Source organism: Corynebacterium sp. HMSC074C01, assembly GCF_001814605.1.
Taxonomy (GTDB): Bacteria; Actinomycetota; Actinomycetes; order Mycobacteriales; family Mycobacteriaceae; genus Corynebacterium.
The window spans coordinates 45,428-101,476 of record NZ_KV817278.1 but is presented as its reverse complement, the minus strand read 5'-3'; the positions used below and the strand labels follow the sequence as shown (position 1 = coordinate 101,476).

Genomic DNA, 56,049 nt, shown 5'->3' with positions numbered 1-56,049 from the left:
AAGAAGACATCCGTCACCTCATCCCAGGACTGGATGTAGATTTCGATGAGCACGTATTTCTCAGCGCGGTCCACCGCCCGGGCCATGGCCAGGATGGCCTCCTCATAGGAGGCATGCAGGCCTTTGTTGTGACCAATGAGAGCTGGGTGTCCGGTGAGGTTGCGATTGAGCTGGATGAGGGATTCCACCTCTGGGGAGAGACGGCCGGAGGGGTGGTTGGGGGTGGAGGCGGTGACGTCGTTAAGCAGTGCGTTGGCTTCTTGCTGAATGCGGTGGCGCCGGCGGTTGATATAGGGCGAACCCATGAGCAAGAACAACGGCAGACCCACGATGGGCAGCACAAGAATGGCCAACAGCCAGGCAGTGGAGCTGGAGGGGCGGCGGCCTTCGGGGACCACGCCGATGGCGATAATTTTGATGCCGTAATCAATGAGCAGCAGTACGAACTGCCAGACGGAGAGATCGATGTTGAGGTTCATGGCAGGCTAGCGCACTGACGCGAAATCGGGGACATCGAAATCCGCGATCAGCGGCACGTGGTCGGAGGTCTTGTCGCCGGCGCGCTCAACCATGTCCACCTGCGCTCCTTCGACGAGGCGTGCGAGGGGTTCGCTGGCCAGCTGGAAATCGATCCGCATGCCCTCGTTCTTCTGGAAGCGCAGGGACTTGTAATCAAAGTAGGTCCAGCGATCTTCCTCGGTGAAGCGGCGGGTGACTTCCACCAGCCCGGCCTCTTCCAGCATCTGGAAGGCCGCGCGTTCCGGTTCGGTGACGTGCGTCTTGCCACGGAAGGGGGACATATCCCAGACGTCCTCATCCCACGGCGCAATGTTGAAGTCACCCGTGAGCAAGAGTTTCGACTGCGTCCGGTTCTCCGCATAGCGCGCCAAGGAGTAGAGGAAGTCCAGCTTGTAATCGAAGTGCCGGTCCGTGATTTCGCGCCCGTTGGGAACGTAGAGGGACCAAATTTCAATCCCGCGGACGCGGGCCGAGACCGCTCGGGCCTCGCGCGCTTGCTCCTTGGCGGGGTCCTTGTGGAAACCAGGCTGACCGGGGAAGAAGGTCTGGACCTCTTCCGGTTCTTCCTTGGACAGGATGGCCACGCCATTCCATTGGTTGAGACCGTGGCAGGTCACGTGGTAGCCGACCTCCTCGAAAGGCTCGCGTGGGAACTTCGCATCCGCCACCTTGGTTTCTTGCAGGCAGAGCACGTCGATGTCGTGCTTGGCCAGAAGATCTACCGCGCGCTGAGCGCGGGTGCGAACGGAGTTGATGTTCCAGGTAGCGATGCGCATGTGGTTTAGGGTACTTGAGTCAGGCGGCGGGCGTAACGGTGGCGGTGTTGCTCTAGGAAGCCGAGCTTCTCATAGAGCCGAATTCCCGCCGTATTATGCGCTACGACCTGCAGGTAGGCCTTCTCCGCGCCGTGGGCCTTGCCCCAGGCCAGCATGTGCGCGCCCAAGGCGGTGCCCAAACCTTTGCGGCGCCAACCTTCGGCCACTTCCACGGCGGAGTAGCCCAGCCACACGGTGCCGTCACCGGATTCAGTGAGCGTGCCGCGCGTAATAGCGATGGTCTCACCAGCAGGGGAGAGGAGACGCCCAAAGCCCATCGTTCCCTCGATGTGGCTGCGCAGGTACTCCAGGGCTAGAGGTGGCAAAGCTTGGCCGCGGAAGTGGTAGAGATCGAGCCATTCGGAATCGGGCTGCGCATCGATGCGGAAGGTGACCTCTTCCGGTTCTGGCAGATCCTCCAAATCGCGCACCATCACCAGGATCTCCGGCTCGAGCTCCCAGGCTTCAGGCTCGGCAGCCACGAGCTTCTCAGCAGGCTTGCCGATGCGCTCCGGGATGGCCAAGCACACCGGAAGATCGTGGCGCTCATAAAACGCTTCGATCTCCTCCATTGGCACCGGCAGGAATCCCGCGGAAGGGCCGAGCGGCACCGCCGAATCTGAGCGGCCCGTCACGCCATCACCCGCGCGCATGAGCCACTGGCCATCCGAGGTCCACTTGTGTTCCTTGCCCGGGAAGGCCGCCGCGGTGGCCACTTCGACGGCGCGGATATCGGAGTTGCGGACCGTGCGTGGGGAGAGGCGCTTAATAATCTTGAGCTGCTCTGGCGGGATCTCCACTGCGTCGAGCGAAGAGGGGTAGCCGCCGACTTCCTGCGGGCGGATGACCAGCGGTTCCAGGCTGAGCACGTGGCCAATCACGTCGCTGTGCACGCCGCCGAAATCGCGCCGGGCCACCACGCGTTCGCCCACTTGGACGGAATCGGAGCGGAAGATGCGGGACATTAGTCCTCGTGTCCGAAGGGGTCTTCGTCCTCGCCCGGCAGCCAGGTGAGGCCGGCCTCGGTCCAGCCGTTGCGCTTAATGGCTTTCTTGGCCTGGCGCTTGTAGCGGCCGGTGAGCACGTCGGTGTAGACGAAGCCGTCGAGGTGGCCGGTCTCGTGCTGCAGCATACGCGCGAAGAAACCATAACCTTCGATGGAGATGTCCTCGCCCTTTTCATTCTTGCCGGTCACACGCGCCCAGTCGGCGCGGCCGGTGGGGAAGCCCTCGCCGGGGACAGAGAGGCAGCCTTCGTCCTCGGAGCCGTCATCAGCCGGCATGGTCTCCGGGATCTCGGAGGTTTCCAGCACCGGGTTGATCACGCAGCCGCGGCGCATGCCGCCTTCGGGAAGCTCGGTGCCATCTGGCCCGTCGGTGTCGGGGCAGTGGTAGACAAAGAGGCGCTTGTTCACGCCGATCTGGTTGGCGGCTAGACCGACCCCGTGCGCGGCGTCCATGGTTTCGTGCATGTCCGCGATGAGCTCCTGCAGCTCGGGGGAATCGATGGGCTCGGTGACCGGCTCGGTGGGATTGTGGAGGACCGGGTCGCCGTGGATAACGATGGGACGAATAGTCATGGCATACAGTCTAAGCATGCATTCCCTGTCAGACCTAGACGCCGCGATTTTGGAGTTCGAGTCCCACGCCCCGCGCGATATCGGAGCCAAGGAGGAGGCCATCCGTGCGCAGCTGGACATTACTCCGGTGCGCTATCACCAACGCCTCAACGTGCTCCTTGATAACCCCGCCGCGCATGCTTCCTACCCGCTGTTGGTGACACGTTTGCGCCGGCTTCGCGACGCCCGCGAGGACGTCCGGCGCGCCGCACGCGACAATACGCCGGACTAAGGCCCATAGATACTAGAGTGACCAATGTGACTAATGTGAATCCGGAAAACTCTGCCTCGTCCGCTGACCGCGCGCGCCACGCCGCCGATTCTGATTCGGCTGCCGCCGCCCCGGCCTCCGCTAGCAAGCTCCCGCTGCGTGGTGTCGCCATGGTGCTCATCGCCGTGGCCGTCATGCTCGGCATGTGGGCTCTCTACGCCATGACCTCGGATGGTTCCGAGGACACCGCGCAGGACGCGCCGGCCAACGACGCCGCCGTCTCCGGTCCCGCCACCGGTGGAGCTGAAGGCGATGTTGCCACCGGAGGTGCGGAGGGCGAAGCCGATAAGAACAAGGATGCCGCCGAGAACGAGCGCCCGGCTGATGCCGACGCTGACTCGGAGAACGCCGACCAGGCCGGCGCCGAGCGCAAGGAGAGCCGCGAAGGGAACGCTGAGGCGGGCGCCGCCGCAGGCAACGCTGACCGCCCGCAGGCGGAGATCCCCGTCAACGTCTTCAACAACTCCGGCCGTGCTAACTACGCGGCTGACGAGGCAGAGCGCCTCAAGACGGAGAAATTCAAGGTCGCCGAGGTAGGAAACATCAGCGACGACGTCCTCGTCGCACCGCAGACTACCATCTTCTTCCCGCAGGGTGATGCGGCCGCCGAGAACCTGGCCAAGGAAGTCGCCGCCCAGTACTACGGCGGCAACGTTCCGGCGGAAGCCATTGCGCCTTACCCGGCCGAGCTGACCGGGGAATACACCAAGGGCGATGCCGTCGTCGTCGTCCTCGCCGTTCCCCAAGCCTAGGGAATAAAATCCTATTAAATTCACCCGCCCGACGGATAGGATGAATGGGTGAATATTCCGGAAGAGAACTTCGCCCGCTCGCCCGAGCCCACCCTGGGCGTGGAATGGGAAGTCGCCCTCGTTGACCCAGTGACCTGGGACCTCGTGCCGCGTGGTGCGGAGCTCATTGACCGCGTACACGCCGCTCACCCCGACACCCACTTGGAAAAGGAATTCCTCCAGAACACCGTGGAGCTGGTGACCGGGGTGTGCCGGACGGTGCCGGAGGCGATGGGGGACCTTGAGGCGTCGCTAAGCGCAGTGCGTGAAGCGGCCAATTCCATGGACGTGCGTCTGTGGGCCTCGGGCGGGCACCCTTTCACGGACTTCCGGAAGAACCCCGTCTCCGCGAAGGAGAGCTACTCCGAAATCATCAACCGCACCCAGTACTGGGGCCAGCAAATGCTACTGTGGGGCACACACGTGCACGTCGGCATCAGCCATGAGGACCGCGTGTGGCCCATCATCAATGCGCTGATGACGAAGTACCCCCACCTGCTGGCCATTTCTGCCTGCTCGCCGGGGTGGGAGGGGCTCGATACTGGTTACGCCTCCAACCGCACGATGCTCTACCAACAGCTGCCCACCGCCGGCATGCCCTACCAGTTTGAAAACTGGGAGCAGTGGAAGTCCTATATGCGGGACCAGGCTATTTCGGGAGTCATCAACCACACTGGCTCGATGCACTTCGATGTCCGCCCGGCCTCGAAGTGGGGAACGGTGGAGGTGCGCATTTCCGACGCCGCCTCCAACCTTCGCGAGCTCTCCGCCATCGTGGCGCTCACGCACTGCCTGGTGGTGCACTATGACCGCATGATCGATGCGGGCGAGCAGCTGCCAACCCTCCAGCCGTGGCACGTGGCAGAGAATAAGTGGCGCGGTGCGCGCTATGGCATGGACGCGCTGGTCATTACCTCGCGCGAAACCGATGAGCGTTGGATCAAGGATGAGCTGGCGGATCTGTTGGTGGAGCTGGCCCCGCTCTCGGAAGAGCTGGGCTGTGCCCGGGAGCTGCAGCTGGTGCAGGAGATCATCGATTCCGGGGCAGGCTATGAGCGCCAGCGCCGCTTGTATGAGGAGACCGGCAGCTGGCAGAAGGTGGTCAAGGCCACCGCGGATGAGATGGAGCAGCTTTTGCGGCTTTAGAGTGAGTACCGAACGATCAAATATGGCCCGGAAACTGATGGTTTTCAGGGCCTTAATTGATCGAAACGTACTTTGGGGAAGCTGTCTCGCCTCGACGAGGCCGTTTCGATCAAATAGTGCGCTAAAACAGGCGGGTTTTGCCCCCTTATTTGATCGAAACGCCCCCTAGCTCTTCTCCACCGCGCGCTTACGCGGCGCGACGAAGCCCCACACTGCGTAGACGGCGATGAAGGCGATGCAAGACAGCGTCCACAGCGAGGTCGCCCACGGCTGGAAGGATTCGATCGCGTCGAGGTTGGCCGTGGACATGGTGAACCAGACCGGCACCGACATGAAGGGCAGCGACACCACGAACAGGGCCGCCACGGAGGCAAGACCGGCGAGCTGCTCGCCGAACTTACCGGACAGCCGTGCAGTTAGCGCCTGGTTGACGGATACGAAGACCATGACCACAAACGGGATGGTCCACACGAAGTGGTGGTACCACGAGAAGGGGGAGACCAAGCACGTACTGAGCCCAGTCAGTGCGAAGGCCGCGGTACGGTTGCCACGCAGGTATGCGGTGCGCAGCGCCAAGCAGGTAAGCGCGAAGACCGCGATGACCGCCAGCAGCCACCAGATGCCGCCATCGATGCCGAGCTCGCGGAACATAAGCGAGCGCAGCGACTTCGCCCCGGGGTTGGCGTGCTCACCCACGCGGGAAGAATTGAACATGGCATCGGTCCAGAAATCCATCGCATCGGGCACGAAGAGGAAGCCGAGTACCACGGTCACCAAGAAGGTGATGACCGCTCCCAGGGCGGCCCACCAGCGCTTCTCAAAGAGCAAAGCCAAACCCATATAAGCCGGGGTCAGCTTGATGCCCGCAGCTAAGCCAATTCCCACGCCCGGCAGGCGGCGCTTGAGCGGCAGGAAATCCAAAGCCACGAGCAGCATCAAGAAGACATTGACCTGCCCGTAGTAGAGCGAACCGTGCATCGCTTCATTCGCTGGAGTGAGCGCGGTAAGCAGCACCGCGACGAGTACCGCGGCTGGGGTCATCTTCACGTCCCGCTCGCGGAAGATCATGACGACGATCGCCAGCACTGCCAGGAACATGAGCGAGGGCCAGATAATGGTCAGCGCACCCTTGCTGAAGAAGGGCAAAACCTTGAACAGCAGACCCGCGAAGGGCGGGTAGGTGAAGGGGAATTGGAAGATATAGGGGGCGTCGTAAAGCAGGCCGCCCGCGTTGAGGTCTTCGCCCGCCATGCGGTAGATGGCGAGGTCGAAGGGGAGGATATAGGTGAAGGAGTGGGGTCCATCGAAGTGGCTGAACTTGTACACCATCACAGCGATACCCATTGCGAGGACAGCGCATATTGTTGGTACGCCTTGCAGCTTCTTCACGTCGACTCTCCTCGGATGAGCACCTATTATTGCCTTTTGCAGCCTATATTAACGCTCCCTCTTTTCCTGGGAGAAGGGGCCCGTGTCCCTACTTTCGGCGCATGGAACGCGCGGCAGGGGCCTCATTGCGCAGCATTGAGTCCGGCGGGCCGTACAGGCCCTCACGGCGGGCGATACGCGTGGTTCTTTGTGCGGTCACCGGGCTGGTGATCATGGCAAAGAGGACTAGAAGGATGAGGATTCCCAGGTCACCCTTTTCTGCCACGCTGAAATACTCCGAGCCCGTTACCTTGATGATGGCGCCCAGAATGGTGAAGATGAGGCCCGTGGTTTGGGGTTTGGCGATGGCATGCACGCGCGCCATCGTGTCCCCAAAACGTGCCACTCCAATCGCGGCCGCCAAGATGAGTATCGAGCCGACAAGGATGAGGATGATGGAGAGGACATCGGCAATCAGTGCATAACTCATGAATCCCTCTTCCTGAAGCGAGTAACGGAAACCGTAGAGATGAAGCCGAGGAGAGCCACGACCAGCATCGCGTTGGAGACTGTGGTGTCCAAGGTCCAACAGATATAGGTGGCCAGGGCGCATTGGAACATGGCCACCAGCCCGTCCATGGCGATGAGCCGGTCGAGCGAGTTGGGGCCGATGACGATGCGCCACGTGGTGATGAGGAAGGCCACCACGAGGAAGCCCGCGGCCACGGTGAGCAGGATGTTATACACGTCAGTATCCATCAGGGGTGGCTCCTTTCGAAGATGGCAATCATATCGGCCTCCAGCTTGCGCACCGCCGCGATCTCACGCTCCAGGTGGGCTTCAGAATCGGCGTCGAGCAGGTGGATGGTGAGCATGCGGTTGGCAATGTCGATATCGGACACGGTGCCGCCCGGCTGCAGGTTGTACAGGCTGACCGCCAGCGCCAGAACGAACTCATTCTCCAAGCGCATCGGGAGCCTGACAATCGCCGTCTTGGGCACCTCCTGCGGGCGCACCGCCAGCCAGCCCACCTTGACGGAAGCTTCCATCAGCTCCACAAACCACTGCACCATGAAGATGAAAAGCTTTCCCCAGCTCACCGAAATCCCCGCCACGGGCATCGCCGGCAGTGGCAGCGCGAAGACGATGAACAGGCTGGCAAGCAGCCCACCTACCAGGTTCGCCACGGTGACTTCGCCCATGAGCATGCACCACATGACGATGATCCACACCATGAACCAGGGGCGGAAGCGGTGCTTAAGCCCGGCAAATCTCATCGCGATACCTCCTTTTCATCTTTGCTCACGGTGGTGGGCAGGGCGGGCGTAGCGCTTGGCGACGTCTTCGTTGTCGGTGCCACCGGCTCCGGATCCGGGATGGGCTCGCTCCGGTTCTTGCGAGAATCCGCGCCCTCCTCGTAGCGCTCAGCGGGGTCTAGGTGGCGCGTCGGGTCCTCGGCAGAATCACCCAGCACGGCATAGCGGTAGAGGGAGTCATCCTGCGCCGAGGTGGCCGCGCGGGTGGTCACCCCGGAGATGGGTCCCGCCAGGAAGGACATCGACACCGAAGCGATGACGAGTAGGGAAGTGGAGGCCAGCATGCCGAAGGGCACGCGGCCGACGTCATCGCGCTCTTCCAGCTCAACGTATTCGGTGACCTCGCCCAGCGGGGAAGGACGCACCATGGCGAGGTTGCCCTCGGGTGCGTCGCCGCGGTCACGCAGGAAACCCTTGGCCCAGACGAGGACCATGACGTACAGAGTGAGCAGCGAGGTGACCACCGCGCCGCCGATGAGGACCCACGACATCCACGATCCCTCGTTCGCGCCCGCCTGGAGCAGCATGATCTTGCCCAGGAAGCCGGAGAAGGGCGGGATGCCACCCAGATTCATGGCCGGGATGAAGTACAAAATAGCGATGAGCGGTGCGGTGTAGATCAGCGAGCCCAAGCGCCGCAGCGAAGAGGTGCCGGCTTGACGCTCGATGAGGCCCACCACCAGGAAGAGCGCGGTCTGCACCAGAATGTGGTGCACAGCGTAGAAGATGGCGCCTGACAAGCCCTGCGCGGTTCCGAGGGCAACGCCGAAGATCATATAACCGATGTGGCTGACCAGCGTGAAGGACAGTAATCGTTTGATATCCGATTGGGCGATGGCACCCAAAATACCCACGAGCATCGTGGCCAGCGCGACCCACATGAGCAGGTTATCTAACCCACCAGCGGTGAAGATGGAGGTGCGCGCGCGGATGATGGCGTAGACACCGACCTTGGTGAGCAGGCCCGCGAAGACTGCGGTGACCAGCGAAGGTGCGGTGGGGTAGGAGTCCGGCAGCCAGGCGTCCAGCGGGAAGACGGCCGCCTTAATGCCGAAGGCAATGAGCAGTACGGCGAACACTGCGGAGCGCGTGCCCGCCGGGATATCTTCCATGCGGATACCAATTTGGGCCATGTTCATCGTGCCCACCGCGGCGTAGATATAAGCCAAGGCCAGCACGAAGATGAGCGAGGAGGCCATGGAGACCATGACATATCCCACGCCCGCACGCACGCGCGCAGGCGAGGCGCCGAGGGTCAGCAGCACATACGAGGCCACGAGGAAGATTTCGAAGCCCACGTAGAGGTTGAACAAATCACCGGCCAGGAAGGACACGTTTACGCCCATGGTCAGCAACATGTAGGTGGGCAGGAAGACCGCCACCGGCTCGTCCTTGGTGCCGTCGCGCACGCCCTGGGAAATGGCGTACCACATCACGGAGAACAGGACGACGGAGGAGGTAAAGAGCATGACCGTGGACAAACGGTCCGCCACCAGCGTGATGCCCACCGGCGCGTCCCAGCCGCCCACCTGCACGGTCTGAATGCCGGTGGTATCCGCGATGAAAATCAACGCGGCGTTCACCGTGGCGAGCGTGAGCAGGGAGAAGAAGGCGATGCGACGTTGCGCATGGGCATTGCGCGCAAAGAGCATCGCCAGCGCGGCGGCCAAAGCCGGGATGATGATCGGCAGGGGGATCAGGTAGCTGATATACGGCAGCAACAGATCCACCAGGGGCGAGATGGTCTCACTCATCGGTGGCCTCCTTCACGGGAGCCTCGAAGAACTCGGGGCCAAACTTATCGCCTTCCTTGGTGTTGCGGCCGGTGGTCGGGTCATTGGAAGCATCGTGGTCCGGGGCAGCCGAGGCATTGCCCGGGCGCGAGGCCATCGCCGCGATGGCGGTGTCCTCGGTGTCGTCCTCAATCACGTCCGCCGTGCGGTAACGGTACTGGCGGTAGGCCAACGTGAGAATGAAGCCGGTCAGCGCCATCGAAATGACGATGGCCGTGAGGATCATCGCCTGAGCCAGCGGATCGGCGATTTCCTCGCCATAGGGCAGGGAAGTCCGGCCGTCGATTGGCGGCGAGCCAGCCTTACCGCCGGCCATGAGCATGAAGAGGTTCGCACCATTGCCCAGCAACAAGATGCCGAGCAGCATCTTGGTCATGGCGCGGTCTAGCAACAAGTACACCCCGGCGCCGCAGAGTACGCCCGCAGCGAGTAGGAGCATGAGGTTGGCATCCATTAGGCGCGTCCTTTCTCTGCAGTGGCAGTGGTTTCTTTCTCGTTCGCCCGGCGTGCCAGGGAGCGGGCGCGGTCGCGGGCGCGTTGCTTACGCATCTCTTCTTCCTCATCGAGCTTGGCGCCCAAGGAGGACAGGACGTAGAGCGTGAGGCCGACGACGATGAGGTAGACGCCGGCGTCGAAAATCAGCGCCGAAGGCAGGGATACATCACCGATGAGCGGCACGCCGACCTTCGTGTACCCGGTGGTCAGGGGCGGATAGCCCAAGAGCATCGGGGTGATAACTGCGCTGAGGGAAAGAAGCAGACCCACCGCCATGGTGCGGCCGCCGTCGAGAGGCAGCGCCTCATCGAGCTCTTCGCGCCCGCCCGCCAGGTAGCGCAGAATCAGCGCCAAGGCCGCCACGAGGCCGCCGGCAAAACCGCCGCCGGGGGCGTTGTGGCCGCCGAAGAAGAAGTACAGGGAGAGCACCATCATCGAGGGGAAGAGGATGTGGGTGCTCACGTCCACCATGAGCGAGCGGTTGAGCGCCTTCTCTGATTCCACGCCCGCGGCCAGCCAGCGGCGGCCGGTGACCTGCAAGGTCGGGCGGCGGGAGGAGCGGGTGAAACTCTGCGTGCGGTAGATCAGCGAGGCGATACCCGTCGCCGCGATGATGAGCACCGTGATTTCGCCGAAGGTATCCCACGCGCGCAGGTCCACGAGCAAGACGTTGACCGTGTTGGCGCCGTGGCCGATCTCCTTGGCCAATTCCGGCATGTACTGCGAGATGGGTTCCTCGCGCCGGGCGTTGATGGCGAACATGCCCACCACAGTGACGGCCAGGCCCACGCCCACCGCCAGCCACGCGCGCAGGCGGCCGGATTTGGGGTCCTGCTTCCACTCGGTATTCGCCGGCATGCGGCGCAGCACGAGCATGAAGAGCACCATAATGATGGTCTCCACGAGGAGCTGCGTCAGCGCCAAGTCCGGCGCGCCGTGAAGCGCAAAGATGAAGGACAAGGCGTAGCCCGTCGCGCCCACCAGGATGACGCCGGAGAGGCGGTTATCCAGCACCGTGGCGGCGATGGCGGCGATGATGATGACCACCGCTGCGATGGCCTGCCAGGGGTTCTCGGCCACGATCATGTGCACGTTGGTGAGGTCGCCGCGGATGAGCATGACGATGGGCAGCACCATGAGGGTGGCAAAGATGACCGTGAGGTTGAACTGCAGCGAACCGCGCTGCGTGGAAGCGGTGATGCGCAGGGAGAGTTGGCGCAGGGCGTTGATGACGGCGTCGTAGGAGTCATCGGCCGAGCCCAAGGCCGGGTAGGTGAACTGGGCCTTCGTGAGGGCTTGGCGCTGCCAGTGCAGGAGAGAACCGGCGACGATGATGACCACGGAGAGCAGCAACGGGATGGTGAAGCCATGCCATAGCGCTAGTTCGGACGCGTGCTTCGCGCCAAAGGTGTTGTCCAGGTGCTGCGTGATGCCGTGGGACAAAGGCAGCGGCAGCAGACCAAAGAAGATGGTCAGCAGAGTCAGCACCGTCGGCGGGATCCACAGGAAGGGGCCGATGTGGTGCATATTCGCTACCGCTTCAGAGGGCTCCTCCTGCCCCTTCGAGGAGAACGCGCCCCAGAGGAAGCGCAGCGCATAGGCCATGGTCAGCGCGGAGCCGACGACGACCGTCACGAGCAGCATGTTGCGCGGCATGCCGACCAAGAGCTCCTCGTGCATGATCGCCTCGAGCGTGGCCTCCTTGGACACGAAGCCCAGCAGCGGCGGGATACCGGCCATAGACATCGCGGGGAGGATGGCCAGGATGTACAGCGCGGGTTTCTTCTTGCCCAGGCCCGCAAGCTTGTCGATGTCCCGGGTTCCCGTCGAATGGTCGATAGCGCCGACGATCATGAAGAGCGCGGCCTTGAAGAGGGAGTGCGCGAAGGTCAGCGCCAGCCCTGCCTGCATGGTCTCGCGGGATCCGATGGCGATGATGGCGGTGATAAAGCCTAGCTGCGAGACGGTACCGTAGGCCAGAACCAGCTTCAGGTCGCGCTGCTTGAGCGCCATCCAGCCACCGAGCAACATGGTGAAAGCACCAAGGGGGATGACCACGAGGTGCCAGGTAGAAATGTCATGCACCGAGGGGGCAAGGCGCGCGACGAGGTAGATGCCGGCCTTCACCATCGCCGCGGAGTGCAGGTAGGCCGAGACTGGGGTCGGCGCGGCCATGGCGCCGGGCAGCCAGAAGTGGGCCGGGGCGATGGCGGACTTGGAGAGCGCACCGCAGAGAATCAGCACGATGGCCACGGTGAGGTAGGGGGTGTTGGCGAGGTCTTCGGTGGCGGCGATACCGCTGAAAGACCACGCGCCGGTCTGGCGGCCGAGGAGGGTGATACCCACCAACATGGCGAGGCCGCCCAGAACGGTCACCATGAGGGCCTGCTGCGCTGATCGACGCGACGAGGCACGCTCGCCGTAGTAGCTCACCAAGAGGAAAGACAGCAGGGAGGTGATTTCCCAGAAGACGTAGAGCAGCAGGAAATTATCGGAAATCACCAGGCCATACATGGCCGTGGCAAAGCCCACCATCTGGCCACCGAAGAGGGCGAGGCGCCGCCGGGAATGGTCGAAATAGCCCCAGCAATAAAGCAAGACCAGCGCGCCTACTCCCAGGATGATGAGGCTGAATAACGCGGAAAGCGCGTCCATGCGGAAGCTGATGTTCAGGTGTGCCGCCGGCATCCAGTTGAGGTCATAAGCCAGCTGGTTGCCGTTGCGTAGCGTGCCAGTGGTGAGCTGCTGGAGTACCCAGAAGAAGCCGACTGCGGGCGCGATTGCCAAAAGCCCGAAGGCGCGGCGGCCAAGGTAGAAAATGAGGAATGGGGCAGCAATGGTGGCGATGACCAAAGCGCAAAAGAGGGTGAGCACGAGGTTGCAGTGGCGTCCTTTCCTTGTCGGGGGACTGGGCTAAACCCACCGCACTGGCGGGCGTTCACTAATGCTCACGATACAGTCTGAAATCCCAATTTTCACATTTTCGTTTCATACAGTTATAAATGCGTCTCCTGTTGGCGTTCCGCCACGTCACCAACAGCGCGTCCAGAGTGCATCCGGAAGGAAGCGGGACCCCGCCCGGCGGATGGCTCTGCCGAGCGGGATCGCGCCACTTAAGCGAAGCGCTGGAGGAAGAGCGCTTCGGCGATGGCGATCTTTTCAATTTCGCTCGGGTCGACCGACTCATTGGCGGAGTGAATGGTGCACTGCGGCTCCTCCACACCAAAGAGCGCGATCTCCGCGTTCGGGTGCTTCTCCTGCAACTCCACGGTCAGCGGAATGGATCCGCCCATGCCCTGGGTGATGGTCTCGGCCCCGAAAGCCTCGCCGAGGCACTCGCCGAGTAGAGCCACGGCGGGCTTTGCCGGATCGGTTTCGAAGCCCAGGTTGGCCTCCAGGATGGTGACCTCGATGTGTGCGCCCCACGGGACGTGCTTCTTCAGGTGCTCGGCCACGGCCTCCGCGGTGGTGCGGGGATCCATGGTGGCGGGGGTGCGCAGGTTGATGTTGGCCTCGGCGGTAGCGGGCACGGCGTTGACGGCCTCGGCCACCGGGGTGGAGGTAAAACCGGTGACGGTAATCGCCGGGCGGGCCCAAATCATATCCGCGATGGCGGTGGCACCGGCCGGATCCTTCGCGCCCATGACCTCGGTGCCCTCGAGCATCTGGGCATCCGAGCGGAAGTTCTCCTCGCGGTAGGCGGTGTCCTGGCCCTCGGCCAGCGGCCAGGAACCCGCACAATCGACGCCGTCGATAGTCGTGCGGCCGTACTCATCCGTCAGGGAATCCAGCGCGCGCATGAGCGCCTTGACGGCGTCGGGAGCCGCGCCGCCGAACTGGCCGGAGTGCACGGCAGAGTGGAGGGTGGAGACCTTGACGTTGATCTGGGAGCCGCCGCGCAGGGAGGTCGTCAGCGTCGGCACACCCACCTTGGCGTTGCCGGCATCGGCGATGAGGATGGCGTCGGCAGCAAAAAGCTCCGGGCGTTCCTCGATGAGCGCGGACAGGCCCTCGCCGCCGCGTTCCTCGGAACCCTCAATAAGCACGGTGAGGTTAAGGTCGGTTCCACCGTGGGCGTCGAGCGCGCGCAGTGCCGCCAGGTGCATGGCGACGTTGCCCTTGCAGTCCGCGGCGCCGCGGCCGTACCAGCGGCCATCGCGCTCAGTCAGGGTGAAAGGATCGGAATCCCAGGCCTCCGGGTTGCCGGCGGGCACCACGTCATAGTGCGAGTAGAGCAGCACCGTCTTCGCGCCCTCCTTGCCGGGGCGCTTGGCGACGATCGCCGTGGAACCATCAGCGGTGGTGATGGCTTCGGGGGTGAAGCCGACGTCGACAAGCGCGGCGTGAACCCACTCCGCTGCCTTCGCGGTCTGGTCCTCTAGACCCGGCTCGTTGTGGACGGAATTGAAGGAAACGAGCTCCTTGAGCTGGTTGAAGATAGTTTCGCGGTCGTTGTTCACAAACTCAGAAATCTTGGTCATGCCCTCCAACCTACTCGTATCCCCGAATCGGTCTATCGACAAGTAGGGAGTAATATATTCCGGGTTCTAGTAACTATTCCTTAGAAAGGACCTGACATGGCGACGACGACCGCCGAAGGTTCCCAGTCCACGCTCCGCGAGCTCACGCTGCGCGGCATTATTATCGGTGGACTCATCACTCTGATCTTTACTGCCGCCAACGTGTATCTCGGCCTCAAAGTAGGCCTGACATTTGCCACGTCCATTCCTGCCGCCGTGATTTCCATGGCGGTGCTGCGCCGCTTTGCCGGGCACAACGTTAAAGAGAACAACATTGTGCAGACCATCGCGTCGGCAGCCGGTACCTTGTCCGCCATCATCTTCGTGCTCCCGGGCCTGGTGATGGTGGGCTATTGGCAGGGCTTTTCCTTCATTGATACCGCCGCAGTGTGCGCCATCGGTGGTGTGCTCGGCGTGATGTACTCCATCCCGCTGCGCCGTGCGCTGGTGACGGGCTCGGACCTGCCCTACCCGGAGGGCGTGGCCGCGGCCGAGGTCCTCAAGGTGGGCGATAGCTCCGGTGAGGACGGCGAGGCCGCCCATGAGGAAAACGCAAAGGGCCTGCGCGTCATCGTCTTCGGTGGCATCCTCTCCGCGCTCATGGCTTTGCTCGCGGCAATGAAGGCGGCTGCCTCTGAGGTGGCCACCTACTTCAAATTCGGCTCGGGCGCGACGACGCTGGGCACCTCCCTCTCGCTGGCGCTGGTCGGCGTGGGCCACCTCGTGGGTCTGGCCGTGGGTATCGCCATGCTCGTCGGCGTGGTTATTTCTTACCTCATCCTGCTGCCCATCCTGACCGGTGGTGAGGGCCTGGGTGATCCGGCTGCCATCATGGAGACCGTGGATACGGTCTTCTCCGATAGGATCCGCTTCATCGGCGTGGGCACCATGGCCATCGCGGCCGTATGGACGTTGGTTAAGATTGCGGGCCCGATTGCCAAAGGCATGGCTGAGTCCTTCGCCTCCTCCCGCAACCGTAAGGATGGCCAGCAAATGGCAGTGGAGGAGCGCGATATTCCAGCGCCCTATGTCATTGGCACCATCCTGGTCCTGATGGTTCCGATTGGCTTGCTGCTGTGGAACTTCGTGCGCGGTACCGATATTCATGACCACATGGGCGTGCTGATCACGGTCTCCGTACTCTTCACCTTGCTGGTGGGCCTCGTTATCGCGTCGGTGTGTGGCTACATGGCGGGCCTCATTGGCGCTTCTAACTCGCCGATCTCCTCGATTGGCATCATCGCGGTCATCGCCGCTGCGCTGCTGATTGCCGCCGTGACCCGCGGTACGGATGCGGAGCCGCTCTCGCTGGTGGCTTATACGCTGTTTACCGCGGCCATTGTCTTCGGCATCGCGACCATTTCCAATGACAACCTGCAGGACCTCAAGACTGGTCAGCTGGTTGGCGCGACACCGTGGAAGCAACAGGTAGCGCTCATCATTGGTGTCCTCTTCGGTTCCTTGGTGATCCCGCCGATTCTCCAGGTCATGCTCACCGGCTTTGGCTTCCAGGGCATGGAAGGCGCTGGCGAGGATGCACTGGCCGCACCGCAGGCTGCGCTGATGTCCTCGGTGGCCTCCGGTATTTTCGATAACTCCTTGCCGTGGGATCTCATTGGTCTGGGCGCGGCGATTGGTGCCGTCATCATCATCGTGGATGAGTGCCTGCGCCACTTCACCGACAAGTATTCCCTGTCTCCGCTGGCAGTGGGCATGGGCATGTACCTGCCGGCGGCGATCACCATTGTGGTGCCGATTGGTGCGTTCTTGGGCTACTTCTACAACCGTTGGGCGGCACGCCAGTCCAAGCCGGATTTTGTCAAGCGCATGGGTACGTTGCTGGCCACCGGCCTCATCGTGGGCGAGTCCCTCTTCGGTGTGGTCAACGCGGGCATTATCGCGGCATCGGCCGGCGACTCCCCGCTGGAGATCTTCGAGGGCGGCACGGGAGCCAAGTTCGTTGGCGTCATCCTCTTCGTTGGCGGTATCGCTGCGACATATAAGTGGACGGCGAAGAAGGCTGCTTCTTAAGACAGCGTGATTGGTTCTTTTTAAAGGGCGGTTCGATCAAACGGGCGGTGTTTTTGCACCGCCCGTTCGCTTATAGCGTTCGTGTTGAACCTTGCAGTCGGTAGGTCTGAGTGCCAGAATGGTCGCTAGCACTTCCACATGGTAAGTGCCAGAAATAAACAGAGTCATCTATGTGGTTGGGGCTGGAGAACACTCGCCAGCCGTGCCGTCGCGGGCGTCCGTCATAGATCAGACGTGAGTGTCGTCCTCAACAAAGCTTAAGGAGCACAAACACATGGCAAAGATCATTGCCTTCGATGAAGAGGCACGTCGCGGCCTCGAGCGTGGCCTCAACACGCTTGCCGACGCCGTCAAGGTCACCCTCGGCCCCAAGGGCCGCAACGTCGTCCTGGAGAAGTCCTGGGGCGCCCCGACCATTACCAACGACGGTGTCTCCATCGCGCGCGAGATCGAGCTCGAGGACCCGTACGAGAAGATTGGCGCTGAGCTGGTCAAGGAAGTAGCCAAGAAGACTGATGACGTCGCCGGTGACGGCACCACCACCGCTACCGTTCTGGCACAGGCTCTCGTGCGTGAGGGCCTGCGCAACGTAGCCGCTGGTTCCAACCCGATGGGCATCAAGCGCGGCATTGAGGCCGCCACCAAGAAGGTTGTTGACTCTCTGCTCTCCTCCGCGAAGGAAGTAGAGACCCAGGAAGAGATCGCCACCACTGCAGGAATCTCCGCCGCTGACCCGGCAATCGGCGAGAAGATCGCCGAGGCTATGTACACCGTGGGCAACGGCTCCGTGAACAAGGATTCCGTTATCACCGTTGAGGAGTCCAACACCTTCGGCGTTGACCTTGAGGTCACCGAAGGTATGCGCTTCGACAAGGGCTACATCTCCGGTTACTTCGCTACCGATATGGAGCGCCAGGAGGCAGTCCTCGAGGATCCGTACATCCTGCTGGTCTCCTCCAAGATCTCCAACATCAAGGACCTCGTGCCGCTGCTGGAGAAGGTTATGCAGACCGGCAAGCCGCTGCTGATTATCGCTGAGGATGTTGAGGGCGAGGCCCTGTCCACCCTCGTGGTCAACAAGATCCGCGGCACCTTCAAGTCTGTTGCTGTGAAGGCTCCGGGCTTCGGTGACCGCCGCAAGGCCACCCTGCAGGACATGGCTATCCTCACCGGCGGCCAGGTTATCTCCGAGGAGGTCGGCCTCTCCCTGGAGACCGCCGAGATCGAGTACCTCGGCCAGGCGCGCAAGGTCGTTGTGACCAAGGATGAGACCACCATCGTTCAGGGTGCTGGCTCCCAGGAGCAGATCGACGGCCGCATCAAGCAGATCCGCGCCGAGATCGAGAACTCCGACTCCGACTACGACCGCGAGAAGCTGCAGGAGCGCCTGGCCAAGCTGGCCGGCGGCGTGGCAGTCCTCAAGGTTGGTGCCGCTACCGAGGTCGAGCTTAAGGAGCGCAAGCACCGCATCGAGGATGCCGTGCGCAACGCCAAGGCTGCTGTTGAGGAGGGCATCGTTGCCGGTGGTGGCGTGGCTCTGCTGCAGGCAGCTGAGGTTCTGGATTCCCTCTCCGACCTCACCGGTGACGAGGCAACCGGCGTCAAGATTGTCCGTGAGGCGCTGTCTGCTCCGCTGAAGCAGATTGCTCAGAACGCTGGCCTGGAGCCGGGCGTTGTCGCTGACAAGGTCGCCTCCCTGCCGGCTGGCCAGGGTCTCAACGCCGCTTCTGGCGAGTACGTGGATCTCATGGCTGCGGGTATTAACGACCCGGTTAAGGTCACCCGCTCCGCGCTGCAGAACGCTGCGTCCATCGCGGCTCTGTTCCTGACCACCGAGGCTGTTGTGGCTGATAAGCCGGAACCGGCCGGTGCAGGCGCTGGCATGCCGGACGCTGACGCAATGGGCGGCATGGGCTTCTAAGCCTCCTGAAGGCCCCGTACGTCGCCCTAGCGGCAGACGATGGAGCCGAACCATCAAGGAATTGAAGCGCCCCACAAATGGCGATAAACGCTGTTTGTGGGGCGCTTCGGCGTGTCTCGGCCACTTCGCTCTTCAGATGTGCTCTTTGAGAGCTTTTCGGTATCAATATGAGAGATTTGCACCTCACCATATAAATCACGGCGAGGAGTGTGGCTCCACTCCCTTTAGTAACAGGCGTCCCACCATTAACTTTAGACCCCCAGATGGGGGTGCCCCTTCAAGAATTATTTTCAGCAGAAACTGATGCGGTTGAAAGAGAATGGCTAAAGGCTATCGCTTGCTAGAGCGAAAAACGTTACGCAATGCCGTGAGTTTTTCGCAGCTTAATCCCTGCGCCTTTCATAAAACCCCAGTTAGAATACGTTTTTAAAGTGTGCGCCCCGTTAGCGGGGAAGGTGATGGAGCGCTCGAGTGTCGATTGCCGAGGTTTAGAGTTGGCGAAACTTGTGACTCAAATGAACTTGATTTGTTGTCATCTTGTGCCAAAATACTTCTTGTGACGCCCACTGAGGGTGTCTGCAAACTGCAAACCCCTCCGGGGCACTGAATCGCTTCGGACCTAAAATAGGAGTTCACTATGGATCTCTCCCTCATCCAGACTCACCTCGACAACTTTGTTCACACCTGGGAAGGCTGGGGTAAGATTGCCGCTAACCTGCCGACCGTTCTGAACAACGCTGTTGACATCTTCTTCGGTCTTCAGAGCGACGAGTACGAGGTTGGCGACGCTTTCTCCAACACCTCTTCCGCTCTGCTGAGCAGCAAGTAATAATCGGGTTTACGCCCATCCCCTACTAATTCATCATAGGAGAATCTATGTCTTCCGTTCTGTTTGATGCCTTCAACCTTTCTTCCGCAATTGCTCTCGACTTCTCCGGCATCGCCGCTATCATGCAGCCGCTGGTTCAGGTCGCTAAGGGTGCTTCCGAACTGATCGGCATGTTCGTTTAAGAACAACCTCAGCTCTGAGCTTTAAAGCTCACTGAAGCAAGAAGGCCTACCGTTTCGGTAGGCCTTCTTTTCGTTTTGATTGCTGTCTTGAGGGAAGGGGTAACTGCGAAGGTTTAGGGCACTTGTGGTGTTGGTTCGGGTTAAACTAAAAGTATGGCTGACATTAAAGACGACGAACTCCCCGAGATCGACCTTGCACAGACCGACGGCTACGTCGTCGATGACTCTGATGAAGATGATCCTTCGCTGATCATGCCGGATGGCTCGCCCGTCGAGACCTGGCGCGAGAACTACCCCTACGAAGAGCGCATGACGCGCGATGAGTACGAGTCCATCAAGCGCGCCCTGCAGATAGAGCTGCTGAAGTGGCAGAACTGGACCAAGGAAACCGGCCAGCGCCACATCATCCTTTTTGAAGGCCGCGATGCCGCGGGCAAGGGTGGCACCATTAAACGCTTCAACGAGCACCTCAACCCGCGTGGTGCACGCACCGTAGCGCTAGAGAAGCCATCCCCGCGCGAGTCCACCTCGTGGTACTTCCAGCGCTATATTCAACACTTCCCGTCCGGCGGTGAAATCGTCTTCTTTGACCGCTCCTGGTACAACCGCTCCGGTGTGGAGCGTGTCATGGGCTTCTGTACGGAGTCGCAGCACGCGGAATTCTTGCGTGAGGTGCCGATGCTGGAGAATATGCTTCTGGGCTCTGGTATTTCGCTTACCAAGCTGTGGTTCTCCGTGACCCGCAAGGAGCAGCGCACCCGCTTTGCTATTCGCCAGATCGACCCCGTCCGTCAGTGGAAGCTTTCGCCCATGGACTTGGCATCGCTAGATAAGTGGGATGATTACACCCGCGCCAAGGAGGAGCAGTTCCGCTACACGGATACTGAAGAGTCTCCGTGGATCACCATTAAGTCCAACGATAAGAAGCGCGCCCGCATTAACGCGATGCGTTACGTGCTCTCCAAGTTTGAGTACACCAACAAGGATCACGAGCTCGTTGATCAGGTAGATGACAAGATTGTCAAGCGTGGCCGCGACCAGATCGGTGACTAGTCACCACGCACCGACCGCGCATTAGCGGCTCGTGCATGCATAAAGAAAGAGGCGGCCAGGTATCCTGACCGCCTCTTTCTTTATGTAGCTAATGTTTCCACGGTTCAATCGGGTTGCCCTGCCACTCGGAGTTGCCAGGGACTTGGTCGCCGCGCATCACCAAGGAACCGGGGCCGACGGTTGCCACGCTGCCAATGACCGAGGCTGGCAGCGCCACCGAATGCGATCCCAAGGTGGCACCAGCCTTAATGGTCACGGTGTCCAGGCTCATCACGCGGTCCTGGAAGAGGTGCGTTTGCACCACAGTGCCGGGGCCAACGGACGCGCCTTCGCCCACGAAGCACAGGTCCGTCTCGGGGAACCAGTAAGAATCGATCCACGCGCCGCGGCCAATCGTCACGCCGAGAGCGCGCAGGCCCTGGTTGATTTCGCCCATGCCATACGTGTGGCTAAAGAACCATGGGGCAGCAACAGCCTCCACAAAGGTGTCCTGCAGCTCGTTGAGCCACACGAAGGCGGACCACAGTGGGTGGTCGCCAGCGGTCTGCGTGCCCACGCAGATCCACTTCACCGCGACGGTGATGGTCATGGCGATGGCGCCGGCCACCATGAGGATGAGGCCGCCGAGGGCCCAGGCGGCGGCGATGCCGAGGGCGTCGGCAAGCGCGTAAAGCGATGCCAGGGTGCCCGCCAGCAGCATGGCCGAGGTCATCGGCGCCAGCAGACGCATGGTCTCAATCGCACCACGCGCGGCCTTGACCCCAAAGCCCGGGTTATAGGTCAGGGATTCGCCCTCCACACCGTCCACGTGGGCCTCGACGCGGCGCATGCGCTCCGGCGGGGAACCCCACCAATTAGCGCCGGACTTGGTCTTCTTTGGTGTCGAGGAGAGCACGGCAACCAGCGAGTTCTTCGACAGCTTGCGGCCCGGGCCTGTGATGCCGGAGTTGCCCACGAAGGAACGCTTGCCCACCTTGGTCTCACCCGTGAGCATCCATCCGCCACCGAGCTCATAGCCGCCGATCATGGTGTCATCTGCCAAGAACGCGCCGTCCTTGACTTCCGTTAGCTTGGGCACCATGACAGCCGTGGAAATCTCCACGTCCTTGCCAATTGTGGCGCCCAAGGAACGCAGCCACGCCGGGGTGAGCTGCGAAGCATAGATGGGGAAGAGCTGCGTGCGGGCCTCGTCCATGAGCCTCTCGATGGTCCACAAGCGCCAACCTTTGGCGGAGCGCACCGGTGCGACACCGGGTGTGATGCCAATGGAAAGCAAGCGCACGCCCAGCCAGGTTTGCAGCATATAGGTAGCAAACGCCACTAGGGCGCCGAGCGGCGCGAAGAAGATGGAGCCGACGAAGGCGGAGCCATCGGTCAGCGCGATGAGGCTAACGACGACAGCCGCGCCGACCGCCAGCGCCACAATGGGCTGCAAGGCTAGCAGGACGGACGTGAAGTCATACACAGGAACCCATAGCGGGCGGCGTTTCGGGGTATGGGACGGGAAGCGGTGCTTGGAGCGGCCCACCTTCTTGGCGGGGGAGCCGGACCAGCGCTGGCCGTCCTTGACCTTTTTGCGCCCCGTCACGGTGGAGCCGGCCTCCACGTGGGCGTACTTGCCCACGACGGTGCCCGGCAGCAGCGTGGAGCGCGCACCCACGCGCGCGCCTTCCTTGACTTCAATGGCACCGACGCGGAGGATATCGCCGTCCAGCCAGTAGCCGGTGAGGTCCACTTCCGGTTCAATAGCGGCGTGCTTGCCCAAGGTCAGCAGCCCCGTCACAGGCGGCAGCGAGTGGAGATCCACACCGCGGCCAATCTTCACGCCCAGAGCGCGGGCATAGTTATTGACGCGGGTAGCGCCCGCCAGGGAGCTGGCGCCTATGGCATTAACCCAGCGCTCCGCTGCCCAAATGCGCAGGTGCGTGGAACCGCCGCGCGGATACTCGCCGGGCGTGATGCCGGCGGTGATTAGCCGCGCCCCGAAACCACCGATGGGGATGCGGCCGATGGGAGCGACAAAGATGACGAGGAGAAGAATGACCAGCCACCACGGGGTGGTCATGGCCCAGTCCACGCCCAGTAGGTTCGCCACGTTGGAGCCCAGCAGCAACCAGGCGAGCCACGTCGTGGCGGCCAGCGTCATTACGGGGATCTGGATGAGTGTTTGCGCGATGCGCGTGCCGGCGCGCACGGGCGCTACCTCGCGTGCAGGCCCTGCGTCCTCCACGGACTCGGCACCAGCAAGCTGCTCCGCCAGGGAGCCCAAGCGCGGGTGGTCATAGAGATCGCGCACGGCCACGGTAGGGAAGCGCTCGCGGATGCGGCCGACCAAGGTCGCTGCGGCAAGGGAGGTGCCGCCGAGGGAGAAGAAGTCCGCGTTGACGTCCTCGACGGAAACACCCAGGGTGTCCACCCACAGCTCCGCCAGCCACTGCTCGGTGGGGTTGAGGCCGTCTGCCTCCACGCCTACTCCTGGCAGCGGCCACGGCAGGGCCTTCTTATCCACCTTGCCGGAGGTGCGAATCGGCAGCTCATCCATGACGCAGATGCGGGGGACGAGCGCCGCCGGCATGGATTCCGCGAGACGGACGTGCGCCGCCTCGTGGTCGAATCCTGCATCCGGGTCATCCAGGGAGACGTAGCCGACGAGCACGGACTCGCCGCCCGGTGTCTTCTGCACGGCCACGGCGGAGTTGTACACGTTCGGCAGGGCGGCGACGTTAGCCTCCACCTCACCGAGCTCGATGCGGCGGCCGCCAATCTTGACCTGGTCATCGACGCGGCCCACAAAATACAGGCCATCCTCTTCCAAACGCACGTGGTCACCGGTGCGGTAGGCGCGCTCCCAGCCCAGGGACTCCAGCGGCGCGTACTTCTCTGCATCCTTCACCGGGTCCAGGTAGGCAGCCAGGCCCACACCACCGATGACGAGTTCGCCTACCTCACCGATGTTCACGGGGACGCCGTGCTTGTCGACGACCACCAGATCCCAGCCCTTCAGCGGCAGCCCAATCGACACGGGCTTGCCGGGCAGCATGCGCTGCGCGCAGGCCACGACGGTGGCCTCGGTGGGACCGTAGGTATTCCACATCTCGCGGTCCTCGGTGGCCAGGCGGTCCGTGAGCTCCTGGGAGCAGGCCTCGCCGCCAACGATGAGAAGGCGGATGTTGTCTAGGGCCTCGGCGGGCCAGAGGCCGGCCAAGGTCGGCACAGTGGAGACCACCGTGATGTCGCGGCGAATCAGCCAGGGACCCAAGTCCATCCCGGAGCGCACCAGGGAGCGAGGGGCCGGGACCAAACAGGCACCGTGACCCCAGGCCAGCCACATTTCCTCGCAGGAGGCGTCGAAGGCCACGGACAGGCCGGCCAGGACGCGGTCGTCCGGGCCGAGCGGGCCATGCGGGTTATCTGCCAGGAAGAGGGCTGCCTCGGCGTCGACGAAGGCGGCCGCGGAGCGGTGGCTGACGGCCACGCCCTTGGGCTTGCCCGTCGATCCGGAGGTAAAAATGATCCACGCGGTGTCTTCGGGGCGCGGCTCCTGGAAAAGTGCGCCGTCTCTACCGTCCCTTTCGTCGAACGTGGGGCGCGCCGCCCCACCTTCCCGCAGCATGCGGAAACCTTCGTCGGTGAAGACACCGTCGATATCGGCCTCACCGAAGACCATTTCGGCGCGCTCATCGGGGTCGTCGGCGTCGACGGGCACGTAGGCCGCGCCGGCGGCGAGCGTGGACAGGATGGCCAGGTAGAGCTCGCGCTTGCCGGAGGTCATTCGGATGCCGATGCGGTCGCCGCGGCGCACTCCACTGGCGTAGAGTTCGGTGGCCCATGCGGAGACGTCGGCAAGCAGCTCGGCGTAGGTGAGGATTTCACCGTCGTCGAGCGCGGCGGCTTCGGGGTAGTGCTCGGCGGGGGTTTGAACGATATCCCAGAGGGTGCGCGCGGGGGCGGCCTCGGAGCCTAGCAGGTAGTGTTCGGGGACCTCGGGCATCGTCGGGGTCTCGGGCTCGTCTGTGCGGAGGGCGTGGCGGCCCCCAGTACTAGGAAGGTTATCGGGTTCCGACATTTAAGCATCACTGCTTTCTGTATCACCGGGTGCGTCAGCCGCGATGATGGCGGTGGCCAGCTTGCGCAGGTGCTTGAGCTGCTTGTTGGTGGACGCGTCGAGGGCTTCGTCCTCAGCCTTCGCTACCAAAACGGTGAGCTCCTTGTGCGCCTTCACGCCTTTCTTGGTGGAGGCAATGATTTGGCGGCGGCGGTCTTTGGCATCCCGCTCGCGCTTAACCCAGTGGCGGGACTCCAGGGAATCGAGCAGGCGCACCATGTCGGAGGCGTCAATGGCCAAGGTTTCCGATAGTGCGGACTGCGAGGACGCGGCCTCCGCAACGAGGCAGGTGAGAACCCAGTACTCGCGCAGGGTGGTCTTCTGCGTTTGCAGCGCGGCCTCGACGCCCTCGCGGGTGCGGCGGCGGAGGCGCTCCAGCTGGAAGGAGGGGGACTCCAGGAGCGCGGTAGGGATGGAAACAGAATTCAATGAAGGCATGCCGATGATTCTAACGCGCCTACGGTGGCATGCCTAAATCATGGGTTGTGGCCCATTAGTTTTAGGTTGAGGCTAGCTTCTGCACAATGAGTGTGTTGAGAGAAACGCCTTCCCGTTCTGCTTCGATGGTCAGGTCTCGGTGAAGTGACTGAGGTATGCGGAGGTTGAACTTCCCCGAGTAGCTTCGTTGTCCGAATGGTTCTGGGATGTGTTCATTGTTGCGTTGCATATCTTCTAGGGTTTCTTCGACGACGCTGCGCAACTCGGCCTCTGCGGTGGCCGCAGTAGTATCCAGCCATGACAGGGAAGGGAACTCTAGGACTGTGGCCACGAACTCGCCATCTTCTTCGGACCAAGCGGTTTGGTAGGTGTACTTGTCTGCGAGGTTCATGATCTGCTCCTAGGGAAGGCGGTCGATTGCGGCTAAAACTTGGCGAATCTGAAAGGGCTTCGCTTTCCCGTTGCGGCCCTCTTGGATATTGACTCGGGGGTCTCCCTGCCACGGGGTTTTATAAACGATGTGCGAAGTTCCACGCCGCTTCTTTCCGGCGCTTTCTTGGCGTTCGAAGTAGAAGTCGCACACAAGTTGCAGCTCTGAGAAGCGGACGTTTGTCCGTGAGGTCCGCATCTTTGTGAGGATCTTTTCTATCTTGGAAACCACACTTGCATGGTACCGCAAATGGTACCACTAGTGGTTTGGGTAAACCATAGGGCAGCCTTGGGTCTTCCACGCATCCGTGCCACCGTCGACGTTGATGACATCCCAGCCTTTCGCGTGCTCGAGGTACTGGCAGACCTGCATGCTGCGCCCGCCTGCATGACAGATGACGTAGATATCGCGGTCCGGGTCAATCTCGTCGAGGCGCTCGACCAGGTCTCCCATCGGGATATGGGTGGCGCCTTGGGCATACTCGGTGTTCCACTCGTGGTCCTCGCGGACGTCGATAAGCTGGGCGTTCTCAGGTACTTCCTGGGGCGTTACGTTTCTCATGCCCCATACCCTAGTCACGCATAGGGCCTAGTGCTGTTACTCCACTCGCCGCGTCCACGGAAGGGCCTCAAACTCTGCGCGGTCCCCGTTCACAAACCGTTCAAGGAGGGACAAGGCTTCGTCGATGTCCTCAAGGAGCATCTGGAAGTTTTCTTCCTCACCGTTGTTGTGGCCCCATTCGACGAGGTAGCGTGCCGCTCCTGTTTCTGAGGGTTCCACACGGTCGACCTGGCAGTAGTCGCCCGGGACTATTCGGTCAAAGGCCGCTACCCACGCTCCCACTTCGGGGAAGCCGTCCTGGCGAACTGCCTCGAGAAGGTCATCGTTGAAAAGATACGCAGCTGAGCCGAAGACCGTGGCGTTGACCATGAAGCGCTCGTCCTCAGGGATATCTGAGGACGACTTCTGATCTTGCCAATTCACTTTGTCCACCAACTGCGCTGGGGAGTAGGTGAATTCAACCATCAAATCCAGAGCAAGGGGCAGTGAGATGGATGGGATTTCGTGTAGGTTCCCGTCGGGGGTGACAAGGTCAAGCGAAACGTTGTCGCCCGTATAGGTTGTTTCCAAGGTATAACGCTCCTGGAAGTCCACCTGACTCCCGGATCGAACCTCAAGCCTCCATCCTGTGAAGAGGCGAAGCCCCGCTTCGAGTACGGAGGAGGATGTGGCCACCTCCCAGGTGTTCACATACAACTTATCCGCGAGTAGCTTCAACTGGCAGCTCTCGGCTCCCGGAAGCGGCTTGCCCGACGGGTTATACAGTGCCAGGGAATCATCGACAACAAGCGAAATGCCGTAATCCTGCGCCAGATGAGTAAGCCTCTCTATCGTGACCGTCCTGACATCAGCAGGGATGAGCAGCCGTGTGAGTGCTTGTGCCTCCACGTGCTCCTCGGCGAGGAGGATTTCGCTTCCGAGCTTTGTGTTAATCCTCTCAATATATTTCTGCATCCGAGGGCTGGGCTCGCCATTATGGTCAGCGCGGATGCGGTGCATCATGCATACTGATGCTTCAGTCCACTGCTCTTCGCGCTCCGGCAGCTCCATTGCGGTGACCGTGGTGTACGGCGCCGGATCCGAAGATGAAGAGTCCGGGAAGACTGTGGAAATCATCTCGCCGTTGCCGTCTAAATAGTGCTCCGCCACTGCGATGGCTTCGTCTGCGATGTCGAAGGTCTGCACATTGTCGGTGCCGAGGTTATCGTAAACTTTCGCGGTCCACTGTCCTTGTGCATTGCGGCCGTAGGCCAAGGAAAATGTTGGCCATTTATGCAGGTGGACCATCACGCCTGCGGGGAGCTCCTTCACCGCGTCCAGCCGGCGCCAGGGTGTTTCGTGGCGGACTGAAGGATCCAGGATTGGCTTAGATGCGCGTTGAGGCAACGGCTCCCACGCAAGTTCTTCGATCAACGGGTTGTGATCACTGAAGGAAAGCAGAATCTCTCGTGATTCTTCATAGGTATCGACAGTGAGCGTGCGGAATACCGGTTGAGTGGCCTCTGGAGGGAGGCTGGACCATATCAGTTCGAACTGTCCGCTTGCGCGCACGTGCATGGACATTTCGAGGCCGTAGCTTCGTTCTTCCGAGCCATAGTTGATTACCTGAATCCACGTCTGTTCGGACACCGGCAGGCGCAGGGCGTCCTCAAAGGCGCGATCAAGCATAGGTCTGCTGACCTGTCGCCACATAGTTCCCATGCAGTTTCTGATGGAGGAAAGGCCATTGCTGCTCGTGGGGATTCCAGTCGCATTAAAGAGGATGTCCGTGGTTCCAATGAAGACCACCAAGCCGTGGTAATACGCCAGCAAAGCTAGCTTTTCTTGGAGCTCTAAATCGCTCGAATCCATCGTGACCGTGACGGCCGAATGCGCGGGCACGTCCTGTCCGAAAAGTTTGGAGAGTGCGGCCGATGCTTCTTCCATTTCTGGATCCGGCTTCCGGAAGGAGGCCAGCCCTTCCGTCTGAATTAACTCCAGAAAATAGTCATGGTCAGCAATTTTTTCTCGGTTAAAGCGCACGATGTTGAGCTGCACGTCCATTAAGCGGGGTCCTTCCAGAGTGGGTTGGGTAAGGGCACGGACAAGCTTATGCGTCTTGCGTCACAGTTTCCTTGGGATCCTGTGAACGGTCCCTGTCAGGGCGCTCGTGTGGACGGTGGGCAGGCGCGGGCTTTAGCGGTGCGCGGAGAGGTACTCCAGAATGGCTTTCACGCGGCGGTTGTCCTCGCTGGGATCCAGCCGCAACTTGGTGAAGATATTGGAAACGTGCTTGGCCACCGCGGCGGAAGACAGGACGAGCTCAGAGGCGATGTCCTTGTTGGATTTGCCGCGCGACATGAGTTCGAGCACCTCGCGCTCGCGCGGGGTGAGCTCGCCCAAGCCGCTGCGCCCGGAGCTCATTAAAGCCTGGGCCACGGTGGGATCGATGACGGTGCCGCCCTGAGCCACCACGTCCAGGCTGGAGAGGAAGTCCCGCACTTCGGAGACACGGTCCTTCAAAAGATAGCCGGTGCCGGCATCGGGGGAGTCGAAGAGCTCCACCGCGTAAGCCGGGGCTACATACTGGGAGAGCACCATGACGGGTAAGCCCGGGTATGCATTTCTCAAGTTCACGGCGGCTTTCAAGCCATCATCGCCCATGCCTGGCGGCATGCGCACGTCCGTGATGACGATGTCCGGAAGCTCATCGCGCAGCTTATCCACAACGGCCTCAAGCTCCGGTGCGGAGTCCGCCTGGCCCACAATCGAATGCCCGCGGCGCTCCAGAAGGCCGGCGAGGCCCTCGCGCAGAATGGCGGAGTCATCCGCCACGACGATTCTCAAACTCATTTCTTAAACTCCTGACTGTCCGCGATCGAGAAGAAGAGGAATCGAGCACGCTAGCCTCGTCGGCCCGCCTGGGGGAGAGGACAGAGTCATCTCTCCGCCGAAAGCGGCGAGGCGCTCGGCCATCCCCGCCAAGCCATGGCCCGGCACCACCCGCGCGCCGCCTGGCCCCTCATCCACCACGGCGATTTTCAAGGAGGCATCCGCGGTCACTAAAACAGACACCGGCGCGCCGGGCGCGTGCTTGGCAGCGTTGGTCAAAGCCTCCGTGCCGAAGAAGTAGCCGCAGGCCAGCACGGAGGCGGAAAGCTTGGGCAAAGGATGCGGGGCGAAGACGCTGACGTGGGGGCCGTGGGAAGAAGCAGCGTCGGCAAGCGCGGCCACCAAACCGTGATCCTGCAGCACCTGCGGGTGGATGCCGTGCACCGTGGCGCGCAAGGACTTGAGGCCGCGGTCCACGTCCTGTTTGGCGGCGGTAAGCAGCACGGCGAGGTCAGAGGGGGCGTCGAGAAGAGCCTCCCCCAACTTCATGCTCGCGGCCACGAGGTATTGCTGCGCGCCGTCGTGCAGGTCGCGCTCGATGCGTGCGCGCTCCACCTCGTAGGCATCCGCGATGGCGCGACGCGAGGCCGTGAGCTGCGCGATTTTCTCCGCTTGCTGCTGCTCATGGTTGGTGGGCTGGGGCTTTCTTCGGAACACGGTTTTCAGCATAACGGGCTCTACTGATCACAGGGGTAGTGCTGGCACTACCTTAAAGAGCAACGCTAGGGCTGTTCTTTCCGCGGGCCCTTCACGGTGGAATGAGAGACATGGCAAAGACACTTTCCCTGACAGACATCACCAAGGATTTCGGCGGCGGCCCGGTGCTCGCCGGAATCTCCCTCGACATTGAACCGGGCGAGCTCGTGGCCGTCATGGGGCCGTCCGGTTCTGGCAAGTCCACGCTGCTGCACTGCATGTCCGGCGTGCTCACCCCCACGCACGGCAGTGTGCGCTACGGGGATGAGGAGCTTTCCGCGCTTGGCGACGGCCCCCGCTCCCGCACCCGCCTGCGCAATTTCGGCTTCGTCTTCCAGGATGGCCAGCTGCTGCCGGAGCTGAGCAACGTGGATAACGTGGCGCTGCCCGCGATGCTTAACGGTATGGGGCGGGGTGCGGCCCGCAAGCGCGCGATGGAGCTTTTAGATCAGCTGGGCCTGGGTGGTTTGGCGGAGCGCCGCCCGGCGCAGGTTTCTGGCGGTCAGGCGCAGCGCGTGACCATTGCGCGTGCGCTGGTGGCTTCTCCGGGCGTGGTCTTCGCCGACGAGCCGACCGGTGCGCTGGATCAGTCCACGGGCCACGAGGTCATGCAGATGCTCACCACCATCGTGCGCCAGTCGGGTGCCAGCCTGGTCATGGTCACGCACGACCCGAAGGTGGCCGACTGGATGCAGCGCCGCGTGGAGATTCGCGATGGCATCATTCACGATGACCGCCGCCTCGAGGTGATCCGATGAACACCGCGACTTTAGTCTTTGACCTGCAGCGCGAATCGATTCGCGCGCGCTCGGGAACGGGTATTGTCTCGCTTCTGGCAATTGTGAGCCTGACCATTGGTTCCGCCATCGCCTTCCTGGTGGCGGGCGGTACGTGGATGTTTTGGGAGCGCGCCCAGCACGTTGAGGATGCCGCGCCCGCTCTGCAGGAGGCCTTCGGCAACGAGATGGAGGCCTTCCTCTACCCGTGGTTCGCCCTGGCCCTGCTGGCCTGCGCGTTCATTCTTCCGGCGCTGTTTAACCTCACTGCCCAAGCCGCCGTCCTGGGTGCTTCCGGCAGGGAGCAGCGTCTGGCCACGCTGCGCCTGTTGGGATTGAGCTCCCGCCAGGTGGAGCGCATGGTCATCGTCGAGACCGGCCTCCAGGCAGTGATCGGCATCGTGCTCGGCGGGCTGATCAGCCTGCTCGTCGCGCCGGTCTTCACCCAGCTGGATTTCCAGATGCGTTCCATTGCTCTGTCCGAGCTTCTCCTCCCGTGGTGGGGCTACCTCGCCGTGGCGGGTGTGCTCTTCCTGCTGGCCATCGGTGCCGCACTCGCCGGCATGCAGCGCGTGCGCGTGAGCCCGCTGGGCGTCGCCAAGCGCCAGATGCCCGCGGCCTACCGCTGGTGGCGTGTCATCGTCTTCCTCATCATCGCAGGTATCGGTGGTGTTCTGCTCTCCGGTAAAGCGGGGCCGCCGACCGCTATGGTCATCGTGGTCATGTTTGGCATGGTGATGAGTATCAACCTCATTTCCCCTTTCATCCTGCAGCTCGGCGCACACATCATGTCCCTCTTTCCCGGAAACGCGCACTTCGTGGCCTGCCAGCGCGTGGCGGGTAATGCGCGCCCCGCGTGGAGGCGGAGTGCTGCCATCGGCTTCTTCGGTTACTTGGCGGGATTCCTCGTTACCGCGCCCTTGGGCTCCGATGCCCTGGCTCTGTCGCTCAAGGAAGACCCCGGAACGAACGTGGTGTTCAAAGACATCTCCACCGGTGTCGTGTTAACCCTCATCTTTGGCTTCACGCTGACCACCATGTCCATCATCCTGGGACAGGTCTCCGGAATCTTTGAAGACAAGGAGCTCATCCGCTCCCTGGATCTCATGGGCGTGCCGCGTGGCTTCCAGTTCCGGTCCGGCGCGCTTGCGGTCATGGGGCCCGTCGTGGGATTGAGTTTCTTCGGCTTCCTCTTTGGCGGCGGGATTGCCTCGCTGATGTTCTTCTCCAGCGTCGAGTCAAGCGACGTCAATGTACTCGCCCGCCTGCTCATGGCCTTCGGCTTCTTGGCAGTGGGCTGGCTGGTTACGCTCCTTGCCATCGTGATTGTGGAGCCTCTCCGCGGTTACGTGTTGCGCACGGGACGGCGAAAAGAATGAAAACGGTACTGAAAATCTTCGGTGGCCTGTTCGTCGTTGCTCTCATCGCCGTGGTCGCGGCCGTGTACTTCTTCGGCCCCTCCTATGGCGGGGCGTTTGCGGGCAAACCCGTATTCCTCTTCAACGCCAGCGAAAAGCGCATCAACACCGCGATGGTGGATACCGCGGCGCTTACCGGAATCTACGGCGACAGCGATAAATTCCAGCGCGCCCGTGAGGCCTTTGAGGAGGATCCGACCAACGCGGGGCTCCTCGATGCCGCCATCGACGCCGCCGGCGGTAAGCATTCCAAGGTCTTTAGTACGGAGTCGGAGAAGGAGATTGAGAAGACCGCCCCCGTCGTCAACTACGACGACGGTGTCCTGCGCGCCACCGTCCCGTCCATCGGCCGCCACGATGACGGCCAAACCTACGCCGATACTTTGGCGCAGGGTCTGACCGCCCACCCAGAGGCCTGTGCCGCAGTGGTCGATCTACGCGGCAATGACGGTGGTGACATGGGCCCGATGTACGCGGGGCTCAGCCCGCTGCTGCCGGACGGCACCGCGCTCTCCTTTGTCAGCCGCATGGGGACCACGGACGTTGTCATTGACGGCAACTCTGTCACCGGCGGTGGCACCCCCACCACCACGTCCGGTGGCAAGCTCGACATTCCGGTAGCCGTGCTGACCGACGGTGACACCGCTTCCTCCGCCGAAGCCACCCTCCTAGCCTTCCGCGGCCTAGACAACGTGCGCACCTTCGGCGAGCCGACCGCCGGCTACGCCTCCGCCAACGTGGTCCTGGATTACCCGGACGGCCGCTCGCTCATGCTCACCACGGCCAAGGACAAGGCCCGCACGGGCGAGGAATTCGCCGAGGACCCGATCGCCCCCGATTCCCCGGAATCGGAGCTCGACGGCTGGCTCGCCTCCCAGTGCGGCTAGTACGCCGCAACGCTAGCTGGCCCAACGTTCGCCTTCCCACCGCCAGTAGTGATGCCACTTCCACGGCGGAGGAACGAGCTCGCCTCGCCCTTTGATGACCGCGAGAACCTGGTGAACCGCGACGTCAAGGTGATGCTCGATCGTGGCGGCGGTGAAGTGGAGGGGCCGGTAGCCGCGCTGGATGGCGTCGTTAAGCTTCTGGCGGTCGATCTCGAAACGCTGCCGGTTCTCGCCTTTGTGGTAGGCGTATCCGTCCACCTCGATGGCCACCTTGTGTTCCTCTAGGAGCAAGTCCCAGCGGTAGGGGCCAATCCGCACGTTGTTGCGGACTTTGACGTGGGGATCGAGACCCCGGGTGAGGTCGCGCTCCGGCTTGCTATCCGCCCCGACGATGGCCTTTTCCAACACCTCACGCGTGTGCTTGGGCAGGCGGCGAAAGTCCAGCTGTTCCGTCTCGATGCGCGAGCGCCCATGCGGCCCGGCGAAGAAGGCCTCGATGAAGGCCACGGCATCCTCGTGCTCCATCGCCTCAACGCATTGCAGCGGGCTACACACGTTTACCCCATTCATGCTGCCCAGCGCTTTGGGCCGCGCCCGTCGGCTCCGGAAGTACGTGCTCGGTGCCATCGTTCCTGCGCGCAGGAAGTGAAGCGGAAAAGTTAGTTCTTGGCCAAGATACTGCTGGGCGGCGGAATAGCCATCCAAGGCTGAGTCTGGCCAGCGTCTTGAGACGATTTCAGCGAGCTCGCGCGGCGTTGGCACCGCAGATAAATACAGACCGCGACAAATCTTGATGGCCTGGCCGTTAGCCGCGCGGCGAGTGCCCGCGCGTCCCTCGAAAATTTCCATGTGCCCCCGATGAGTACGTTTCTAACAAATAAGCCCCCAGAAACCGCTGTTTTCGGCCCCCTATTTGATCGAATCGTACGTCACGAACGAGGAGTTGTCGCGGTGACAAAGAAAAAGGACGTTTCGATCAACTAAGGCCTCTCAAACCCTCGGATTTTGGGCCCTATTTGATCGAAACGTCCTTTAGAAGTGCGAATTATTTGAAGCGAGCCTTAGCTTCGTCGAGGATCTTCTCTGCCTCAGCCTTGTCGCCCCAGCCGGAGCCGGTAACTTCCTTGTTCGGCTCCAGGTCCTTGTAGTGGACGAAGAAGTGCTCGATCTCGTCCTTGATGTGCTGCTCCACATCGTTGATGTCCTGGTAGCGCTCCCAGCGCGGGTCATCGACGACGGCGAGCAGCTTGTCGTCGCCGCCGGCCTCATCAGTCATCTTGAACACGCCGAGGACACGAGCCTCCACAACAACGCCGGGGAAAACCGGCTCCGGGAGGATGACCAGTGCATCCAACGGGTCGCCGTCCTCACCCAGGGTGTGGTCGATGTAGCCGTAGTCAGCCGGGTAGGCCATCGGGGTGAACAGGTAGCGGTCGAGGTGGACCTTGCCGGTCTCGTGGTCGATCTCGTACTTGTTGCGGGAGCCCTTAGGGATCTCGATGGTTACTTCAACGCTCACGGCTGAATCCTCCATAACTAATAGGTTGGTATGTGCTCCGCTTAGTCTACCGCGCTAGTCTAAAGGGCGATGAAAGCTAAGCATGTCTGGTGGAGTACTGCGGCCCTCGTCACGGCTGGTGCCGTGGCGGCGACGGCCGCAGTGGGCGTAGAAGTCCAACGCACCTACGATCACCTGGACCACGGTCAGCCCTATAAGCAGGAAGAACCCACAACACTGGTCCAGCCCGTCGAGCCTGGTGAGATAGACACCGCCGCGCTTAAAGCGAAGTTGGATGAGCTGGGCAAAGACAAGGCCCTCGCCACTTTCGGCGGCCAGGTCATCGACACCACCACCCACGAGGTGCTGTGGGAGCGCGAGCCCGCGAAGCCGCTGACCCCGGCCTCCGCCACCAAGGTCCTCACCCTCGCCGCAGCAACACTCGCGCTCGATGAGGAAGAACGCCTCACCACCGAAGTGGTCGCAGGTGAGCAGGAAGGCGAAGTTGTTATCAAGGCCGCCGGCGATGTCTGGCTGACGGACGAGCGCCTCGATGAGCTGGCGAAACAGATTCAGCAGAAGATGGATACCGTCACGCGGGTCTCCATCGACACCTCCATCTGGGCCGGCCCCGACCAAGCACCGGGCTGGGACGATGACAATATTGATGGCGGCTATGTCGCTCCCATCCAGCCGGCCATGCTCTATGGTGGGCGCATCGGGGAAAAGACCGGCGACGTTCCGCGCTCCCACGAGCCGGCCCTCGATGTTGCCCGCGCCTTGGCCACCCGCCTGGGAGCCGACGAGGCGGATATCGCTGCTTCACCCGAAAACTCCGAGGTCATCGCCTCCAGCGAGTCCGAGCCGCTGGCCCTGCGAGCCCAGCAAGCCGCGAAGGATTCTGACAACGTCATGGCGGAGGCCATTGCCCGCGAGCTGGCCGTCAGCCAGGGTAGGGAAGCAAGCTTCGAGGGCGCCACGAAGGCCATCCTCGACGAGCTACGTGGAGCCGGCATCGACGTCAACGGCGTTACCCTCAAGGACGGCTCCGGCCTCTCCCGCGATAACCGCATCCCCGCCGGGCTCCTCGCCCACATCGCAGATCAAGCCGTAGCCACCGACGAGCTACGCCCACTCCTGGGCTACCTCCCTCTTGCCGGCGGCGAAGGAACCCTCTACGAGCGCTATCACGAGTCGCCCGCCCGCGGGTACGTTCGCGCCAAGACCGGCACCCTCACGGGAACTTCCGCGCTGACCGGCACCGCCCAGGGGCAGTCGGGCCGCGTTTACGCCTTCGCCTTCCTGGTCAACGACGGCGAAGTCACCTCCGCCCGCCAGGCCCAAGACGCCCTCGCCGCCGCACTCCATGACTTCTAAGAAGCCCTTCTGGCCGCGCACAAGCCCCAACTTCTTGGCCTGCCGCGTCGCTGCGCGCGCCGTGATGGGTGAGCAACCACGCGCCATCGCGGTGGGCCTGTCCGGAGGCGCCGACTCCTTGGCGCTGACCGCAGCACTCCTCGCAGAGGGGCACGAGGTGACAGCGCTGTGCGTCGATCACGGTTTGCAGGAAGGCTCGGCCACGCAGGCGCGCCGGGCTGCTGAGCAGGCCTGCGCTTTGGGGGCGGGGGCGGAGGTGTTGCGGGTGGACGTCGGCAAGCAAGGCTCCGTGGAGGCCGAAGCCCGCGGCGCCCGGTACCGTGCCTTCGCACCCTGGGAAGAGGTGGCGGTGGCGCATACCGCTGATGACCAGGCCGAAACCCTGCTGCTCAGCGCCCTCCGCGGGAGAGTGGCGGGCATGCGCGAGCGTTCCTCGGTCGAAGGTGTGCACGTCCTGCGCCCCCTGCTCAGTGTGCGCCGCGCCCAGACCGAGGCCGCCTGCGCGGAGCTGGGGCTGGAGGTCTGGCAGGACCCCCAGAACCAGGACCTGGCCTTCCGCCGCGTGGCACTGCGCCGCGAGATCCTCCCGCGCCTGCAGGAGATCGTGGGCGGAGACCCCGTCCCGGCCTTAGCCCAGGCAGCCCACGACGCCGCGCTTGACGACGCCCTCCTCAGCACCCACCCCACCACCGACTGCACCGCGCTGGCCGTTCTCCCAGAACCGAAGCGCCGCCGGGCGATCGCCGCGTGGCTGCGCGAGGAAGGAGTAGAGGTTACTCGCGAGGCAGTGCGCGGCATCGATGCCCTGTGCACGCGGTGGCATGGACAAGGCCCCGTCGCCGTCCGCAGTGAAAAGAAAGGCACAAGGTTGGAAGTCGCACGCGTTGGTGGCAAACTGTCAATATTGCCTCGGTCAGCAAAGGAGCGCTCACGTGCACGACAACCATGATTTAGCCGTCCCCGCCAATCCTTATGGAGAGGACATCAAAAACGTTCTCATCACCGAAGATGATCTTCAGGCGCGCATCCAGGAGATGGCGGATCGCGTGTCCGAGAAATACAGCAGCACCGACGAGGACCTCATCTTGGTCTGCGTGCTCAAGGGCGCGGTTTTCTTCCTGACGGATTTCGCCCGCAAACTGGCTATCCCGTCCCAGCTGGAGTTCATGGCGGTGTCCTCCTACGGCAACTCGGCCTCATCCTCGGGCGTGGTGCGGATTCTGAAAGATCTGGACCGCGATATCGAGGGCCGCGACGTTGTCATCGTGGAAGACATCATTGATTCCGGCCTGACCTTGTCCTGGCTCATCCGTAACCTGCAGGGCCGCCAGCCGCGTTCCCTGGAAGTGGTGACACTTTTGCGCAAGCCCGAAGTAGTCAAGGCGGAGCTGGATCTCTTCGATGTAGGTTTTGACATCCCGAATGAGTTCGTCGTGGGCTATGGCCTGGATTTCGCGGAGCGCTACCGCGACTTGCCCTACGTGGGCACCCTGGAGCCTGCGGTCTACAGCAACGATTAGTCTTTTCTTGCCCTCTTTTGGTTTGAGGCCTCGAATTCGCAAGGTAATTAATGAAAAACAAGAACATCATCCGCTATGGCTCGATCGCGGGCCTGGTTCTCATTCTGCTGTACGCCTTTACGTTCTTTAGCAACGATGCCCGGAGCTTCAAGCAGGTCGACACCTCCGTGGCCATGGAGCAGTTGAGCTCTAAGAACGTCGAGGAAGCGCAGATCGATGATCGCGAGCAACAGGTGCGCCTCAAGCTCAGAGAACCGGTGACGGTAGAAGAGCAGGAGGGCATCGAGGAAGTCATTGCCAAGTACCCGGCACGCGCCTCCGAGCAGGTCTTCAACGCGGTGAAGGATTCTGGTGCGGATAAGTACCAGACCAAGGTCACGCAGGATTCCTTCATTGGCTCCATGATCAGCTTCCTGCTGCCGATGCTGATCCTCTTCGCGTTGCTGTTCTGGATGATGACCCGCATGCAGCAGGGCGCGGGCGGCATGTTCGGCATCGGTGGCTCCAAGGCGAAGGAGCTGACCAAGGACATGCCCACCAACACCTTCGCGGATGTGGCCGGCGCGGATGAAGCTGTGGATGAGCTGCAGGAGATCAAGGACTTCCTGGATGATCCGGAGCGCTACCATGAGCTGGGCGCGAAGATCCCGCGCGGCGTGCTGCTCTATGGCCCGCCGGGTACCGGTAAGACGCTTCTGGCCCGCGCAGTCGCGGGCGAGGCCGGCGTGCCTTTCTATTCCATTTCTGGTTCCGACTTCGTGGAGATGTTCGTCGGCGTGGGTGCTTCCCGCGTGCGTGATCTGTTTAAGCAGGCCAAGCAGAATAGCCCGTGCATCATCTTCGTCGATGAGATTGACGCCGTGGGCCGCCAGCGTGGTTCCGGCACTGGCGGTGGTCACGATGAGCGCGAGCAGACGCTGAACCAGCTGCTCGTGGAGATGGATGGCTTCGGCGACCGTGAAGGCGTCATCCTCATTGCCGCTACCAACCGTCCCGACATCCTGGACCCCGCGCTTCTTCGCCCGGGCCGCTTCGACCGCCAGATCCCGGTGACCAACCCGGACCTGGCCGGCCGCGAGCAGATTCTGCGCGTGCACGCCAAGGACAAGCCGCTGGCCAAGGAAGTCGACGTGGCGCAGCTGGCCAAGCGCACCGCTGGCATGTCTGGTGCAGACCTGGCCAACGTGCTCAACGAGGCCGCCCTGCTCACCGCCCGCATTGGCGGCAACGTCATTACCTATGACGCGCTGGAGGAGGCTACCGACCGCGTCGTCGGCGGCCCGCGCCGCCAGGGCAAGATCATTTCCGAGCATGAGAAGAAGGTCACCGCCTACCACGAGGGTGGCCACACGTTGTCCGCGTGGGCGCTGAAGGATATCGAGCGTGTCTACAAGGTGACCATCTTGGCCCGCGGCCGCACTGGCGGCCACGCCATGACCGCGCAGGAAGACGATAAGGGCATGTACACCCGCGATGAGCTTTTCGCTCGCCTTGTCTTCGCCATGGGCGGGCGTGCCGCGGAGGAGCTCGTGTTCGGCGCACCGACCACCGGTGCATCCTCCGATATTGAGCACGCCACCAAGATCGCGCGCTCCATGCTGACTGAGTATGGCTTTAGCCCGGACCTGGGCACCGTCAAGTACGGCCAGGAGCAGGGCGATCCCTTCAGCTATGCCGGCGGCGGTGGAAGCATTGATTACTCAGATGCCGTGGCTGCCAAGATCGACGAGCAGATGGCCTACCTGCTGGACCGCGCTCACCAGCAGGCCTATGACATCCTGTCCGAGCACCGCGACTACCTGGATAAGCTCGCCGAGATGCTGCTGGAGAAGGAAACCCTGCGCCGCCCGGACCTCGAGGGCATCTTCAAGGGCATCGAGCCGCGCGAGGCTTTCGACGTCTTCCCGAACGAGGACGCTCGCTTCCCGCGCCAGGCTGGCCGCGAGCCGGTGAAGACCCCGGTGGAGCTGGCCCAGGAGCGCGGTGAGGAGCTGCCGAAACGCATGACGCTTCTCGACGCCTCCCGTGCCGCCCGCGAGCGCCGCCAGGCGGAGCTCGAGCGCGGGGAGGCCAATGGTCCGAAGCAGGGGGCGCCGGTCGAGGAGATCGGCTTCAGCTTTGGCCAGCACGCAGGTGACTATGTGGACCCGGACAAGGGCAATACCTTCTTCGGCGAATCCGAGATCACCGAACCCACTGGCCGCGAGCTGAGCGAGGACGAAGCTGTCAGCGACGCGGCGCAGGAGGAGACCGTGGCCCCAGAGCAAGCAGGGCCCAGCAGCGAGGACACCCAAGAGATTCCGCGTGTACCGAATGCTGCTGCACCGCAGCCAGATTCCCAGCCGCAACCGCGCGAACCGGAACGCCGCGGCCGCCACGCCAAGCCGGAGGATCACGCCTGGGGCGCGCCCGGCTGGGGAGAGAATGAATACCGCAACAACCCGTACAAGGACGGCCAGAACAATGAGCGATAACATCCCGGCGCAGCGCGACTTCGATCACGAGCGTGCCGAAGCCGCCGTCCGTGAGCTGCTCATCGCGGTGGGCGAGGACCCCGACCGCGAGGGCCTGCGCGAGACCCCGGCCCGTGTGGCCCGCGCCTATGCCGAGGTCTTCGCAGGACTCCACCAGGACCCGACTGAGGTCCTGCACAAGACCTTTGCCGAGGAGCACCAAGAGCTCGTCCTCGTGCGCGATATCCCCATCTATTCCACCTGCGAGCACCACCTCGTGCCCTTCTACGGCACGGCGCACATTGGCTATATCCCTGGTTCCGACGGTCACGTCACCGGCCTGTCCAAGCTGGCACGCCTGGCGGATATGTACGCCAAGCGCCCGCAGGTGCAGGAGCGCCTCACGAGCCAGATCGCCGATGCGCTGGTGGAGGTCCTCCACGCGCAGTCCGTCATCGTCGTCATCGAGTGCGAGCACCTGTGCATGGCCATGCGCGGCATCCGTAAGCCGGGGGCGACCACGACGACATCCGCGGTCCGCGGCGGTTTCAAGAAGAATGCAGCCTCCCGTGCGGAGGTCATGAGCCTCATTAGGAGCTAGTTTCCATGGCAGTCAGCAACCTCACCGTCCCCGGCCGCACGCTGGTCATGGGCATCGTCAACGTCACGGAAGATTCCTTCTCTGACGGCGGACGCTGGATTAATGTCGACGACGCCATCGCGCACGCCCGGCATTTGGTGGCCTCCGGCGCGGACATGATCGATGTGGGCGGCGAGTCCACCCGCCCGGGTGCGGTGCGTGTTGCGGCCGAGGAGGAGGAGGAGCGTCGCGTCGTGCCCGTCATCAAGGCGCTGCACGAGGAGGGGATCAAGACCTCGGTGGACACGATGCGGGCCTCGGTTGCCACAGCGGCCGCCGAAGCCGGTGTCGACATGATCAACGACGTCTCTGGTGGTGCCGCCGACCCGGACATGTACCGCACGATGGCGGCTACCGGCCTGCCGGTGTGCCTCATGCACTGGCGCACCGTCCAGTTCGGCAGCGCGGCCGGAGTGGCCGACCACGGCGGGGACGTCGTGCGCGATGTCCACGAATCCTTGGCGAAGCTTGCCGATAACGCCCTTCAGGCAGGTGTTAGCCACGACAATATCGTCGTGGATCCGGGCCTGGGTTTTGCCAAGTCCCCGCAGGATAACTGGGCTTTGCTCAAGGCCTTGCCGGAGTTCCTGCAGGGCGAGTTTCCGCTGCTCGTGGGCGCTTCCCGCAAGCGCTTCCTCGCCGCCATCCGGGAGGATCGGGGTGCCGAGTCCAGCCCGCTGCTCGCGGATCCGGCCACCGCGGCCGTGACCGCCATCTCCGCACAGATGGGAGCGTGGGGCGTGCGCGTGCACGAGGTCGATGTCTCGCGCGATGCCGTGGATGTCGCCGCCGCCTGGAATGCGGGCGCGGCCTACACCGGTGGCGCGCATGCCTCCGGTAGTTACGCCAACGGCGCCGATGGAGGAACCGTGGTCTCGACTTCGCTGGGGAGGGCTTAAGCCCATGGCAGATCGCATCGAGCTCACCGGCCTGGAATGCTTTGGCTACCACGGCGTTTTCGAGGAAGAGAAGAAAACCGGCCAGCCCTTCATCGTGGACGTCACATGTTGGTTGGACACCGCGGGCATTGAGGATGACCTGTCCCGCACGGTGAATTACGCCGAGCTTGCTGACGTCGCCGCAGACATCGTCGAGGGCCCCTCCCGGGACCTCATCGAGACGGTGGCTGAGGAGGTCGCTGAGACCGCGATGCAGCGTTTTGAGATCCTCCACGCCATCGAGGTGACCATCCACAAGCCGAAGGCACCCATCCCGCGTACCTTTGCCGACGTCGCGGTCGTAGCGCGCCGCTCCCGGAAGCGGATGGCAGGCTAATGCGCGCTGTCTTGTCCATCGGCTCCAACATGGAGGACCGCCGTGCGCTGCTGCAGACCGTCTTTGATGAGTTTGCTGAGGAGACCGTCGCTGCCTCCCCGGTTTATGCCACCCCGCCGTGGGGCGTGACCGATCAAGATGAATTCCTCAACGCGGTGCTCATCGTGGACGTGGATTGCACCCCGCTGGAACTTCTTCGCCGTGGCCAGAAGCTGGAGGAGGCCGCCGAGCGCGTCCGCGTGCGGCACTGGGGTCCGCGCACCTTGGACGTGGACATCGTGCAGGTTGACGGCGTGACCTCCGATGATCCTGAGCTGACCCTCCCGCACCCCTATGCGCATGAGCGAGCCTTCGTGCTCGTGCCGTGGTTGGCCGCGGATGAGAACGCACAGCTCAACGGCACCTCGGTGCGCGAGCTCATCGCGGGCCTCGATGAAGACGAGGTCGCTGCGGTGAAGGAACTGGGGGAGTAATGACAAGGACGTCGGTAGGCGCGCTCATCGGCACGGCCCTCTTCGTGGCCGCGGCGGCCGCCATCCTCACCACCCGCTTTTATGGCTCAATGCTGGCCATTCCGGCAACGGTGTCGATTTCTCTCTGGGCCATGGCTGTGGTGTGCGGCCTCCTTACCCTCAAAGTCCGCAACGCCAAAGAGGATGAACACGGCATCGGCCTGGATAATTCGCAGCTGAATCCCATGACCATCGCGCAATTCCTGCTCGTCGGTAAAGCCTCCGCGTGGACGGGTGCGATCGTGGGCGGGGCCTATGCGGGCATGGCGGTCTATGTCGTGCCGCGCGCCGGTGAGCTCGTCGCTGCGTCCGGTGACCTGGCCGGGGTGGTGTCCTCGGCGCTGGGTGGTGCCGCGATGTGTATCGCTGGAGTGGTGCTGGAGCGACACTGCGAGGTGCCACCTCCAACTGATGGTGCACAAGCGGTAAGTTAGTGGGCATGACGAGCCCGCACCACGCCCCTCAGCCACAGCACGAGTCGGCCCCGGATGATCGCCCGACGACCCAGTTTTCTGCGCAGCCGGACTCTCAGCCGCCAACGTCGGCAGAGACTTCAGAGACTTCTGAGTCCGGCTCGAAGACGGACGCCGGTTCCATCGGGCTCATCGTTCTAGTCATCCTCGCGGTTATTGCCAGCCTGGTCATGCTGATTTCGGGTTCGGCGAATGCGCTGAAGATTGCCCTGCTCGCCTCCCTGTGGGCCGCGGTGCTGGGCTTCTTCCTGGTGGTGCGCTACCGCCGCCAGGCACACGAAGCCAAGGAGCTACTGGCAGTAGAGCGCGCCCATGCCGCATCCACCTTGACCGCCTCCGGACCTTCCACAGCAGACAACAGTCAGGTCCTGGCGGAGATTCGTTCTGAGCTGGAAGCCATCCGCACCCAGATCGAGGAGATCTCGGGGCGCGAGTGGGTCTACGAGCCTGCCGCCCTGTATGCGGAGGCTCGCCGCATCCAGGAGCTGGAGCGCAAGGCCGGCGGCGCTGGCGTGGATGAGCGCGGCGATGCCCCCAACGTGAACTTCACCCAGAAGTCCGGTGGCGCGCCGTCTGCCGACGCCGTGGCAGGCCGCCTCGGCACGCAGCCGACCCACCCGGTGAGCAACCCGCTGGACAATCTGCTGGCGGATAACGCCCGTGCCAACGCCCAGCAGCCAGCGGCGAAGCCAGCCGCGAAGCCTGCTCAGCAACCCACTCCGAAGCCAGCCGAGAAGCCAGCCGAGCAGCCTGCCACGAAGCCCTCAGAACAGCAGGGCACCCGCCCAGCACCATCCCCGTTCGGCGCACCGCAGCCTTCTCAGAACCGTCCCTCGGCGTTTCGCCTAATGACCGAAACGCAGCCTCAGCCGCAGGCGGCACAGCAGAAGCCACAGCCGAAGCCTCACCCCCAGCCGAAGGCTGAGAAACCCCAGCCACAGCCGAAGCCGCAGCAGAAGACGCCGGAATTCAAGACCGATAGCTTCCAGGCCGTGCAGTGGAACCAGGGCGCCGCGGGCGGGCAGCACGTCAAGGAGAACCCTGCCCCCGCGCAGCCGCACCACCGCCACCGCAGGCCGGAGGCAGACACCGCACAGCCCAGCACCCGTGGCCGCCGCCGCAGCGATGAGCACCGCGAGGGCGCGGTCTCCGTGGCGGAGCTCATGGCACGCCGCAAGCGTCAGCAGGAACAGCAGAACAAGGGCGACAAGAAGTAGATGAAGGCACCACGCATGCGGGTGGCGGTCTGGGGTAGCTCCCGGGCCGGCCTTAACTTCGCGCGACACCTCGAGTGGGCGGGCCATACCATCGAGAGCCTTGAGGACCCCGCCCAGTTGGACCGCTTCGATGCACTGATTATCGCTGCAACGGCGAGAGAGCTGGAGGCAGCTGTGGGAGACGTCGCCAAGCACGTGCGCCCGAGACAGATCGTCATCCATACCTCGTTGCTGGCCGGTGTGGAAGCACTCGATGACCTGGAAACGCGCGGGTGCGTGACCATTGCCGCAGCGCCCCTGGGTGACTCCTACGCGGTGGGCACTCTCGATGAGGTGGCGGACACCGTCATTAGATTGTTGCTCTCAGAGATTCACCAAACGGCAGAAGCGGTGCCAGAAGCCCGCCGTGCCGAACGCGCGGCGCGGTTGTATTACGCGGAGATGCTCGGTGAACTCAGCGCGTGGGCGGCGCTTAAGGCGGGGATTATCGACGATTTTATGGGCAGCACCTTTGACCTCGACGCCGGGGACATCATCGATGCTTATCCCGCCGCCGTAGAACTGGGCATGGCGCGCAACTACCGCGACGTCGCCCGCATGGTGGGTGAGAAGAAGAATATGGAAGAACTGGAACTGTGGGCAGTAAGAAAGGAAGCGCCGTGGCAGAACAACTCCTAGTGGAGGATATCGAGCGCATCCGCATGGTCGGCAGCGCCTACCGCAAGACGGGCAAGCGTGTGGTACTCGTACCGCTGGGCCGCGATATTCACGCCGGGCACCTTGCCCTGGTACAGGCGGCCCAACGCGTGCGCGGCGGCGTGGTCGTCGTGGCGGTAGAACCGGAGACGGACACCTCTGCACTCGGCGGCGTTGACGTAGTGTGGCGCTATGGCGAGCAGAGCCAGCGCACGCGGGTCCTCGCACCCGATCACGGCATGGAGGACGTGAGCGCGGAGCTGACCCGCATTGTGGCGCTGACCTGTGCGCTGGGGCCCAGCGATGTGCTCATGGGGGAGAAGGATTACGAGCTGCTCGTGGCCACCCAGCAGGCCTTTACTGACCTTCACATCGGGGCGCGTGTGCAGGGAGTTCCTTCGGTGCGCATGCCGGACGGAGTGGTGATGAGCCTGCGCAATGCTGACGTCGCACCCGAAACCCGCGAGCAGGCCAGCGCGCTGTCGGCGGCACTCACCGCCGGTGCGTACGCGGCGGAGTCCGGGGCCGAGGAAGTCGTCCGCGTGGCACGTGAAGTGTTGGCCGCCGCGGGCGTGGAGCCGGAGTACGTGGAACTGCGCGGACGCGACCTGGGTGAGGCCCCCGCAGAGGGCGATGCCCGCCTCTTAATCGCAGCCACCGTGGGTGGGGTGCGGCTCATCGATAACGCGGGCGTGCCGTTGGGAATTGGGTTCCGAAACTTAGAACAGCGCGGATAAAAGTCTGTGGCGCAGGTCTCCACCAGTTAGGTTGGAGACATGAAGATTGGAATTCTGGGAGCCGGCGCCATCGGCGGATACTTTGGCGGAAAACTGAAAGCAACGGGCCACGACGTCGCCTTCGTGGCCCGTGGTGAGACCTTGCGGGTGCTGGGGGAGACGGGCGTGACGCTGATCGACGCCCACGCGGAACCCACCACCACCGAGGACATTAAGGTCCCAGCTGCCCAAACCTTTGCCGAGGTCAAAGAACTCTTGGGCGGGCTGGACGTGGCGATTATCGCGTCGAAGGCGCTGCCGGGCAACGAGACTTTTGGCAGCGTGGAGGACCGCGAGGCCCTGCAGGGAATCCCGGTGGTGACCACGCACAACTCGGTCGAGATTCCGTACGTGGCGGCCGAGGAATTCGGGGAGGAAAACATCCTTGCCGGTGTCGCTCGCGTCTATGCCACGCGCCTGGGCCCGGCACGGATCAAGCGCAATCCGGGGCCCTTGGCTTTGGCCTTTGGTCCGCTGAGTGCCAACGCCCCGGAGTCACTGCGGCGTACGGGCGAGGAGCTGGCGGCCGCGCTGAAGGATGCGGGTGCCTCCAGCAAGTTCCACGACGCCGCGCTTGTCGACGTCTGGTCGAAAGCCATGTTCGTCACCCCGACAGGCACTCTGGGCGCCTTGGTGGATAAACCGATTGGGTACCTCTGCCAGGAAATCCCCGGCCAGCTCGAGGCCTTCATGCGGGAAGTCGAGGCTGTCGGGTGCGCACTCGGCGTGAAGCTGCCGGAGAACGTGGTGGAACAGACCATGGAGTTTGCCCGCCAGCAGCACCCGGACAGTACGTCCTCGATGCAGCGCGATATCAAGGAAGGGCTGCCCAACGAATTAGACGCCCAGGTCGGAGCGATCCGACGCATGGGCGTCAAAGCTGGCGTTGCAACCCCGTTGTGGGACTTTGCACAGGAGGTGCTGGAGGCGCAGCTGCGCACCGCCTAGGAGTGCGCACTACGCAACGTCGGTGCCTTATTCGGTACCGATCTTGCCGCCCTTCTTCCACACCACAACAACGGCCGGGCGCGGGGTGGACTTCCCGCCGTCAGGCCAGTGGGAGGTGGCGTTCTCAAAGGTGGCGTCGTCAGCCTCGCCCGGGTGCTGAACGTTGACCATGACGCGGTCATCGTCGACGATCGGGCCACAGGTCTCCGCGCCAGCCGGGACGGTGAGGAAGCACTTGAGCTCGCCGCGGGTCTCGCCCTCGGTGGTCACGGCATAGAGGCCGTCGTTAGAATCCAACGCGTTGCCGTCTGTGGAGATCCACAGGTTGCCGTGGTTGTCGAAGGCCAGGTTATCCGGGCAGGAAATCGGGGAGACCTTCTCCTTATCGAAGCCGCCGAAGTAGGTGCTGGCCTCACGCGGGTCACCGCAGACCAGGAAGAGGTTCCAGGTGAACTTCTCGCCGGCGTGGTCATCCTCGAGTTCCATGACCAGGCCGTTCTTGTTCTCCTTGACCGGAGCCCATTCCTTGGCGTCTTCCTTGTTCTTCTTGGAGTTCTCGCCGGTGGCGCCGCGGTACTTGTTGTTGGTCAGCGCGATGTAGACCTTCTCGGTCTCCGGGTGAACCTCGACGTCCTCAGGGCGGTCCATCTTGGTGGCGCCCACCTTGTCGGCGGCCTCACGGGTAAAGACGGCGACCTCTTCGGCGGACATGCCGTCCACGTGGGACTCGAATTTGTTGTTGTCGGTATCGGAGGTCAGCAGCTTGACCCACTCGCCGCTGCCGTCGAAGGCGCCATCCTCCGGCAGGACACCGGAGCCGTCGATTTCCTTCTCCGGGGAGTTGCCTTCCATCTTGGCCACGTACAGGGTGCCGTGGTCCAGGATGGTCATGTTGTGCTCCAGGTCGCCTTCCTTGTACTTCTTGGAGGAGACGAACTTGTAGACGTACTCAAAGCGGGAGTCATCGCCGGAGTAACAGACCACGGTGCCATCCTTGGTGATGTGGATGTTGCCGGCCTCGTGCTTGAAGCGGCCCACAGCGGTGTGCTTAATCGGGGTGGACTTCGGGTCCAGCGGGTTGATCTCCACGAGCCAGCCAAAGCGGTTCGGCTCGTTCGGCTCCTTGGTTACATCGAAGCGGTCATCGTACTTTTCCCACTTACGGTCGGACGGGCCCTCCTCGATGCCGAAGCGCTTGAGGGACTCAGCGGCCTTCTCATCCTTGACATCGCCACCGGCGAAGTACTGGTCGAAGTTCTCTTCGCCGGAGAGCATGGTGTTCCACGGGGTCACGCCACCGGAGCAGTTGTTGAGGGTACCCAGGACCTTCTCACCCTTCGGGTCAGCGGAGGTCTTCACCAGGTCGGTGCCCTTAGCTGGGCCAACCAGGGTGAACGGGGTGGTAGCGGTGATGCGGCGGTTGAGCGGGCCGAATTCGCGCTTGAGCTCGCCGGAGCCCTTCACCTTGGAGACCTCGAGGATGGTGTGACCGTGGCCAGCCCAGCCGATCTTCACCTGCTCCTCGGTGGGGTTCTCCGGGTCGTAGTTCGGGAACATCATCGGCTCGGTGGTGTACTCGTGCGAGCACATGTAGATCATGCGGTTCTTGTCATCCGGGTGCTCGATGAGGCCGGCGAAGTCATTGTTGAAGCCGAACTGCTTCTCCGCCGCTTCGGCGGTCTGGTTGTTGACGTCGAATTCCGGCGCGCCCTCGATGACCGGGTCACCCCAGGCGATAAGTACGGACTGCTCGTAGCCCTTGGGGATGACGACTTCATCCTTGGTGTTAGCCTCCACGGCTTCAAAGTGCATGCCCTCGGCGGAGGTGAGCTCGATGTCAGATGACTTCACCTCGCTGGTCTTGGAGGAAGAACCGCTTCCGGCCGCGGAATCCTTCTCGTCCGGTGCAGCGCACGCGGCAAGCGCGGAGGAACCCCCGACGGCGACCACGGCCAGGCCGCCGGCACGCAGTGCGGTGCGGCGAGAGAACTGGTCACCGAAGTAAGGGTTATCGGAGGTGTTCTCGCACTCGCCGAAGCAGGCGTTACCGCACTTGTAGGTGCAGGTAAGGGAAGAACGAGAAGAGGTAAACATGTTAGCCAAGAGATTGCGGCCATTGAGTGCCATGAAAGTTATGCTCCAAGAATCGAATTCGTTAGTTGCGTAGAGATGTCGCAACGGACCTCATGAGTTAATACGGTTGAGATGACCGCGCGGTTGATACTGTCTAACCGCCAGATGAACACTCTGTGAACCGGGATCGCGCCAGCGTATGGGGATCGACTACCCTAGACAACCGTGAGCGAGAAGAAGAATACTGAAGTTACTGACGTTCCCGAGCAGCTGCGCATCCGCCGCGAGAAGCGCGCTCGACTGTTGGAGTCCGGCACCGAACCTTATCCGGTGACCGTAGACCGCACGATCTCCCTGCGGGATCTTCGCCAGCAGTTCCAGGTGGTGGCCGAAGGCGAGGAGCCAGCCGCGGAAGAGGGCGTTACCTACCTCAGCGCTGGTGAGGAGACTGACGTTGAGGTGGCCATCGCCGGCCGCCTCATCTTCATGCGCAATACCGGCAAGCTGTGCTTCGCCACCCTGCAGGATGGCGACGGTACCCAGGTGCAGGCCATGCTGTCCCTTGCAGAGGTTGGGGAGGAGCGCCTAGCCGCGTGGAAGTCCGACGTTGACTTGGGTGATTTCATCTCCGTGCGCGGCCGAGTAATTGCCTCGCGCCGCGGCGAGCTCTCCGTCATGGCAAACGAATGGACCATGGCGGCGAAGTCCTTGCGCCCGCTTCCGGTGTCCTTCGCTGACATGAATGAGGAAACCCGCGTGCGCCAGCGCTACAACGACCTCATCGTGCGCGAGGAGGCTCGCAAGAATGCCATGACCCGCGTGAAGGTGATGCGCGCGCTGCGCAACTACCTGGAAGATGAGGGCTTCGTGGAGATCGAAACCCCGATGCTGCAGACCCTCCACGGCGGTGCGGCGGCCCGCCCGTTCGTGACCCACTCCAATGCCTTGGACATCGACCTGTACCTGCGCATCGCGCCGGAGCTCTTCCTTAAGCGCGCTGTTGTCGGCGGCATCGATCGCGTCTTTGAGATCAACCGCAACTTCCGCAACGAGGGCGTCGACCGCTCCCACTCCCCGGAATTCGCTATGTTGGAGACCTACGCCGCGTGGGGCGACTACAACGACTGTGCCCGCACCACTCGCGAGTCCATCCAATCGGTAGCACGTGCGGTCTTCGGCTCCACCACCGTTACTTTGGCGGATGGCACTGAGTATGACTTTGGCGGCGAAGAGTGGCCGGAGATTGAGATGTACCCTTCCCTCAACGAGGCACTACAGCGCAAGTTCCCTGGCCAGCCGGAGGTCACCATCGACTCCACCGTCGAGGAGCTCAAGGCGCTTGCTGACGTCATCGGGCTCGACGTCCCGAAGAACGGTGGCTGGGGCCACGGCAAGCTGGTGGAGGAGATTTGGGAGGTGCTCTGCGAGGACCAGCTTGAGGGCCCGATCTTTGTGAAGGACTTCCCGGTTGAGACCTCCCCGCTGACCCGCCAGCACCGCTCCAAGCCGGGGGTGACGGAGAAGTGGGACCTCTACGTGCGCGGCTTCGAATTGGCCACGGGTTACTCGGAGCTGGTCGATCCCGTGATCCAGCGCGAGCGCTTCGAGGACCAGGCCCGCCTGGCCGCCGGCGGTGATGAGGAGGCCATGGTCTTGGACGAGGACTTCCTCGCCGCCATGGAGCAGGGCATGCCGCCGACAGCCGGTACGGGCATGGGTATGGACCGCCTGCTCATGGCCCTGACTGGCCTGGGTATCCGAGAAACCGTTCTCTTCCCCATCGTGAAGCCTGAGCATTAGTCTCCGCGTAAGCTCTACGCACTCAACGCACAAGCCACTGGCCCCGCAGCCGAAGGCTTGTGCGTTGTTGTTTTAGGAGCTGTTTTAAGAGCTTTCAGTTTCGCTGCAGCGCACATCACTCCGCGCGAAGCCTGCCTGCGTGGAACAATACAAAATATGAAAAAACTTTTCTCTCTTCTCACACTGCCGCTGGTGGCGGCCGGTTTGGTGGCTTGCTCCCCGGATGAAGAGACCGAGGACACTCCTCGGTTCGAAGTTGTGGATAGCTCTGGCACAGAGATCGCTTCGGAGGAACCCAGTACTGCGGCAGCGAGCGATTCCACAGATCGTGAGCCGGAGTTTGGCTCTCAATCTTCCGGGCTCAAAGAACGCGATGCCGAAGAGTTCCGCGCCACTGGATTCAGGTATGAGACCACGGTTGCCTGGGGTATAGCCAGCCCAGACGGTAGGGTGCGGTGTTCTCTGTATGAGGGTTCTCAAGCGCCGACGTGCTTAGTTGGTTTTGACAATCCCCCCATTGTGCCCGACCCCGAAAACCCGCAGTGGGAGGCGAACATGGTGATCTTCAAAGATGGCGCAGGCTTCTTCCCCAGTGGCGTAGTGGACCCGGGGGACGTGGTTCCGCCACAGCTGCTGGAGGAGGGCGAGAAAGTCGATATCAACGGCGTGGTTTTTGAAGCCCCTAGCGCAGATGAATTCACCGTTCAGGCCCAAGGGCACCAGTTCACCGTGAAGGACGGCGGCCAGTTTTCGGCGGATACCTATCCGCTGGAGCCGGACTCCAATGGCTATGCGCCTGTAGGTGCCGTCTGTGGAGAGGCCGATACTAATTTTGGCCGCCAGAAGGTCTTTGTGCAGACAGACGGGACGAATTGCACGACTGCGATGGACATCGTGGACAAGTACGTCAACTACGAGTGGGACATAAAAGAAGTGAACACTCGCGGAATCCTGGAGCTTGACGGCTGGAAGTGCTCCCACAAAGAACCGGAATTCGTTGAAACACCCAATCCGTATGCACGTCGGATTCATTGTGAAGATCTATCCGGTACCGGTCGCGTTATTCTTCTTGACGCTGCAAATCCTAAAGATCCGAAGCATTCGGAAAACTAGTGGCACAGCGCTATTTCGTGGAACGATGATTGTTATGAAGAAGCTTCTCTCTATCCTTTCTGCCTCCCTCATGGCCTGCGCCGTGGCTTCGTGTTCTTTCACGAGCGAACCGGCGGGCGATGAGCCACAATTCCAACAGAACTCATCCAGCTCTGCCAGCTCTGAGTCAGCCTCTGATGACACTTCCGAGGCGGCGGCGCCGAGCAGCGACAAGCCTGACAAAGACAAACCCGGCGGATTGAAGGAACGCGATCCGCAAGACTTTATGGCCGGCGGTGATCTGGCGACCATTCCGAACCCCATCCCGGCCGTCAAGAGCCCTGATGGGCGCGTCCTCTGCCTCATTCACGAAGAGGCTGATGCCCCGAACTGCAAGGTCGATTTTGCCGATCCGCCAATTTATCCAGGGCCGGTTATGCAGAGCTGGAGGTCAAATGCGGTGAGCTACCTCGGCGACCGCGGCTTCTTCCCGGTGTGGGCCATTGAGTTCTATACACCGACAGAGGTTGCAACGCTCAACGAGGGTGAGACCGTGAGCTTTGATGGCGGAACCTTTGAAGCACTCAGCGGCAACGAGTTCGTGGTCAAGGCGAACGGGCACCATTTCACCGTCAAGGACGATGGCCAGTACTACTCCGATACTTTCCCCGCGAAGCCAGATGCGAATGGCATGGCCAACACCGGAGCGGTGTGCGGTGAGAGCGGCACACGCGGGGAGGAGACCGGCTTGGTGTACGTGCAGGAAGATGGCACCGACTGCACTGACGCCATGGAGCTGCTGGATGAATACGCCAACCATGATTGGCAGGCCGGCGAGGGCGGAAACCGTGGCCACCTCACCACTGACCTTGGACACTGTTCCTACGGTGCACCGAAACTGTGGGAGGATACCCCTGAAAACCGTCTGCTGGGCTGCAGTCTGGACAGCGGTGGCAGCGTCGTGGTCATCACACCCCGCAACATGGAGACCATGCCCTAAGGCGTATCACGAAGCCATCGCCAGCCGCGGCGGTCTTAAGAAGGCCCGCGGCTTGGCTCATGTGGCATGCCCGGTGACCTTGGGAGTACTCTAAAATCTTCGCGCGCTGACTTTCACAGCTCCAGTGCGAGGTCCACAGAGTTAAGTAGTTGAAAGGTGTGGCTGGCCGCATGTCCGCTGAGATTCCCTCCAAGGTAGTGATCAACCTCAGCATCCTGGTGCTGGGGGCGATGGTCATGATTCTCAACGAGACCTCGCTATCCGTCGCGCTGCCGGCCATCATGGCGGACTATGGCATTCCCGCCACGAGCGCGCAGTGGTTGTTGACGGGATTCATGCTCACCATGGCCGTCGTCATCCCGACAACCGGCTTCCTGTTGGAGCGGCTCACCACACGGCAGATTTTCATCGCCTCCGCAGGACTCTTCCTAGCCGGAACCGTGGTGGCGGCCCTCGCCCCGAGCTTCATCGTTTTACTCTTGGGGCGCGTACTTCAGGCCGGTGGAACCGCGCTGATGATCCCCACTCTCATGACCGTTGCCATGACGTTGGTCCCAGCGCAGCGCCGTGGCACGGTCATGGGCATTATTTCCGTGGTGATTTCCGTCGCCCCGGCACTGGGGCCAACGGTTGGCGGGGCCATTCTCAACCACTTCACCTGGCACGTCATCTTTTGGGCCATGGTGCCGCTCATCGCCCTCATCTTGGTTGCCGGGCTCTGGCGCCTGAGCGATGTTGGTGAGAACCGCGATACCCCACTCGACGGTCTCTCCGTCATTCTTTCCGCATGCGCTTTCGGCGGTCTGATTTATGGATTGTCCTCGATAGAGAAAATGCTGCAGGGCGGCGCTTGGGTGGATATCGCCGTCACCGTGGTGGGCGTTATCGCGCTCGTCGTCTTCATCCGCCGGCAGAGGCGCCTCGCGCTTGAGGACCGCGCCCTGATGGATCTGCGACCTTTTCGCGTACGCAACTTCACTCTCGCGGTGATCATCCTCGTCCTGTCCTTTGGACTCATGCTGGGAATGGTCACGGTCCTGCCCATTTACCTGCAAACTACCCTGGGCGCTACGGCCTTCACCACGGGGCTCGCGGTGATGCCGGGAGGCATCCTTCAAGCTTTCCTTTCCCCGATTGTAGGCCGTCTTTTTGATTCCTATGGCCCGCGCCCCCTGATGATTCCGGGCTCACTGTTCATGGTGGCCAGCCTGTGGCTCATGGCCACCTTGGGAGAGAACTCAGCCGTGTGGATGGTCGTGGGCATGCACGTAGTTTTCTCCCTCGGCATGTGTTTGATGATGACGCCGCTGATGACCACCGCGCTGTCCTCACTTCCGGAGAAGCTCTACTCGCACGGCTCGGCCATCATGAACACCTTCCAGCAACTGGCTGGTGCGATGGGAACTGCTTTCCTCGTTGTCTTCCTCACGCGCGGCACCCAAGCCGGCGCCGCCGCAGGGATGGGGCCGGCCGCAGCGACGGCTCAGGGAACACACTGGGCTTTCCTCTTCGCCGGCGTAGCCGGTACTGCCATTGCGGTGATTGCACCGCTGCTCCGGCGTGCGGACTAACCGTTCGGACTAGCTACGCGGAGTGAGCGCGCGGCTTAGCACAGCGGCATGTTCAGGCGTAGCTCTTCGGCATCCTCGCCCCACACGAGGACGGCGTCAGCAGAGTCCTCGGCGCTCATATAGAACACCGGCTCGGATTCGGAAACATCGTAGCTGTGCACGGTGCACTGCCCGTTGGACAGTTCCTGTGCATCCTGCGCTGGGGCAGCTGCATCGCGCTTGGCGACGTCCCCGTACCGCGCCACGGAGTAGCCCACACCGTCACCAACGCAGGTGATCTTCGCGTCCTGACCATCCTCCGGATCGCGGGATTCGCAGGTAGCGCCGTCAAAACCTTCCCCGCCGGGGCGGGAGCTGATGAGGCCCGGGTGGTCGTCGACAAGCGCCTGCTCCGCCTCAGACCACGCTGAGCGTCCCAAGAAGAACCACAGCAGGCCGCCGATCAGGGCCAAGAGGAGAAGACCCACGCCGAGGCCAGCAAAGACCTTGCTCTTCGATGTCGACCCGCGTTTTCCGGAGGCTTCCGCGGGGGCGGGTGCGGGGACCTGCTGCTGCGGCTGCGTCCCCCAGTCTCCCTGCGGGGTGGCAGCGTGCTGCTGCTCCGGTTGCCACTGCGGCGTACCCGTGTCGGACCTGTTCATACCAGCCGCGTTGGCGCCGGTCATGCTGGCATTGGAGGTCCCCGCGCCAGCATTTCGGAGAGAATCAACGACGGCGGATGCCGAGGTATAAGCGGCTGCTGCGCGGAAGGATGGGTAAGCGGCGGCGAGGAGTTGTGCGAGGCGGTCGATTGCTTCCTTCGCCGTTGCGTTGGGGGCCTCGGAGCCCGTGGCTGGGCCAACTGCCGCGAAGAAGGCATTCGAGCGATTATTGGTCAGGATGATGCGGCGCGGATTGAGCGCGCGGAGAGCGTAGTTGGCGCGGCCTTTCTGGAGCAGGAAATCGGTCGCGTCAGCCAACGGCGCGAAGACAGCGATGGCCTCATCGCGGGAAAGGTGCTGCGCGCCGATGCCGGAGGAGGTGAAATCCGACAACTGCTGGCCCGGCAGGCTGCGGCGCACAAAGAATTCCTGACCGCTGTTCATCGTTCCCGTGCCCACGATGGGGGCGATGGCGCTGTGCTGAAGCTGCCCCACGATGCCGGATTGGCGGAGCACACCGCGGTTTTCCGGGCCATATATCTCCACGAGCATCTCATCATGCGAGGGATCTTCCACGAGGAAGAGCGTGGAGTCCGCTCCTTGGTCCAGGACTGCCTTCTGGCGCAGCTGGTGCTGGGTGGTGAAAAATTCTGGGAGCATAGTCACGATGAGAGGAAATCCTTCGTGGAGGTGTCGATGATGAGATATATAGAATCCTCTTCATTCTAAGGTGGCGAAGCTTCTGTGGCAGGTTAGTGCGAAAAGCTGCCTTATCATGACCTGTTCGCTACCGGCGTACAGTGCCTTTACCTGCAGAAATGTTGGTTTAGGGGAAGGGGGGAAGGGAAATCGTGAATGGAGTGTCCTCCCCGCGCGTTAGAGTGGATGACACATTTAGAGCGAAAGGTAAGAGGTAATGTTCGAGAGGTTTACGGACCGTGCTCGCCGCGTCATCGTTTTGGCGCAGGAGGAAGCACGCATGCTCAACCACAATTACATCGGCACCGAGCACATCCTCCTAGGACTCATCCACGAAGGCGAAGGCGTAGCAGCCAAGGCCTTGGAGTCCATGGGCATCTCACTGGAGGATGTCCGCCGTGAGGTGGAAGAGATTATTGGTCAAGGTTCTCAGCCGCACACCGGCCACATCCCATTTACCCCGCGCGCGAAGAAGGTTCTGGAGCTCTCGCTGCGTGAGGGCCTGCAGATGGGACACAAGTACATCGGCACCGAATTCCTGCTGCTCGGCCTCATCCGCGAGGGCGACGGCGTAGCAGCCCAGGTGCTGACGAAGCTAGGCGCTGACTTGCCGCGTGTTCGCCAGCAGGTTATCCAGCTGCTCTCCGGCTATGAGGGCAACGAGGGAGAGGGCAACCAGTCCCAGGGTGGTGCAGGCCCGGTAGGTGCCGGTGCCGGTGCCGGCGCTGGCCAGGGTGGCCGTGGCGGCCCCGGCAGCTCGGGTGAGCGTTCCAACTCCCTGGTGCTGGACCAGTTCGGCCGCAACCTCACCCAGGCGGCGCGCGATGGCAAGCTGGACCCGGTAGTGGGCCGCGATTCTGAGATCGAGCGCATTATGCAGGTGCTGTCCCGCCGCACGAAGAACAACCCGGTGCTCATCGGTGAGCCCGGCGTGGGTA

52 protein-coding genes (1 of these 52 running past the window's edge) are annotated in these 56,049 nt (G+C 62.5%); 29 read left to right on the top strand and 23 right to left on the bottom strand.

What is annotated here, in order from left to right:
• The 4 genes in view from HMPREF2978_RS06150 to HMPREF2978_RS06135 are tightly spaced (at most 6 nt apart) and all read right to left on the bottom strand, a layout consistent with a single transcriptional unit that may run on beyond the window.
• A protein-coding gene (locus tag HMPREF2978_RS06150) for a phospholipase D-like domain-containing protein (protein WP_070524682.1) crosses the window boundary here: on the bottom strand, positions 1-479 show its beginning. 985 nt of this gene lie to the left of the window's left edge; 479 of the gene's 1,464 nt are visible here — the first part of the coding sequence; the start codon lies at positions 477-479; the stop codon falls past the left edge of the window.
• 6 nt (positions 480-485) lie between these two features.
• On the bottom strand, positions 486-1,295 hold the full coding sequence (locus HMPREF2978_RS06145) for an exodeoxyribonuclease III (protein ID WP_010188756.1): 810 nt from the start codon (positions 1,293-1,295) through the stop codon (positions 486-488).
• Positions 1,296-1,300: 5 nt separating this feature from the next.
• The gene (locus tag HMPREF2978_RS06140) at positions 1,301-2,299 is read right to left on the bottom strand and encodes an N-acetylglutamate synthase, CG3035 family (RefSeq protein WP_070744634.1); all 999 of its coding nucleotides are present in this window, start codon (positions 2,297-2,299) and stop codon (positions 1,301-1,303) included.
• A complete protein-coding gene (locus HMPREF2978_RS06135; protein ID WP_010188758.1) occupies positions 2,299-2,913 on the bottom strand; it encodes a peptide deformylase in 615 nt (204 codons plus the stop codon). Before HMPREF2978_RS06135 ends, HMPREF2978_RS06140 begins: the two co-directional genes overlap by 1 nt.
• Positions 2,914-2,929: 16 nt before the next feature.
• On the opposite strand from HMPREF2978_RS06135, the gene HMPREF2978_RS06130 reads away from it, so the two are divergent.
• The 3 genes from HMPREF2978_RS06130 to HMPREF2978_RS06120 are packed head-to-tail and all read left to right on the top strand — an operon-like array spanning position 2,930 to position 5,160.
• A complete protein-coding gene (locus HMPREF2978_RS06130; RefSeq protein ID WP_010188760.1) occupies positions 2,930-3,184 on the top strand; it encodes a DUF3263 domain-containing protein in 255 nt (84 codons plus the stop codon).
• A gap of 26 nt (positions 3,185-3,210) precedes the next feature.
• The gene (locus HMPREF2978_RS06125) at positions 3,211-3,975 is read left to right on the top strand and encodes a LytR C-terminal domain-containing protein (protein WP_083316504.1); all 765 of its coding nucleotides are present in this window, start codon (positions 3,211-3,213) and stop codon (positions 3,973-3,975) included.
• 48 nt (positions 3,976-4,023) lie between these two features.
• On the top strand, positions 4,024-5,160 hold the full coding sequence (locus HMPREF2978_RS06120) for a glutamate--cysteine ligase (RefSeq protein ID WP_070744632.1): 1,137 nt from the start codon (positions 4,024-4,026) through the stop codon (positions 5,158-5,160).
• 165 nt (positions 5,161-5,325) lie between these two features.
• On the opposite strand, the gene HMPREF2978_RS06115 is transcribed toward HMPREF2978_RS06120, so the two are convergent.
• The 8 genes from HMPREF2978_RS06115 to HMPREF2978_RS06080 form a co-directional block, all read right to left on the bottom strand.
• On the bottom strand, positions 5,326-6,549 hold the full coding sequence (locus HMPREF2978_RS06115) for a glycosyltransferase 87 family protein (protein WP_070524677.1): 1,224 nt from the start codon (positions 6,547-6,549) through the stop codon (positions 5,326-5,328).
• An 88-nt stretch (positions 6,550-6,637) separates the two neighbouring features.
• The gene (locus tag HMPREF2978_RS06110) at positions 6,638-7,018 is read right to left on the bottom strand and encodes a monovalent cation/H(+) antiporter subunit G (protein WP_070744630.1); all 381 of its coding nucleotides are present in this window, start codon (positions 7,016-7,018) and stop codon (positions 6,638-6,640) included.
• Complete coding sequence (locus tag HMPREF2978_RS06105; RefSeq protein ID WP_010188770.1) at positions 7,015-7,287, bottom strand: monovalent cation/H+ antiporter complex subunit F; 273 nt, start codon at positions 7,285-7,287, stop codon at positions 7,015-7,017. The genes HMPREF2978_RS06110 and HMPREF2978_RS06105 overlap by 4 nt, the downstream gene beginning before the upstream one ends.
• Positions 7,287-7,805 (bottom strand): Na+/H+ antiporter subunit E, encoded by a 519-nt coding sequence (locus tag HMPREF2978_RS06100; RefSeq protein WP_070524673.1) that lies wholly within the window; start codon positions 7,803-7,805, stop codon positions 7,287-7,289. The genes HMPREF2978_RS06105 and HMPREF2978_RS06100 overlap by 1 nt, the downstream gene beginning before the upstream one ends.
• Positions 7,802-9,598, bottom strand: a complete 1,797-nt coding sequence (locus HMPREF2978_RS06095; protein WP_070744628.1) for a Na+/H+ antiporter subunit D — start codon at positions 9,596-9,598, stop codon at positions 7,802-7,804. Before HMPREF2978_RS06095 ends, HMPREF2978_RS06100 begins: the two co-directional genes overlap by 4 nt.
• Positions 9,591-10,091, bottom strand: a complete 501-nt coding sequence (locus HMPREF2978_RS06090; protein ID WP_070744626.1) for a Na(+)/H(+) antiporter subunit C — start codon at positions 10,089-10,091, stop codon at positions 9,591-9,593. Before HMPREF2978_RS06090 ends, HMPREF2978_RS06095 begins: the two co-directional genes overlap by 8 nt.
• Complete coding sequence (locus HMPREF2978_RS06085) at positions 10,091-13,006, bottom strand: Na+/H+ antiporter subunit A (protein WP_070524668.1); 2,916 nt, start codon at positions 13,004-13,006, stop codon at positions 10,091-10,093. The genes HMPREF2978_RS06090 and HMPREF2978_RS06085 overlap by 1 nt, the downstream gene beginning before the upstream one ends.
• Before the next feature lie 239 nt (positions 13,007-13,245).
• Entirely contained in the window at positions 13,246-14,613 is a 1,368-nt protein-coding gene (locus HMPREF2978_RS06080) for a dipeptidase (protein ID WP_070524666.1), read from the bottom strand.
• Between the two features lie 96 nt (positions 14,614-14,709).
• Between HMPREF2978_RS06080 and HMPREF2978_RS06075 the strand changes: the two genes are divergently transcribed.
• From HMPREF2978_RS06075 to ppk2, 5 genes are all read left to right on the top strand, one after another.
• Complete coding sequence (locus tag HMPREF2978_RS06075) at positions 14,710-16,683, top strand: OPT family oligopeptide transporter (protein WP_070744624.1); 1,974 nt, start codon at positions 14,710-14,712, stop codon at positions 16,681-16,683.
• A gap of 274 nt (positions 16,684-16,957) precedes the next feature.
• Entirely contained in the window at positions 16,958-18,604 is a 1,647-nt protein-coding gene (gene groL / locus HMPREF2978_RS06070; protein WP_070445838.1) for a chaperonin GroEL, read from the top strand.
• A gap of 637 nt (positions 18,605-19,241) precedes the next feature.
• Entirely contained in the window at positions 19,242-19,433 is a 192-nt protein-coding gene (locus tag HMPREF2978_RS06065) for a hypothetical protein (protein WP_070524663.1), read from the top strand.
• A gap of 47 nt (positions 19,434-19,480) precedes the next feature.
• Positions 19,481-19,615, top strand: coding sequence for a hypothetical protein (locus HMPREF2978_RS13505; protein WP_256375150.1), 135 nt, complete (start codon positions 19,481-19,483; stop codon positions 19,613-19,615).
• Positions 19,616-19,768: 153 nt separating this feature from the next.
• Entirely contained in the window at positions 19,769-20,668 is a 900-nt protein-coding gene (gene ppk2 / locus HMPREF2978_RS06060; protein ID WP_010188788.1) for a polyphosphate kinase 2, read from the top strand.
• An 88-nt stretch (positions 20,669-20,756) separates the two neighbouring features.
• On the opposite strand, the gene HMPREF2978_RS06055 is transcribed toward ppk2, so the two are convergent.
• The 7 genes from HMPREF2978_RS06055 to HMPREF2978_RS06020 form a co-directional block, all read right to left on the bottom strand.
• A complete protein-coding gene (locus tag HMPREF2978_RS06055) occupies positions 20,757-24,734 on the bottom strand; it encodes a Pls/PosA family non-ribosomal peptide synthetase (protein ID WP_070744622.1) in 3,978 nt (1,325 codons plus the stop codon).
• Positions 24,735-25,211, bottom strand: coding sequence for a MarR family winged helix-turn-helix transcriptional regulator (locus HMPREF2978_RS06050; protein ID WP_070524659.1), 477 nt, complete (start codon positions 25,209-25,211; stop codon positions 24,735-24,737).
• A 61-nt stretch (positions 25,212-25,272) separates the two neighbouring features.
• Complete coding sequence (locus HMPREF2978_RS06045) at positions 25,273-25,602, bottom strand: type II toxin-antitoxin system HicB family antitoxin (protein ID WP_070524656.1); 330 nt, start codon at positions 25,600-25,602, stop codon at positions 25,273-25,275.
• A 297-nt stretch (positions 25,603-25,899) separates the two neighbouring features.
• Positions 25,900-26,202, bottom strand: a complete 303-nt coding sequence (locus HMPREF2978_RS06035; protein WP_070524647.1) for a rhodanese-like domain-containing protein — start codon at positions 26,200-26,202, stop codon at positions 25,900-25,902.
• Positions 26,203-26,238: 36 nt separating this feature from the next.
• Positions 26,239-28,245, bottom strand: coding sequence for a hypothetical protein (locus HMPREF2978_RS06030; protein WP_070524645.1), 2,007 nt, complete (start codon positions 28,243-28,245; stop codon positions 26,239-26,241).
• 132 nt (positions 28,246-28,377) lie between these two features.
• The gene (locus HMPREF2978_RS06025; protein ID WP_070524644.1) at positions 28,378-29,034 is read right to left on the bottom strand and encodes a LuxR C-terminal-related transcriptional regulator; all 657 of its coding nucleotides are present in this window, start codon (positions 29,032-29,034) and stop codon (positions 28,378-28,380) included.
• A 3-nt stretch (positions 29,035-29,037) separates the two neighbouring features.
• Positions 29,038-29,742 (bottom strand): sensor histidine kinase, encoded by a 705-nt coding sequence (locus HMPREF2978_RS06020; RefSeq protein WP_070524642.1) that lies wholly within the window; start codon positions 29,740-29,742, stop codon positions 29,038-29,040.
• A gap of 98 nt (positions 29,743-29,840) precedes the next feature.
• Between HMPREF2978_RS06020 and HMPREF2978_RS06015 the strand changes: the two genes are divergently transcribed.
• From HMPREF2978_RS06015 to HMPREF2978_RS06005, 3 genes are read left to right on the top strand one after another with little or no spacing between them, the layout of a single operon-like run.
• Positions 29,841-30,527 (top strand): ABC transporter ATP-binding protein, encoded by a 687-nt coding sequence (locus HMPREF2978_RS06015; protein ID WP_070524641.1) that lies wholly within the window; start codon positions 29,841-29,843, stop codon positions 30,525-30,527.
• Complete coding sequence (locus tag HMPREF2978_RS06010; RefSeq protein WP_070744620.1) at positions 30,524-31,924, top strand: FtsX-like permease family protein; 1,401 nt, start codon at positions 30,524-30,526, stop codon at positions 31,922-31,924. Before HMPREF2978_RS06015 ends, HMPREF2978_RS06010 begins: the two co-directional genes overlap by 4 nt.
• Complete coding sequence (locus HMPREF2978_RS06005; RefSeq protein ID WP_070744618.1) at positions 31,921-32,850, top strand: S41 family peptidase; 930 nt, start codon at positions 31,921-31,923, stop codon at positions 32,848-32,850. The genes HMPREF2978_RS06010 and HMPREF2978_RS06005 overlap by 4 nt, the downstream gene beginning before the upstream one ends.
• A 12-nt stretch (positions 32,851-32,862) precedes the next feature.
• On the opposite strand, the gene HMPREF2978_RS06000 is transcribed toward HMPREF2978_RS06005, so the two are convergent.
• Both HMPREF2978_RS06000 and HMPREF2978_RS05995 read right to left on the bottom strand, forming a co-directional pair.
• Complete coding sequence (locus HMPREF2978_RS06000) at positions 32,863-33,699, bottom strand: endonuclease domain-containing protein (RefSeq protein ID WP_070744616.1); 837 nt, start codon at positions 33,697-33,699, stop codon at positions 32,863-32,865.
• Positions 33,700-33,895: 196 nt separating this feature from the next.
• The gene (locus tag HMPREF2978_RS05995) at positions 33,896-34,369 is read right to left on the bottom strand and encodes an inorganic diphosphatase (protein ID WP_070744614.1); all 474 of its coding nucleotides are present in this window, start codon (positions 34,367-34,369) and stop codon (positions 33,896-33,898) included.
• 69 nt (positions 34,370-34,438) lie between these two features.
• Here HMPREF2978_RS05995 and dacB point away from each other — a divergent pair, with 69 nt between their 5' ends.
• From dacB to HMPREF2978_RS05930, 13 genes are read left to right on the top strand one after another with little or no spacing between them, the layout of a single operon-like run.
• Positions 34,439-35,725: a D-alanyl-D-alanine carboxypeptidase/D-alanyl-D-alanine endopeptidase gene (gene dacB, locus HMPREF2978_RS05990; RefSeq protein WP_070524632.1), complete on the top strand. Its 1,287-nt coding sequence runs from the start codon at positions 34,439-34,441 to the stop codon at positions 35,723-35,725.
• A complete protein-coding gene (gene tilS, locus HMPREF2978_RS05985) occupies positions 35,715-36,674 on the top strand; it encodes a tRNA lysidine(34) synthetase TilS (RefSeq protein ID WP_070524630.1) in 960 nt (319 codons plus the stop codon). Before dacB ends, tilS begins: the two co-directional genes overlap by 11 nt.
• On the top strand, positions 36,658-37,245 hold the full coding sequence (gene hpt, locus HMPREF2978_RS05980; protein ID WP_070744612.1) for a hypoxanthine phosphoribosyltransferase: 588 nt from the start codon (positions 36,658-36,660) through the stop codon (positions 37,243-37,245). The genes tilS and hpt overlap by 17 nt, the downstream gene beginning before the upstream one ends.
• Positions 37,246-37,295: 50 nt before the next feature.
• Positions 37,296-39,719, top strand: coding sequence for an ATP-dependent zinc metalloprotease FtsH (gene ftsH / locus HMPREF2978_RS05975; protein WP_070744610.1), 2,424 nt, complete (start codon positions 37,296-37,298; stop codon positions 39,717-39,719).
• Positions 39,709-40,299: a GTP cyclohydrolase I FolE gene (folE, locus tag HMPREF2978_RS05970; RefSeq protein WP_070524624.1), complete on the top strand. Its 591-nt coding sequence runs from the start codon at positions 39,709-39,711 to the stop codon at positions 40,297-40,299. Before ftsH ends, folE begins: the two co-directional genes overlap by 11 nt.
• A 5-nt stretch (positions 40,300-40,304) precedes the next feature.
• Positions 40,305-41,237 carry a dihydropteroate synthase gene (gene folP / locus HMPREF2978_RS05965; RefSeq protein ID WP_070744608.1) on the top strand — a complete coding sequence of 311 codons (933 nt, stop codon included), beginning with the start codon at positions 40,305-40,307 and terminating at the stop codon, positions 41,235-41,237.
• A gap of 4 nt (positions 41,238-41,241) precedes the next feature.
• Positions 41,242-41,613 carry a dihydroneopterin aldolase gene (gene folB, locus HMPREF2978_RS05960; RefSeq protein WP_070524621.1) on the top strand — a complete coding sequence of 124 codons (372 nt, stop codon included), beginning with the start codon at positions 41,242-41,244 and terminating at the stop codon, positions 41,611-41,613.
• On the top strand, positions 41,613-42,086 hold the full coding sequence (folK, locus tag HMPREF2978_RS05955; RefSeq protein WP_070524619.1) for a 2-amino-4-hydroxy-6-hydroxymethyldihydropteridine diphosphokinase: 474 nt from the start codon (positions 41,613-41,615) through the stop codon (positions 42,084-42,086). The genes folB and folK overlap by 1 nt, the downstream gene beginning before the upstream one ends.
• Positions 42,086-42,559, top strand: coding sequence for a DUF3180 domain-containing protein (locus HMPREF2978_RS05950; RefSeq protein WP_070524617.1), 474 nt, complete (start codon positions 42,086-42,088; stop codon positions 42,557-42,559). Before folK ends, HMPREF2978_RS05950 begins: the two co-directional genes overlap by 1 nt.
• Before the next feature lie 5 nt (positions 42,560-42,564).
• Positions 42,565-43,815, top strand: a complete 1,251-nt coding sequence (locus HMPREF2978_RS05945) for a DUF4229 domain-containing protein (RefSeq protein WP_070744650.1) — start codon at positions 42,565-42,567, stop codon at positions 43,813-43,815.
• Positions 43,816-44,493 (top strand): Rossmann-fold NAD(P)-binding domain-containing protein, encoded by a 678-nt coding sequence (locus HMPREF2978_RS05940; RefSeq protein WP_083298930.1) that lies wholly within the window; start codon positions 43,816-43,818, stop codon positions 44,491-44,493.
• Positions 44,475-45,248, top strand: a complete 774-nt coding sequence (locus HMPREF2978_RS05935) for a pantoate--beta-alanine ligase (protein ID WP_371326361.1) — start codon at positions 44,475-44,477, stop codon at positions 45,246-45,248. The genes HMPREF2978_RS05940 and HMPREF2978_RS05935 overlap by 19 nt, the downstream gene beginning before the upstream one ends.
• A gap of 39 nt (positions 45,249-45,287) precedes the next feature.
• Complete coding sequence (locus HMPREF2978_RS05930; RefSeq protein WP_070744606.1) at positions 45,288-46,235, top strand: 2-dehydropantoate 2-reductase; 948 nt, start codon at positions 45,288-45,290, stop codon at positions 46,233-46,235.
• Positions 46,236-46,262: 27 nt separating this feature from the next.
• Here HMPREF2978_RS05930 and HMPREF2978_RS05925 read toward each other — a convergent pair whose 3' ends face one another.
• Positions 46,263-48,362, bottom strand: a complete 2,100-nt coding sequence (locus HMPREF2978_RS05925; RefSeq protein WP_070744604.1) for a PhoX family protein — start codon at positions 48,360-48,362, stop codon at positions 46,263-46,265.
• Positions 48,363-48,533: 171 nt separating this feature from the next.
• Between HMPREF2978_RS05925 and lysS the strand changes: the two genes are divergently transcribed.
• The 4 genes from lysS to HMPREF2978_RS05905 all read left to right on the top strand — a co-directional run bounded on the left by lysS (position 48,534) and on the right by HMPREF2978_RS05905 (position 53,771).
• Positions 48,534-50,108 carry a lysine--tRNA ligase gene (gene lysS / locus HMPREF2978_RS05920; protein WP_070744602.1) on the top strand — a complete coding sequence of 525 codons (1,575 nt, stop codon included), beginning with the start codon at positions 48,534-48,536 and terminating at the stop codon, positions 50,106-50,108.
• Positions 50,109-50,264: 156 nt separating this feature from the next.
• The gene (locus HMPREF2978_RS05915; RefSeq protein ID WP_070524610.1) at positions 50,265-51,221 is read left to right on the top strand and encodes a hypothetical protein; all 957 of its coding nucleotides are present in this window, start codon (positions 50,265-50,267) and stop codon (positions 51,219-51,221) included.
• A gap of 34 nt (positions 51,222-51,255) precedes the next feature.
• On the top strand, positions 51,256-52,200 hold the full coding sequence (locus HMPREF2978_RS05910; RefSeq protein ID WP_070524706.1) for a hypothetical protein: 945 nt from the start codon (positions 51,256-51,258) through the stop codon (positions 52,198-52,200).
• 170 nt (positions 52,201-52,370) lie between these two features.
• Positions 52,371-53,771, top strand: a complete 1,401-nt coding sequence (locus tag HMPREF2978_RS05905) for an MDR family MFS transporter (protein WP_070744600.1) — start codon at positions 52,371-52,373, stop codon at positions 53,769-53,771.
• A gap of 35 nt (positions 53,772-53,806) precedes the next feature.
• Here the strand turns inward: HMPREF2978_RS05905 and HMPREF2978_RS05900 are convergent, their stop codons facing one another.
• Positions 53,807-55,072, bottom strand: coding sequence for a serine/threonine protein kinase (locus HMPREF2978_RS05900; RefSeq protein WP_070744598.1), 1,266 nt, complete (start codon positions 55,070-55,072; stop codon positions 53,807-53,809).
• A 256-nt stretch (positions 55,073-55,328) separates the two neighbouring features.
• Between HMPREF2978_RS05900 and HMPREF2978_RS05895 the strand changes: the two genes are divergently transcribed.
• The coding region (locus tag HMPREF2978_RS05895; protein WP_305764107.1) for a Clp protease N-terminal domain-containing protein at positions 55,329-56,049 on the top strand (721 nt) is incomplete at its 3' end.

What these genes read in the sequence shown, in the direction of transcription:
- HMPREF2978_RS06145 (WP_010188756.1), bottom strand. Translation starts at nt 1,295, where the DNA reads ATGCGCATCGCTACCTGGAACATCAACTCCGTTCGCACCCGCGCTCAG.
- HMPREF2978_RS06140 (WP_070744634.1), bottom strand. Translation starts at nt 2,299, where the DNA reads ATGTCCCGCATCTTCCGCTCCGATTCCGTCCAAGTGGGCGAACGCGTG.
- HMPREF2978_RS06135 (WP_010188758.1), bottom strand. Translation starts at nt 2,913, where the DNA reads ATGACTATTCGTCCCATCGTTATCCACGGCGACCCGGTCCTCCACAAT.
- HMPREF2978_RS06130 (WP_010188760.1), top strand. Translation starts at nt 2,930, where the DNA reads ATGCATTCCCTGTCAGACCTAGACGCCGCGATTTTGGAGTTCGAGTCC.
- HMPREF2978_RS06110 (WP_070744630.1), bottom strand. Translation starts at nt 7,018, where the DNA reads ATGAGTTATGCACTGATTGCCGATGTCCTCTCCATCATCCTCATCCTT.
- HMPREF2978_RS06105 (WP_010188770.1), bottom strand. Translation starts at nt 7,287, where the DNA reads ATGGATACTGACGTGTATAACATCCTGCTCACCGTGGCCGCGGGCTTC.
- HMPREF2978_RS06100 (WP_070524673.1), bottom strand. Translation starts at nt 7,805, where the DNA reads ATGAGATTTGCCGGGCTTAAGCACCGCTTCCGCCCCTGGTTCATGGTG.
- HMPREF2978_RS06095 (WP_070744628.1), bottom strand. Translation starts at nt 9,598, where the DNA reads ATGAGTGAGACCATCTCGCCCCTGGTGGATCTGTTGCTGCCGTATATC.
- HMPREF2978_RS06090 (WP_070744626.1), bottom strand. Translation starts at nt 10,091, where the DNA reads ATGGATGCCAACCTCATGCTCCTACTCGCTGCGGGCGTACTCTGCGGC.
- HMPREF2978_RS06080 (WP_070524666.1), bottom strand. Translation starts at nt 14,613, where the DNA reads ATGACCAAGATTTCTGAGTTTGTGAACAACGACCGCGAAACTATCTTC.
- HMPREF2978_RS06075 (WP_070744624.1), top strand. Translation starts at nt 14,710, where the DNA reads ATGGCGACGACGACCGCCGAAGGTTCCCAGTCCACGCTCCGCGAGCTC.
- groL (WP_070445838.1), top strand. Translation starts at nt 16,958, where the DNA reads ATGGCAAAGATCATTGCCTTCGATGAAGAGGCACGTCGCGGCCTCGAG.
- HMPREF2978_RS06065 (WP_070524663.1), top strand. Translation starts at nt 19,242, where the DNA reads ATGGATCTCTCCCTCATCCAGACTCACCTCGACAACTTTGTTCACACC.
- HMPREF2978_RS13505 (WP_256375150.1), top strand. Translation starts at nt 19,481, where the DNA reads ATGTCTTCCGTTCTGTTTGATGCCTTCAACCTTTCTTCCGCAATTGCT.
- ppk2 (WP_010188788.1), top strand. Translation starts at nt 19,769, where the DNA reads ATGGCTGACATTAAAGACGACGAACTCCCCGAGATCGACCTTGCACAG.
- HMPREF2978_RS06055 (WP_070744622.1), bottom strand. Translation starts at nt 24,734, where the DNA reads ATGTCGGAACCCGATAACCTTCCTAGTACTGGGGGCCGCCACGCCCTC.
- HMPREF2978_RS06050 (WP_070524659.1), bottom strand. Translation starts at nt 25,211, where the DNA reads ATGCCTTCATTGAATTCTGTTTCCATCCCTACCGCGCTCCTGGAGTCC.
- HMPREF2978_RS06045 (WP_070524656.1), bottom strand. Translation starts at nt 25,602, where the DNA reads ATGAACCTCGCAGACAAGTACACCTACCAAACCGCTTGGTCCGAAGAA.
- HMPREF2978_RS06035 (WP_070524647.1), bottom strand. Translation starts at nt 26,202, where the DNA reads ATGAGAAACGTAACGCCCCAGGAAGTACCTGAGAACGCCCAGCTTATC.
- HMPREF2978_RS06030 (WP_070524645.1), bottom strand. Translation starts at nt 28,245, where the DNA reads ATGGACGTGCAGCTCAACATCGTGCGCTTTAACCGAGAAAAAATTGCT.
- HMPREF2978_RS06025 (WP_070524644.1), bottom strand. Translation starts at nt 29,034, where the DNA reads ATGAGTTTGAGAATCGTCGTGGCGGATGACTCCGCCATTCTGCGCGAG.
- HMPREF2978_RS06020 (WP_070524642.1), bottom strand. Translation starts at nt 29,742, where the DNA reads ATGCTGAAAACCGTGTTCCGAAGAAAGCCCCAGCCCACCAACCATGAG.
- HMPREF2978_RS06015 (WP_070524641.1), top strand. Translation starts at nt 29,841, where the DNA reads ATGGCAAAGACACTTTCCCTGACAGACATCACCAAGGATTTCGGCGGC.
- HMPREF2978_RS06010 (WP_070744620.1), top strand. Translation starts at nt 30,524, where the DNA reads ATGAACACCGCGACTTTAGTCTTTGACCTGCAGCGCGAATCGATTCGC.
- HMPREF2978_RS06005 (WP_070744618.1), top strand. Translation starts at nt 31,921, where the DNA reads ATGAAAACGGTACTGAAAATCTTCGGTGGCCTGTTCGTCGTTGCTCTC.
- HMPREF2978_RS06000 (WP_070744616.1), bottom strand. Translation starts at nt 33,699, where the DNA reads ATGGAAATTTTCGAGGGACGCGCGGGCACTCGCCGCGCGGCTAACGGC.
- dacB (WP_070524632.1), top strand. Translation starts at nt 34,439, where the DNA reads ATGAAAGCTAAGCATGTCTGGTGGAGTACTGCGGCCCTCGTCACGGCT.
- tilS (WP_070524630.1), top strand. Translation starts at nt 35,715, where the DNA reads ATGACTTCTAAGAAGCCCTTCTGGCCGCGCACAAGCCCCAACTTCTTG.
- ftsH (WP_070744610.1), top strand. Translation starts at nt 37,296, where the DNA reads ATGAAAAACAAGAACATCATCCGCTATGGCTCGATCGCGGGCCTGGTT.
- folE (WP_070524624.1), top strand. Translation starts at nt 39,709, where the DNA reads ATGAGCGATAACATCCCGGCGCAGCGCGACTTCGATCACGAGCGTGCC.
- folP (WP_070744608.1), top strand. Translation starts at nt 40,305, where the DNA reads ATGGCAGTCAGCAACCTCACCGTCCCCGGCCGCACGCTGGTCATGGGC.
- folB (WP_070524621.1), top strand. Translation starts at nt 41,242, where the DNA reads ATGGCAGATCGCATCGAGCTCACCGGCCTGGAATGCTTTGGCTACCAC.
- folK (WP_070524619.1), top strand. Translation starts at nt 41,613, where the DNA reads ATGCGCGCTGTCTTGTCCATCGGCTCCAACATGGAGGACCGCCGTGCG.
- HMPREF2978_RS05950 (WP_070524617.1), top strand. Translation starts at nt 42,086, where the DNA reads ATGACAAGGACGTCGGTAGGCGCGCTCATCGGCACGGCCCTCTTCGTG.
- HMPREF2978_RS05945 (WP_070744650.1), top strand. Translation starts at nt 42,565, where the DNA reads ATGACGAGCCCGCACCACGCCCCTCAGCCACAGCACGAGTCGGCCCCG.
- HMPREF2978_RS05940 (WP_083298930.1), top strand. Translation starts at nt 43,816, where the DNA reads ATGAAGGCACCACGCATGCGGGTGGCGGTCTGGGGTAGCTCCCGGGCC.
- HMPREF2978_RS05930 (WP_070744606.1), top strand. Translation starts at nt 45,288, where the DNA reads ATGAAGATTGGAATTCTGGGAGCCGGCGCCATCGGCGGATACTTTGGC.
- HMPREF2978_RS05925 (WP_070744604.1), bottom strand. Translation starts at nt 48,362, where the DNA reads ATGGCACTCAATGGCCGCAATCTCTTGGCTAACATGTTTACCTCTTCT.
- HMPREF2978_RS05915 (WP_070524610.1), top strand. Translation starts at nt 50,265, where the DNA reads ATGAAAAAACTTTTCTCTCTTCTCACACTGCCGCTGGTGGCGGCCGGT.
- HMPREF2978_RS05910 (WP_070524706.1), top strand. Translation starts at nt 51,256, where the DNA reads ATGAAGAAGCTTCTCTCTATCCTTTCTGCCTCCCTCATGGCCTGCGCC.
- HMPREF2978_RS05905 (WP_070744600.1), top strand. Translation starts at nt 52,371, where the DNA reads ATGTCCGCTGAGATTCCCTCCAAGGTAGTGATCAACCTCAGCATCCTG.
- HMPREF2978_RS05900 (WP_070744598.1), bottom strand. Translation starts at nt 55,072, where the DNA reads ATGCTCCCAGAATTTTTCACCACCCAGCACCAGCTGCGCCAGAAGGCA.